The sequence below is a fragment of the Sphingobium sp. AP50 genome (genome assembly GCF_900109095.1).
In the GTDB taxonomy this organism is placed as follows: domain Bacteria; phylum Pseudomonadota; class Alphaproteobacteria; order Sphingomonadales; family Sphingomonadaceae; genus Sphingobium.
In genome coordinates this window covers 56220-112386 of record NZ_FNYZ01000011.1, presented here as the reverse complement: position 1 = coordinate 112386, position 56167 = coordinate 56220, and the positions used below count along the sequence as shown (strand labels likewise).

Here is a 56167-nt window from a genome sequence, read left to right as displayed (position 1 = left end):
ATTTGGCTGAAGCTGCGCCCGCAACGTTCAGCAGCGCGGCGGCGATCAGAAAAGCCAATCGCCGCCGCATGGCCGGGTCAGGCCGCTTCGCGTTCCCGCACCGGCAGGCCGGCGATGCGCAGGAAATTGGCCAGCATGTCATGGCCATGTTCGGTGGCGATGCTTTCCGGGTGGAACTGCACCGAATGGATCGGCAGCGTCGCGTGGCGGAAGCCCATGACCGAGCCGTCTTCGCTGGTCGCGTTGACGACCAAAGTGTCGGGGATATTTTCCACGATCAGCGAATGATAACGGGTCGCGGTGAAGGGCGAGGGCAGGCCGGTGAACAGGCCGGTGCCGTCATGGCTGACCGGAGAGGTCTTGCCATGCATCAGGCCGCCCCGCACCACCTTGCCACCGAAATGCTGGCCGATCGCCTGATGGCCAAGGCATACGCCGAGCAGCGGCGCACCCGCGTCGGCACAGGCGGCGACCAGATCCAGGCTGACGCCTGCTTCATTGGGTGTGCAGGGGCCGGGCGAGAGCAGGAAGGCCTTCGCCCCGCTGGACAGCGCCTGTCCGGCCGAAATGGCGTCGTTGCGGACGACCTCCACCTGTGCGCCAAGCTCCATCAGATAATGGACGAGGTTCCAGGTGAAGCTGTCATAATTGTCGATGACGAGGATCATGACAGAGCCTTAGCGCGACATGGGGGCGGGGGGAAGGGGCCGCGCCCTTTTGGCGTATAATGGCGAAAGGGCCAGCCCGCACATGGCGGACTGGCCCTTTTGCTTTGCGATTACGGATGGGATCAGAAAGCGACGGTCAGCGAGGCGGCGATGGTCGTGCCCAGCTTGTACTTGTTATAATAGACCTTCGTGCCGCCCTGTTCCTGGAATTCCTGATATTTGCGGCCGGTGATGTTGCGGGCTTCAAATTTCAGTTCGCTGTTGATGCCGCCGGGCAGGGTGATGCCCTGACGCGCGACGAAGTCCAGTTGCAGGCCCGGCTTTTCCTTGATGTCGGGTTGCAGGTTCGGGCCACGGCTGGTGACGCGGGGGCTGGCATAGGTGAGCAGCAGGGTCTGCTGCGACAGCTTGTCCGTATCTTCCAGGCCGAGTTGCAGGTTGACCAGATGGTCCGACTGGCCAGTGAGCGGCGCGCCATCCACGAAATAGTCCGACGCCGCCGGCAGATCGCCGGTGGTGTAGGTATAGGGGATGGTAGTGTCGCCGTCGCTGACCTTCAGCTTTGACTGGGTATAGGTGTAGTTTGCGATCAGCGCGATGCGGCGCGTCTGGAAGAAGGCTGAATCCCAATTGTCGAGCGGGATATATTTCTGCGCTTCGAACTCGGCGCCATAAAGCGTGGCTTCCGGTGCGTTGGCGAAGCTGGTCGTCACCGCATAGGTATCGCTGATCGTGGTATAGGTTTCGATCGGGTTCTTGATCTTCTTGTAGAAGGCCGAGGCCGTCAGACGCTCTTCGCGGCCCATATACCATTCGGCCCGAACGTCCGCATTCCACAGCTCGCTATCCTGAAGATAGGGGTTGCCGCGATAGAAGCGGTTGGAGTCGGTGTCGATGAAAGGCTGGGCGATCAGTTCGCGGAACTGCGGGCGAGCGAGGGTCTTGGACCCCGAAGCCCGGAATTGCAGGCCACCGCCGACATCATAGGTCAGCGTGACGGCCGGCAGCCAATAGTTATTCTTGATCTGGTTGAAGGGGGTTGCGCCGGTCGAATAGACGTCAACACCCGTCACCGACTGGCGGCCGCTTTCATAGCGGACACCGGCGTCGATGCTGAGGCCATCGAACAGTTCCGCCTTCACCTGACCATAGCCGGCATGGACGCGCATCGCGGCGTCATAGACCGGATAATTGCCCGAGAAGTCGAGCAGGGTCAGATCGTACAGCTGGATCGTCCCGTCCGACAGCAGATAGTCGGGGCGCAACTGCTGCACGGCGATCGGCAGGTTGGTGGCGTCGAAATGCAGCTCGTAGCGCGACGAGGTGCGCTTCGTGTCGGTATAGGCATAGCCGCCGGTGATCGTGAACTTGGGCGAAATCTTGTAGCTGAGGTCCGCGCCGCCCGACCACAGATCTTCGTTCAGGTCGCTGAATGTGACCGAGGCGTCGCCGCGCTGACGATTGAGCGCGTTGACGAAGCGATCGCCGACCGGATCGGTTTCCAGATCGCGGTTGGAGCGGACATAGACGAATTCCCGCTCATAGGGGGCTTCGCGCTGCGAATTGGCATAGCCGCCGCGCAGATCGAGGCTGAGTTCGTCGCTGAACTTGAATTCGCCGGTGAACTGGGTGTCGATCAACTGGCGTTCATACCAGGCGGTCTGCTGCGTCATGTAATCCGCGCCCTGGATCAGGCCGTCATTCTGGCCGACCGACAGCGCGGCGCGCTTCAGGGTGTCGCGGATATAGAGGTTGGTCCAGCGAACCTTCTGGTCGCCCCATTCCAGACCGAAGCCGAGCAGGCCGTTGACCGTCACCTGATTGTCGGTGACGACCTGATGATAGCTTTTGCCCGCGCCTTCCGACACGGTGAGCGAAGCCTGCTGGAGATTGTCGCGGGTGCGCCACTTGTTGCTGTAGCCAGCGGTGGCGATGATGCCGAGGCGCGCGTCGCCAATATCCAGCGCGGTACCGGCGTTGAGCGAGCCGGAGAAGTTGAACGGCAGGCTGTTGGTCCGTTGCAGGACCGAAGTCGCGCTGTTCAGGAACTGCATCGACATCGCCTGAAGATCGCTGCGATCCATATTGGCGAAGGGCGTGCCCGAACCAAAGGCCTGCTTCAGCAGCGGCGGTACGTCGCGCGAGCTGTCGTCAAAGCCGGTCCAGTCGGACTTGCTGCCATAATAGGTGTAGCCCATCTGGCCCGAGCTTTCGGTATTGCCGGCAACGCCGCCGCCGATTTCCAGATAGGATTCGGTCGGGATCGCCTTGGTCGTCAGGTTGATGACGCCGCCGCCGAATTCACCGGGGAAGTTGGCCGAGAAGCTCTTCTGCACCAGGGTCGATGCGATCACGCTGGTCGGGAAGATATCCAGCGGAACGACGCGCTTGAGCGGTTCCGGGCTGGGGAGGGGCGAGCCGTTCAGCAGGGCGAGCGAGTAGCGATCGCCAAGGCCGCGCACATAGACATAGCCGCCCGACACGACCGACAGGCCGGTGACGCGCTGGAGCGAGCCGGCGATGTCGCCTTCGCCTGTGCGCTTGATGTCGGCGGCGGACAGGACGTTCACCACCTGCGGCGCGGCCTGCGAGATATTGCTGGTGCGGCGACCGGTGACGATGATGTCGGAACCGGGGATCGATACGTCGACATTGCCTTCCTGCGCGGCGGCCTCATCGGCGGCGCTGGGTGTGGTCGACATGCCGGCATCACCGGCGGGTGTGGAAGCGGTGTCGGTCTGCGCCATCGCCATAGGTGCGACCAGCGCGGTGGAAATCAGGAGCAGGCGCGCCAGGCTGAGCGGCTTCGACATGCTATTAGTCCCCCTTGGGAAAAATCAGTGCAAAGAAGGCGGGGAAGCGAGTGCACGCTCCCCCGCCCCTGTTGAGGTCGTGGGTCCGATCAGGTCGTCGGGATGGCGGTGCAGTTGCCGCTGGTGCTGCCGAAGCTGGCGGTCACCGAATTGCAGGTCCAGCCGGCATACCAGGTGTCGCTGCTGTCCTTGACCGCACCGATATAGGCGGTGGTGGTGAAGGCGCTGTCGATCGTCTTGGGATCGATCGCGGTCACGGCCGTTTCGGTCGCGCCGTTGATGAACAGGCTGGTGAGCGACGGGGTGTAGGTATAGCTGCTGTTCGCGCCGGCGGTGAAGATCGACTGGACCAGAGCGGCGTCGACGCCCGTGCCGGTGCCCTTGAACGGCGTGCTGTTGCACTGCATCACGACCGACAGGTAGCGCGGCTTGCCGGCGTCCTGAAGCGTGGTGTCAGCGTCGCGGACCGCGGCAGCGCCGTTGATGCGCAGGCAGCTCTGGTTCGGGCTGACGATGATGCCGTTGACCAGCGCCAGGTCGGCGCCGCCGCGCAGCAGCATCGACGCGCCGTCGTCGCCGGTGTTCGAACGCTGGATGTGGGTGAAGTTGGCAACCTTCAGATACTGGCGCGGCAGGGCGTCTTCGCTGGCGTTGCTGTTGGTGGCCGAACCGTTCGAGTCGGTTTCAAGGAAGGTGTCGCCGATATTGTTACCTTCGCGCTGGGCGGAGATGACGAACTGGGCGGTGCCACGGAAGCCGACGTCGGTGTCGAGATTATCGTCTTCGTTGCCGGTCAGGACCAGATACTTCATGTTCGCGCTGCCGCCGAAGGCTTCGATGCCGTCGTCCGAGCTGTTGTGAACCTGGATGTGGTCGATGACGGTGCCGGTGCCGACGCCCGAGGGGGTCAGGCCCTGCAATTCCTTGCCGTCGGCCAGGACGAAGCCGGAATAGCGGATCTGGACATAGCTGAGGCGACCCGAGCTGTCGGTGTCGGTCGCGCCGCCATACAGGGCGTTGCTGGTACCTTCGGTGTCGCGTTCGCAAGCCGTAGTGCCGGCGGCGGCGGCAGGCGCCTGACAGTCGGTGATCTTCGCACGGCCGAGCAGCACGATGCCGCCCCACTGGCCCGACGACTGGTCGGTCGCGGCGCCGGTGACGTTTTCACGGCTGGTGAAGATGATCGGCGCGCTGGCGCTGCCGACGGCGTTGATCTTGTTACCGCGGTTGACGGCCAGATAGGCGTTGCCGGTGCTGGCGAAGACGACCACGCCCGGATCGACATTGAGCGTGACCGTGTTGGTGCTGGCAGCGCCCTGATCGGTGCCGACATCGACGCGGCCGGGCAGCGAGTAGATCACGCCGGTCGTCTTGGCGATCGCCGTCGTGCTGTTGAAGCGCGAGGGGAAGCCGCAGTTGCGCCAGGTGTTGGTGCCGTCCGTGATGGTGCCCAGATCGCTGAACTGGTCCGAACCGGCGATGGTCGGGCAGCTCGCGGCCGGCGTCACCGCAGTCGGGGTCGGCGTGGGGGTCGGCGTCGGCGTGGGGGTCGGCGTGGGCGTCGGGGTCGGGATGACGATCGTGCCTTCACCGGGCGAGGCGATGTCGTCGGCACCGCAGGCGCTCAGGCCCAGGCAGGCGCAGCTCGCCATCAGGATCGTGTGGATACGGTTAATCTTGGCCATGTCGTCTCCGCTCCGGCTGGGCCGGGATTGTTGGAATGCGGAGCGCAGGGGAATTTCGAATCGGACAACGCCCCCTGTCGCCCTCGGTAGCGGCAGTTAGGCGCATCAAATGACGTGCTTGTTTTGGTTCTGTGACGAAATGGCGTCGTCAAAATGACAGATTGAAGACTTTAGTTTCAATCTGATGACATGGTAAAGGGTGCAGGGAGCAGGGCGCCGTCCTTATCGGACGACGCCCTGCTCCCTGCACCTATGCTGTTGCGATATCAGCGCATTGCGTAGCTCGGATTGAGGCGGTTCAGGGCGCGTTGAGCAATAGCGCGCGAGGATTCCTCGCTGCCGTCGGCGAGCGCCAATGTGGTTTCGGGGGCGAAGCGCGCGGAGCGATAGGCTTCACGGGCGGCGGTCATGCGGCCCATGCCGGCATAGGCATTGCCCAGATTGATCAGGCGGGCGGCGTCATTGGCGCCATCGGGCCACATTGCCTGCAACTTGCGCGCGGCGGCGTCATAATCGCGGGCGACCAGCGCCTTGGCGGCCAGATTGCCGTCCGGTACGCCAAGGACGACGACGTCCTCCGCTGCGGCCTGGGCGATTCCCGGCGTCATCGCGGCCAGAGCGAGACCCAGCATCATCGCGACTTTCTTCATCGACAATCTCCCGAAAAAAACTTCCTACTTTAGCCGGAAGTATTTCATCTTGATGACAATCGGGCAAGGGCGATCGAGTGCGCAGAAAACGATTTTCTAACGTGTAAAATCATACACTTATAATTTTTTCATGAGAATGTCATAAAAGAGTAATCGAATGAATTGTGATTTCACGTCGCGATTCGAATCGGGATGCGCATCCATTGCGCCCGTGGGTTCGCGAGCCGCGGAAATGGGTACGTCTTCTCACTCCGCTGGCGGGGCGAGGAAGGTCGATAGCTATTTCAGGTAGGTCCAGAGGCTTCTGTTGCCCGGCGCCCCTGGAAGCCGCTGAATTCCCTTCTGTTGCCCGGTGGGTTCAACCGCGCTATTTTAGTATAATGTCAGGCCGTGAGGCCCTCAATTACGCTGCAATGGCGAGTGCTTCGTTATCGTTGGCACTTGTGAGTTTTGCACAGTTTAACGGCTTACACGGGCCGGGTAAAAACATCGCCTTTGAACACACGTCGATCCTAGTTCGGCCCCATCAGAGGCCCCGCCATCCGCCCGAAGGGCGTGAAACGGGGTATGTGGTGGAACCGCCGGGTACTGCCCCCGGGTCCGCTGCGTCTATTACACGACATAATTTATCACCATAGCCGGGCGAACCCGGCACGCCCTATATGGAGCGGCGCGGGTCTTTTATCAAGTCGTTGCTGGCGGGAACGGAGAACAGAATGTGCATCATGGCGATGGCATGGGATACGCATCCACGCTGGCGGCTGATCCTGATCGGTAATCGTGATGAATATCATGCCCGGCCGGCCGCGCCGCTGGCGCGCTGGGAGGATCGGAACGGCGTGATCGCCGGGCGCGATTTGCAGTCGGGTGGGACATGGCTGGGCGTGTCGATGAAGGGGCGCGCGGCGATCGTCACCAATTTACGGGGTTATGGCGGCCCCGATTCCGATCGGGCGTCGCGCGGGGCGCTGGTGGCGGATTTGCTGGCAGGGAATGGCCTTTATGCCGATCCGGCGCAGGCGGCGATCGGCGATTTCAATCCATTCAACCTGATCCTGATCAATGCGACGGGCGCGCATTTCCTGACCAACCGGCCAACGCCGGTCCGCACGATGCTCGCACCGGGCCTCTATGGCTTGTCCAATGGTGCTTTGGATGCACCTTGGTCCAAGACGCTGGCGCTCAAGGCGGCGTTACTGGGCTGGATGGTGGCGGGAGCAAAGCGCCCCGAAATGCTGTTCGATGCCTTGCGGCAGGAAGTCCTTCCGGATGAGGGGATTGTGCCGGATGCACCATCCGATGCACCGGACGAAGCGGCGTCGTCGCCGATCTTCATTCGCCATCCACTTTATGGCACGCGGTGCAGCAGTATCGTGGCGATCGACCGTGACGGGCGTGGCGAGATGTTCGAACAGCGCTTCGATGCGAGTGGCGCGCAGGCGGGCGAAACCATTATCGCCTTCGATTGGCCGAATGGGCGTTAGAGCGGCATGACTTTATTCTGACCCACGCCGTCATTGCGAGCGCAGCGAAGCGATCCGATGTCGTACTGGTGGATTGCTTCGCTGCGCTCGCAATGACGATTCAGGATGTTTTTATCGCGGCTCAGCCCCAGGGGCGTTCGCGATACCATTTGGTGATGACGTGCTTGACGCCGCTGCGCACCTTCATGCCGTGGTGGAGGCTGGCCGGGTTGGGCTGGCCATCGGGCAGGCGATTATTCCAGGCGAGCAGCTTGCCGGTTTCGGGCTGCACCATCTTGCCGATCTTCGTGAAGCGGGTTGCGCCGCCCGCCGCCGGTTCGTCCAGATAGATCATCAGCGTCCAGGTGCGGTTGCCCGCGACGCCGCAATATTTGGGATAGTCCGCGCCCTTGGGATCGAAATAGTCGGTGTGCGCCTTGAATTCCTGCCCCACGGCATAGCGCTGGCCCTGAATAGGTTCGCCATGCGCGGTGGCGATGCCGGCGAAGGCGTCCAGTCGCGCATTGATCGCGGCGACGAAGGGGTCGCTATGATCGAGGTCGCAGGTTTCGCTGGTGCGGAAATAAGTGTCGCCATTGGCGTCGGCGATCGTGGAGGGGCGCCGCTGCGTATCGATTCGATCGACCAGCGCGGCGCATTCCTCCGCCGTGAGGAAGTTGCGCTGGATGAAGAGCGTCAAATCCCTGTTCGGCACGCGCTGGATGCGCGGATGGGCGCCGATCAAAAGCGGATCGCCATCGATGGCGACGGGAGCGGTGATGGCGGTGGTTGCGGTCATGACGGGCCCTGCCGGGATATGGTGCAGCTAAGACGTCGCCACAGCTATCGTTCAGCCTTGCAAATGCAAGGGGTGCGATGCATGTCATATTACCGTCACACAACTGTCATTCGCCAGTAAGATCACCTGCCTAGCAGGCTCTCAACTTGACGGGGGCTTGGGTCAAAATCATGCGGGTGCCGTTTGGCGACAAGATAAGCGGCCTGGGGCGTGGAAGGGGGCAGTCCTTTCCGGCGTTCGACTGGCTGGCGTGGATCGAGCGGGGGCTGCTTGTCCTGCTGGCGCTGTTGATGGTGCGGCTGATCTGGGTGATCGTCACGCCAGTCGGCAGTTTCGGGCCATGGGAAGGGCGGCAGGCGCAATTGCTGTCGCCGAGTGCGCGGCAGGCGCTGTTCGCCAGCTTCGATCCCTTCTTCCGCAGCGATGCGCCGCAGCCGGGCGGCGGGGTCGTTACCTCGCTGGCGCTGACCGTCTATGGCATTCGCCTGAATGAAGGTTCGGGGCTGGGCTCTGCGATCATCGCCGGGCCGGATGGCGTGCAGAACAGCTTTGCCGTGGGCGACGAAATCCTGCCGGGCGTGGTGTTGAAATCGGTGGCGTTCGATCATGTGACGATCGATCGCGGCGGGGCGGAGGAACAGGTGTTTCTGGACCAGTCCACGCCTGCACCCGAAGCCGCGCCGCAAGCGCCCGACAGTGGGCGAGGGTGGCAAAGTGCCGCGCCGCCACCGCAGACACTGCCCGCGGCCTCCGCAGGGCCGACCGTCGACAGCCTGAAGCGGGATATCGGCTTCGCCCCGCGCATGCAGAATGGGCGCGTCACCGGCCTGGCCGTGATGGCCAAGGGGCCGGCCTTTGCTGGCGCAGGCTTCCACCCCGGCGATATCGTCAGCAAGGTCAACGGCCAGCCGGTCGGCGACCTGCAATCGCTCCAGAACCAGATCGCGCCCGGTGCGCGCCTTTCCCTGACCGTAGAGCGCGGCGCCGCCGTCGCGACCGTCAACCTGATAGTGCAAGGCCAATGACCCGCAAATTCCTTCTTTCCGCTGCCATGGCCCTTGCTCTGGCGACGCCGATCGTTGCCTCCGCGCAGCAGACTTTGAACGTCCGTGACGCCGATATTCGCGCCTTCATTCAGGATGCGGCGCGGGTGACGGGACGCACCTTCATCATCGACAACAAGGTGCAGGGGAAAGTGTCGGTCGTGACCGACAGGCCGCTCAGCCGATCGGAATATTTCGAGATTTTCCTGTCGACCCTGCGCGCCAACGGGCTGGTGGCGGTGCCGGCCCCCGGCGGCGCCTATCGCATTCAGCCGGTGGACGGCGCGGCGGGGCAGCCGAGCGGCGTGGGCAGCGCGGCCAATCGCAACAGCTTCGTCACCGAAGTCTTCCGCCTGCGATCGATCGATGCGGCGAGCGCGCTGGAAACGCTGCGCCCGCTGGTGAGCAAGGAAGGCTCCGTTACGGCCAACCGGGCAGGCAACAGCGTGGTGGTGGCGGACTATGCGGATAATGTCGCGCGCATCCGGCAAGTGATCGCACGGGTCGATCGCGACACGGCGGCGACGCAGATGGTGATGCTGAAAAATGCCGGCGCGCGCGAGATCGCGACCTCGCTTCAGGCGCTGGTTGCGAGCGGCGGCGGCGAGAATGCCGCGCCGTCGGCCGCGACGGTGGTGCCGATCGACAGCAGCAATGCGGTGGCGATCCGGGGCGATGCCAATACCGTCGCGCGGCTGGCTGCGATGGCAAGGCAACTCGATCAGCAGGCGGCGAGCGGCACGGAAATCCGCGTCTATTGGCTGGAACATGCCGATGCCGAAAAGCTGCTCCCTGTATTGCAGCAACTGGTGGGGCAGTCGACCAGCCAGCCGGTGAGTTCCGATACGCCAGCGAGCAGCAAGGGCAGCGCTGCCCCGGCTTCGCAGGCGGCGGCGCCTGTGGCTGCCTCCTCCGGCTCCTCCTCGTCGGGCGGAGGCATCAACACGCGCGGCCCAGCGATCGTCACCCGCTATGAAGGCGCCAACGCCATCATCGTGGCGGCGAACAGCGACGTGCAGCGGATGCTGGGCGAAACCATCCGCCAGATCGACACCCGGCGCGAACAGGTGCTGGTGGAGGCGATCATTGTCGAAATCAGCGATGCCGCCGCCAAGAAATTGGGCGTGCAGTTCCTGTTGGGCAGCACATCGACCGGATTTGCGGCAACCAACTACAGTAACGCATCGCCCAATCTGCTGACACTGGCAGGGGCGTATGGTGCGGACAAGCTGGGCACCACCAAGACGACGGTGGTCGCCGCTGACGGCACCACGACGACGACCGAGACGCAGACCAACAGCGATCTGGCCAGCACGCTCCAGTCGGCGGCGCTGACCAGCCTGCAAAGCGCCACCGGCGCGATCGGCGCGTTGGGCGGCAGCATTGGCAAGAACGGCATTTTCGGCGCGATCATCAATGCGGTGAAATCCGACACGAAAAGCAACCTTCTGTCCACGCCGTCGATCATGACGCTGGACAATCAGAAGGCGTCGATCCTGGTCGGGCAGCAGGTGCCGGTGACGACAGGGGAGGCGCTGAGCCAGAATTTCGACAATCAGTTCCGCACGGTGCAGCGGCAGGATGTCGGCATCAAGCTGGAGGTGAAGCCCCAGATCAACACCGGCGGCGCGATCAAGCTGTTTCTGAAGCAGGAAGTGTCCAGCGTGGCCGGGCCGGTCAGCAACAGCAACAGCGACCTGATCATCAATAAGCGCGAGATCGAAACGACCGTCACCGTAGATGATGGCGAGATATTGGCGCTGGGCGGCCTGCTGGACGACAATGAGCGGCGCACGATCGAGCGCATCCCGCTGCTGTCGGACATTCCCGGCATCGGCGAATTGTTCAAGTCGCGCAGCAACAGCCGGTCGAAGACGAACCTGATGGTCTTCATCCGGCCGACCATATTGCGGTCGAAGGAAGATGCGCAGAAGCTGACGCAGCAGCGCTATGGCTATGTCCGCGGCATGCAGTTGCAGCGCGATCCGCAGTCCGAACCGACGATCGACGAACTGGTGCGCGACTATATGGGCGCGACGCCGCCGATCGCTGCGCCGCAGCCGGGCGATGCGGTGGTGCAGCCGGCGGCGGCCGATCCGCAAGTCATCGAACCTACGGTCCGCCAGTCGAGCGGTGTGGTTCGCCCGGTCGAAATTCCCGCAAGCGGAGAACAGAAATGACCGATCCGAAACAGGGGGAGGCTGTTTCATCGAACCATATTTCCCGGCCAATCGACATTCCCTATGGCTTCGCGCGCAAGCATGGCGTGGTGCTGCTGCCGCCTGAAGGCGAGCGGCTGACCATCGCGGTGCGTGAGGGCAGCGATCCGCGCGTGCTGCTGGAAGTGCGGCGGCATCTGGCGCGCAGCTTCGACGTGCGGTTCGTGGAACCGGCGCAGTTCGACCGGCACCTGTCCGATCATTATGCGATGGATGGCAGCGCGGCGGCGATGGCGGGATCGCTGGAGGTCGGCGCCGATGAGCTGGATATTCTCGCCGCTGACATTCCGACCGCAGACGACCTGCTCGACAGCGCGGACGATGCGCCGGCGATCCGCCTGATCAACGGCATCATTGCCGAGGCGGCGCGGCAGGGCGTGTCGGATATCCATATCGAACCCTATGAAACCGGGCTGATCGTGCGGATGCGCATCGACGGCGTGCTGCGCGAGACGCTGCGCATGCCGCCCCATGTCGCGCCGGTGGTGGTGAGCCGCATCAAGGTGATGGCGCGGCTCGACATTGCGGAGCGGCGCGTGCCGCAGGACGGGCGCATAGGCCTGACATTGGGCGGCAAGCTGCTCGACGTGCGTGTTTCGACCCTGCCGAGCCGGGCGGGCGAGCGGGTGGTGCTGCGTATTCTCGACAAGGAAAATGCCGGGATCACGCTCGACCTGCTGGGCATGACCGGCGCGCCGGACCGGATTTTCCGCGAAGGGTTGAGCGAGCCTAACGGCATCATCCTGGTCACCGGGCCTACCGGTTCGGGCAAGACGACGACGCTTTATGCCGGTTTGCGGACGCTGAACGATGGCAGCCGTAATATCCTCACCGTTGAAGATCCGGTCGAATATGCGATCGAGGGTGTGGGCCAGACGCAGGTCAATGCCAAGGTCGGGCTGACCTTTGCGGCGGGGCTGCGTGCGATCCTGCGGCAGGACCCTGACGTGGTGATGGTCGGCGAAATCCGCGATCGCGAGACGGCAGAGATTGCGGTGCAGGCATCGCTGACGGGGCATCTGGTGCTGTCGACCGTGCACACCAATGATGCGGTGGGCGCGATCACCCGGATGCGCGACATGCGGGTCGAGCCGTTCCTGCTGGCCTCCACGCTGCGCGCGGTGATTGCGCAGCGACTGGTACGGCGGCTATGCCAGCATTGTCGCGAGCCGGTGCAGGCGGACAAGTCGGCCAGCGCGCTGCTGGGCTTTGATCCGGGCACGATCATCTACAAGGCGAAGGGCTGCGAAGAATGCAATGGCACCGGCTATAAGGGTCGGATCGGCGTGTTCGAGGCGATCCGCGTGGACGACACAATCCGCCGCCTGATCAATGATGGTGGCGATGAATCGCTGATCGCGCGCCATGCTTTCCTGAACGCTCCCAATCTGGGATCGGCCGCGCGGGCGCTGGTGCGCGACGGCCAGACCACGGCGGAAGAGGCGATCCGCGTGTCGCGGCGCGATGCGGTCGAGGCGGAAACCATCGCCGATGGCTGATTTCGACTATGTGGCGATCGACCCGGCGGGCAAGGAACGCGGCGGGAAGCTCAAGGCCGACACGATCGAGGATGCGCGGGCGAAGCTGGACGCGCGCAAGCTGTTCGTCGTGCGGCTGGAACCGGGCGCGGTGGAGGCGGCGCGCAAGCGGGCGGGCCTGTCGCTGCGCGCGCCGCGATTGTCTTCAAAGGAACTGACGCTGTTCACCCGCCAGCTTTCCACGCTGATCCAGGTCAGCCCGCTGGAGGAATCGCTGCGCACCATCGGCAAGCAAAGCGAGCAGGATCATGTCCGCGCGATCGTGGGCAAGGTGCATGGCGGTGTGCTGGAAGGGCGGCGGCTGGCCGATGCGCTGGGCGCGGAGCCGAAAAGCTTCCCGCCGCTCTATCGCGCGATGATTTCCGCCGGTGAAAGTTCGGGTAGCCTGCCCACGATCATGGAGCGTCTGTCCGACCTGATGGAGCGGCAGGCGGTGATGCGATCTAAGGTGCTGACCGCGATTGCCTATCCCAGCGTGCTGGCGACTTTTGCCGTGTTCGTGGTTGCGGCGCTGATGATCTTCGTCGTGCCCAAGGTGGTGGAGCAGTTCGATACGGTGGGGCAGGAATTGCCCTTCCTGACGCGGATGGTGATGGCGATTTCCGCCTTTCTTGCCGGTTACTGGTGGTTGCTGCTGATCCTAATGGCGCTGGCGGGTTTAGGCTTCTGGCGAGCGATGAAGGTCGATGCCTTCCGCTATCGGTTTGACGCGATGCTGCTGGGCCTGCCGGTGCTGGGCAAGCTTATCCGCGATCTGCATGCGGCGCGGATGGCGCGTACCTTGTCCACCATGATCGCGAGCCGGTTGCCGTTGATGGAAGGCCTGTCGCTGACCGCCAACACCGTTCATAATCGCGTATTGCGCAAGGCGTCCGACCAGATTGTCGAGGCGATCCGGGGTGGTGGCAGCCTGTCCGCCGCGCTGCGCCGGGCGGGCGTGTTTCCGCCATTGCTGGTCTATCTGGCGGCGAGCGGGGAAAGTGCCGGGCGGCTCGATACCATGCTGGAGCGGGCCGCCGATTATCTGGAGCGCGAGTTTGACAGCTTCACCTCCGCCGCGCTGGCGATGCTGGAGCCGGTCATCATCATACTGATGGGCGGCATCGTCGCCGTCATCATCCTGTCCATCCTGCTGCCGATCTTGCAGCTGCAAAGCCTCACCGGGGCTTGAAGGAGTGCATATGAAGAATCTTTTCGTTCACCGCTGTTCAGTGCAGAGCTCCTGCGGAAGCAGGAGCCCAGAGTCTGGGGCGCAGCATCAAGAATCCTGGGCTCCTGTTTTCACAGGAGCACGTTCAGATGCTGATGTTAGACGTTCTGCCGAAAATGGTTTCACGCTGGTCGAACTGATGGTCGTGATCGTGATCATCGGCCTGCTGGCGACGATCGTGGCGATCAACGTCATTCCCGCGACCGACACCGCCCGGATCGAGAAGGCGAAGGCCGATATTTCCACGATCGAACAGGCGCTGGAGCAATATCGGCTCGATAACCTGACCTATCCGGCCGGGTCGGACGGGTTGCAGGCGCTGCTCAATCCGCCCGCGTCGCTGGCGCAGCCGCAGCGCTATCGCCGGGGCGGCTATATCAAGAAGCTGCCGCAGGACCCGTGGGGCCGCGCCTATGTCTACACCGTGCCGGGGCGCAAGGGCGCGTTCGACATCAGCTCGCTGGGCGCCGATGGCCAGCCGGGTGGCGAGAATGAGAATGCGGACATTTATTCCAGCGAAATGTGAGTGCTCCGGCGCAAGCCGGAGCCCAGGGCCGCACGCACAGCGTTCGGAACCCTGTGTTCCTGTCTTCGCAGGAGCACGGCATCCTGTGGGGCAGGGCGGATTTACCCTCCTTGAGCTGATGGTCGTGCTGACGATCATCGGCTTCATTTCGGCTGCCGTCGTTCTGGCCATCCCCGATCCACGTGGTCGGGTGGTGGAGGATGCCGATCGCTTTGCCGCGCGCGTGGCCGCCGCGCGCGACGAAGCGGTCGTCACCGCACGGCCGATGGGCCTGTGGGTGTCGGCTTCGGGCTATGGTTTCCAGCGTCGCGAGGGCGAGCAATGGGCGCCGATCGAGGACAAGCCCTTCGTTACCGCCAACTGGAAGAATGGCACCCGCGCGCTGGTGGGCAAGGATGGCCGCCAGCAGATCGCCTTTGACGGCACTGGCTTGCCGACCGATCCGCTGACCGTGACCCTGGCGCGCGAAGGCGAGCGGGTGTCCGTGACCGTCGACATGGCGGGGAAGGTCATGGTCGGTGGGTAAGGTCATGTTCCGTGTTCCTGCGGAAGCAGGAACCCAGGGTGGCGTGCGCCGGACCTGGAGGCCCTGGGCTCCTGCTTTCGCAGGAGCACGGTGTGGTGCCAACGAGCGCGGCTTCAGGCCTTTTGATCGTTCCGCCCAACAGGGCTTCACGCTTCTCGAAATGCTGGTCGCTCTGGCGGTGTTCAGTCTGGCCGCGTTGGCGCTGATGCGGTTGCAGGGGGTGACGTTGCGGACTGCGGCCGATCTCGACAGCAAGGCGCTGGGCCAGATCGTGGCGCGGAACCTGATGGTTGAGGTGCAGAGCGATCCTGTGGCCCCTTCGGTCGGACAGGAGGATGGCGACGTCGAAAATGGCGGGCGGCGCTGGCACTGGAGCCGCAGCGTCAAGGCGATGGAGGACAAGCGCCTGTTGCAGGTCGATCTGACCGTTGACGGTCAGCCGGGCGCGTCGCCAGTGGTGCTGAGTTTCATGCGGGTGGTGGAATGATGGTCCGCCTGACCAAAGTGAAACCTCCAACCCCCTCCCCTGAAGGGGAGGGGGTTGAAAGAGGCGAAGGTCGTCCCACCGAGCAAGGTTTTACACTCATAGAACTGCTCGTCGCGCTTATGATCTTCGCAATGCTGGCGGCTGCGGGCGTCCTGCTGCTGGGCAACAGCGTTTCCGCGCAGGCGCAGATCAAGGCGCGGCTGGATGATCTGGCGGCGGTGCAGCGGGCGGGCGGAGCATTGGCGGGCGATCTGGGGCAGGCGGTGCCGCGCATCACGCGGACCGAGGCCGGCACCAATGCGCCGGCCTTCTGGGCGCATGACGATGGCGAAGGCCAGCCGGTGATGCAGTTCGTGCGGGGCGGCTGGGACAATCTGGGCGATTTGCCGCGGCCATCGCTGCAAAAGGTCGAATATTGGGTGCGGCAGGGGCGGCTGGAACGGCGGACCTATGCCGAACTGGATGGGGCGGCAGGCGATGATCCGGCGGCGCTGCTGGACAATGTCGAGGCGGTGAAGCTGCGTTTCCGCGATGTACGGGGCAAATGGCAGGAGGAATGGACGCCGTCACAGCCCGACCTGATTCCGCTGGCCGTGGAAATGACCGTCACGCGCACGGGCGAGCCGCCGGTGACGATGCGCTTTCTGGTGGCGCCGGGCCCGCAGGAAAAGCTGGAGGGTGCGACCGGTGCCTGATCCCCGCAATGAGAAAGAACGGGGCGCGGCGCTGCTGACCGTCTTGCTGCTGGTGGCGGTGATGGCGGTGGTCGCCGCGACCGCGCTGGAGCGGGTGGCGCTGGCGACGCGGATGACCGGCAATGGCGGCGCGGTCGATCAGGCGCGCGCCTATGCCGACGCCGGGACGGAGATGGCGCGGCTGCGCATCGGTGATCTGACCGCCGGCAATCCGGTCAAGATCACGCTGGCGGGCAACTGGCTGGGCACGCCGCAGGCGGTGCCGGTGCCGGGTGGCATGGCCACCGCGCGGGTCACGGATGGTGGTAATTGCTTCAATCTCAACAGCGTGGTCAGCGGACAGAGCGAGGCGGCGCTGAAGGTCCGGCCGATCGGCGTGACGCAGTTTCAGGCTCTGCTGGAAGCGCTGGGCGTGCAGACGCGGCAGGCGCAGGGCGTTTCCGTCGCGCTGGCCGACTGGATCGACAGCGACAGCGTGCCGCAGCCCGGCGGGGCCGAGGATGACAGCTATGCCCAATATGCGCGGCCCTATCGCACGCCCAATCGGATGATGGTGGACCCCAGCGAATTGCGGGCGGTGGCTGGGGTGACGCCCGCCATCTATGATCTGGTGAAGCCGTGGATATGCACCTTGCCGGTCACGGATTTGTCGCCGATCAACATCAATACGCTGCTGCCGGGTCAGGCGCCCTTGTTCGCGATGCTGCTGCCGGGGCAATTGTCGGTGGCGCGGGCGCGGCAATTGCTGGCGCAGCGACCGGCGGACGGCTACGGCAGTACGGTGCAATTCTGGGCTTTGCCTTCGCTGGCGGGCCTGTCGCCCGCGACCGAGGTGGCAGAGCAGGTGAAGTTGAAGACGGGATTTTTCGGAGTGACTGTGTCGGTGGAAGTCGGGGGAACGCAACTGGTGGAGCGCGCGCTGATCGATGCGCGGGAAAGCCCGGCCAGGCTGGTGCGGCGTAGCTGGGGTGGTGAGGCATGAGCAGTCGCGATGCCCTGATCCTGATGCTGCCCGAAGCGGCCGAAGCGGCCGAAGCGGCCGAGGCGCCGGTGCGCTGGATGCGCGTGATCGATGGGGCGCTGGTGCAGTCGGGCGAGGGCGTCAACTGGCTGTCAGCCTGTGGTATCGCAGCGCTGCCGGACAAGGCGCGGGTGCTGCTGGTGCCGCCGGCAGCGCTGGTGACGCTGCACTGGATCGCCCATCCCGACCTGCCGGTGCGGCAGGGGCGGGCGGCGGCGCGGCTGACGGCGCTGACCGCCAGCCTGTTGTCGGCCGACCAGTTGTTCGCCGCGACCGATGCCAATGACGATCCGGCCCTGCCGCATATCGTGGCCGTGGCCAGTCGCGCCGACATGCAGCATTGGCTGCTCTGGGCGCAGCATCATGGGCTGGACCCGGATATCATCGTGCCCGCGCCTTTGCTGTTACCGGAGCCGGAGAGCGGTTTCGTGCGCGGTCGGATCGCCGACGAGATGGTGCTGCGCGGCGTGGACATGGCGCTGACGGCCGATATGGCGCTGCCCGCACTGATCGGCGACGCACCGATCGCCGATATCGCGGCGGGCGTGATCGAAGGGCGGGCCATCGCTGCGCTGAATGCGCCGCCGATCGATTTGCGGCAGGGCGATTTTGCCAAGCGGGTACGGCGCGCCGTCGACAAGCAGGCGTTGGGGCGCATCATCCTGTGGAGCGGGCTGATCCTGTTGCTTTGCCTTGCCGCTGTTCTGGTCGGCATCGTGAAGCAGCATATGGCGGCGAGCCGGCTGGACCGGGAGAGCGTGGCGCTGGCGCAGCAGGTGCTGCCCGGTGCCAGTGATGCCGCGCAGGCGCAGGTGGAACTGGAGGGGCGTCTTGCCGCGCGGGGTGCGGGTGGACGCGCCTTTACCGCGCCCGTCGCCGGGCTGCTGGCGGCGGTGCAGGATGCGCCGGGCGTGGCGCTGACCAGCCTGTCGCGTGATCCGGACGGGATGATCCGGGCGACGCTGGCCGCGGCCAAGGCGGAAGACATCAACATGGTCCTGCTGGCGATCCAGGCGGCGGGCTACACGATTACGGCGACTCCCTCCCAGGATCCGGGCGGGCGGACGCTGGCGGACATAACGGTGCGGTCATGATGGAACGGATAGCAGCATATTGGGGCGAGCGATCGGCCCGCGAGCAATGGATGCTGGGGGTGATGGTCGCGCTGCTGGCGGCGACCTTCCTCTGGTTCGGCGTGGCCGCGCCGCTTGACCGGGCGCAGCGCGGCGCGCGGGAGACGTTGCTGGAGGCGACCGATCGCAATGCCGCCGTGCGCGCGGCAGTGAAGCAATTGAAGACGCTGCCCCGCACGCCTGCCTCGACCGGTCCGGCCGTGCCGCTGGACCAATTTGTCGGGCAGGGCGCGGGCGAGGCCGGGCTGACGCTGGAGCGGGCGCAGGCGCAGGGCAATGACCGGATGGAAATCGCCATCGCATCGGTACGGCCGGTCGCGCTCTTCTCCTGGCTGGCCGGGCTGGAGGCGCAGGGCGTGCGGGTTGACACTATGAGCGCGCGGCCATCGCCGACGGCGGGCAGCGTGTCTGTGCAGGCCGTGCTGGTGCGGGGAGAGGGGCAATGATGGGCCTTATCCTGTCACGGCGGATGCGGATCGTGCTGATCGTCGCGCTGCTGCTGGGCCTGCTGATCTTCCTGCCGATGCGGGTCGCGCTGGGGCTGGCCGGGCTGGAGCGGATTGGCGTTGCGGCACGGGAAGTGCGGGGCACGGTGTGGAGCGGGCGGATCGATCAATTGATGCTGGGCAATATGCCGCTGGGCAGCGTGCGGGCGGGCCTGTCCCCCATATCACTGCTGATGGGGCGTGCGCGCTTCGACATCGCCCGGACCAAGGGGCTGCCCGACGATGTGAAAGGGGCTTTGACGGTCGGCTTTGGGCGCATTGGCGTGGATGACGTGACCGGCGCGGTGCCGCTGGGCCGGACCTTCGCGCCATTACCTGTGGGCAGCCTGATGCTGGAGGATGTCAGCGCCTATTTCAGCGGTGATCGCTGCGGCCATGCCGAAGGGCGGGTGCGGGCGCGGATGGCCGGGCAGTTTCCGGGATTGAACCTGAGCCAGGGTCTTTCGGGTACGGTAGCCTGTGACGGGGACGCGCTGCTGCTGCCGCTGGTCAGCCAGTCGGGGCTGGAGAAGGTCAGTCTGCGGATCTGGCGCTCTGGCCGCTATGTCGCGGAGATGCGGATCGAAACCGCTGATGCTTCGCTGGCCAGCCTGTTGGGACAGGCCGGGTTCGCGCCGGCCGGTAATGCGCAGATATTGAAGGTCGAAGGGACGCTGTGATCCAGCCGATTCCGGCGCTGATCGGCGCGCTGGCGGGCGCGATCCTCGGCAGCTTTCTGGCGACCCTGATCCTGCGCTGGCCGCAGGGCAGGGGCGTGATGCGCGGTCGATCCGCCTGCGATGGCTGTGGCCGCACTTTGACGGCGCGCGACCTGATCCCGATGCTGAGTGCGATGCTGAGCAAGGGGCGCTGCCGCACCTGTGGCGCGGCGATCGATCCGCTGCATGGCCGGGTGGAGGCGGGCTGCGCGATCATCGGCGCTTTGGCGATCGGTTTCCGGCCCGATCTGGGCGGGATCGGCTGGGCATTGCTGGGCTGGCTGCTGCTGACGCTGGCGGTGCTGGACTGGCGCCATTTCTGGTTGCCCGATGCCTTGACCCTGCCGCTCGCTTTTCTTGGCTTCACGATCGGCCTGTGGGCGACGGATGTTGCGCTGACGGATCGCGTCATTGGAGCAGCGGTCGGCTATGGCGCACTGCTGGGCCTCGCGCTGGGTTATAGAGCCTTGCGCGGGCGCGAGGGGCTGGGGTTGGGCGATGCGAAGCTGCTCGGCGCGCTGGGCGCCTGGTTCGGCTGGCATGCGCTGCCCTTCCTGCTGCTGATCGCATCAGTGATGGGGTTGGGAATCATGCTGGCCATCGGCCGCGCAAAGGACCGTACCGCACGCGTGCCGCTGGGAACATTCCTAGCCCTTGCGGCAATACCGGCCTGGCTGGTCGCTACGTCGTTAATGAAGTGAGTGGTCGGGGAGACAGGATTCGAGACCGAAATACCTGCCCCTTCGACCGACGGAAATTCGCGGTTTTTGCGGGATCGCGAAGCCCTTGTGTGTGGGTTGTGTGCGTTGATCAAGTGTCATCCTGAAACAGGCCAGCCATGGCCCGCGGGTGACACTCGCGTCGCGCTATAAGTTATGCGAATACGAGCGCTTGCGGGTGGCGCCGAACGGGCAGCGCCGACTGCACCGAACCGTGTCCCGGTTTGGGTTCCGGTGACCGTGTGCAGCGGCAGACCCCCTATTCGATCCCGGACCGCTATAAATCACGGTTTGCGGTCAGAATGATCGATGGCGGGGAGCGTTATCGATCACCGAAATGGGTTGCCACTTCGGCATGGCGCTCGGCGATCTCGGCGACCGACACCGTTGCCCCTGCCTCCGCTGCGATCCGGGGCCAATCGCTGAGCGAGGCTCGTACTTCGTCAATGATCGACGCAATCGCCCGGTCGGACAGGCCGTGCCGTCGTCCCAGCGTCATCACCTGTGCGCGCGTCGGCGCTCGCCCTTCGCCCTCTACCGCGAGGTAATGCTCGCCGCTCGGTCCGTTGGAGAAGGTCAGGTCATAAGCCGGAGCGAGGCGCCACTCGCCGACCGCATCCTGCAGGAAGCTGTGCTGGCGCGTATGGTCATCGCGATTGTGCGCAAGGATGTTGAACACCATGCGGCGGAAGGCTTCCTCTACGTCGGCGGCATGGCGGGTGATCGCCATCGTCGCGCGAAGGAACATGTCATAGTCGATCGACGGCATGTCGGCGCGGGCTTCCAGCGCACCGGCCAACGAAATCATGTGGAGGCGTCGGCCCGGCGCCGGCCGGTCGAACCTGCGCGTCGCGAAATAGCCTGGCCCGGTCTGCGCCGAGAGCAACCGGGATGCAGCCATATCGATGCCAGCGGCGCGTGCCATGCGAGCATAGGCCTCTTCAACCGGGCCGATGTCGATGGGGTCGACGGTAGCGCGAAACTTGACGATCCAGTCTTCGTGGCCAGTGTCGCCTTCACCACTCAGCGCCCCGTCCGGCGCGATGCCCAGATGGATCTTGGGCCTTGCACCGCCAGATGCGCCGCCGAGACGGGCAAGCGTGTCGATCTGCGCTGGATCGTTGCCGAGCAGCAGCACACGCGACTCCTCGGCCAGCGCGTCTAGATCGATCGTGCCGACATCCTCGGTCGGGGTCGTCGCCGGTTCATAGACCAGCGCGCCGCGCCCTGTTCGGCCGACAAGGGCGAGCCGCTCGACCGGGCTGAGCGTATCGATACGGACGCCCAACTTTTCTAGCCTCCGCTTCATCAGCATCTGGCCCCACGCGTCGGGCAGGCTGTCAGCCAGGAAGCCATGAAGACCGTCAAAATTGCGCCCGCGTGCTGCGTGGAGACCGGGTTCCGGGGGATAAAGCAGCGGGTCGATCCGCCGCCGCTGATCGACGACAGCCGTCGACCATTCGACCTGCGCCAGTCCATCCGCCATCGCGAGACGGCCCACGGTATCCGCGGCCTCGCCTTCGTCGAGCATCAGGCCAATTTCGAGGGGCGTGCCGGGCGCGAGTTTCATGACGCCCGCGATGCCGGTGCGCGCATGCGCGGCTTCGGCTTGGCGGCCGCCTTCTGCTGCTCAAGCAGCGCGTCCATCGATGTCGCCGACGGCGCGGGAAAAAGGCCGACAAGATCCTGCTCGCAGCGCAACGCAACCGCAGCGCGAACGAGATCCTCGATCGAGGCCTTGCCCTCGGCTTCGAGGCGACGCCACGTCCGATACGCGATGCCGGCGCGCGCTGCTGCATCAGCTTGGGTCATATCCATGTCGAGCCGGCGACGTTTGATCCGTTGCCCTATCAGTGTGGCTAGTTCGAGTGGGGTCTCCAGCATGGTCCTTATATGGACGAAATGCGCCGAAATCGCAATAATAATGTCCACATAGGGACGATTTCTTTTCCTCGTATTTGATTTCACTGAGGCAGATGCGCGTCGTGTTACGAAAAAGATGAATGGGCACCACCATGCAAATCGCTCCTCGATGACAGGTTTCCATCCGATGAGAGTTAACAATGTCAGGAATGACTATCATTTAAGCTGACAGGAGGGCTTCCCATGAGCGATGGTCCATACCGTTCGTTGCCGATGTCACCGAAGTGGAATCGGGCTGCCAAGTGTGCCTATCTGCCGTCGTTCTCGATCCCTGAAGTTTCTGAGGCGCTGCAGCGGGCCACCGAGCGCGATTGTCAGCCAGCCTTGTGCGCAGAGTGACGGCGCTGATCATCGGCCCGGACGAACCGGGCCTCTTTCATGATCTGCCAATGGCTGATCTCAACGCGCTTCATCGGGGCTGCGCTTCGACCATGGAACACGGGCTCGTGAATAATGCGATCGATGCATTGCAGGAGGGCATGCGCGGAGAGGCAGCGCTCCAGTGGGCGGCAGAGGCCAGCGTGAAGGATCGCCTGCTCGCCCGTGGCCGTCAGATCGAGGAGCATATGTACCGCGAAGCGTCCGATCACCGAGCGCGGTCCACGCGCTCGGTGATCGAGGAGGCGCATATGCCTTGGAAGCGGGTCAAGTCACCAGCCATGCGGAACCGATGTTTGTGTCGGTCATGGCCGATAGCCCCAAGCCATTGTCGGGCGATGTCGCAATAGAGGTTGAGGTAGGAGGCGCCGTCGTTCGGATTGGACGTACGGCTAAGGCCGATCTGGTGGCGGCGGTGATCCAGGCGTTGCAGGTAAAGCCGTGCTCGGGATCGGTCCGGGCACGCGGGTCATGGTGGCGACACGCCCGGTGGATTTTCGCAAAGGGCTCGATGCCCTGGCGGCGCTGGTGAGCGCCGATTATGGCGGCGATGCATTTTCCGGTGTGATCTATGTTTTTCGGGCCAAGCGTGCCGACCGGATCAAGCTGATCTGGTGGGACGGCACAGGACTGTGCCTGATGGCGAAGCGCCTGGAGCAAGGCGGCTTCAAGTGGCCCGGCATTCAGGACGGCGTGATGCGCCTTTCCGCCGCGCAACTCGGCGCGCTTCTGGAAGGATTGGACTGGCGCCGGGTCCATGGCGGCCGTCGGCCGCAGGCCCCGCAGATTGCCGGTTGACGGGGCTTTGCCCTACTGATTCACTCTTTCTATGCTGACGCAAGCGGATCTGCCTGACGATATCGACGCGCTCCGCGCGCTCGTTCTGGAGCAGTCCCGGATGTTGGTGGAGGAGCGGGCAGAATCTGAGGCCAGGCTGACAGAACTGGGCGTTGCCAAGGGCGAGGCAGACGCCGAGATCGAGCGTCTTCAGTCGATCATCGACGCCTTCATGTGGCACCGTTTCGGCAGCCGGTCCGAGCAGCTCGATGCCGATCAGCTGCAGTTGGGACTGGAAGATCTCGAGATCGCTCTTGGGCATGCCCGTGCTGCCAGAGAGGCTGTCACACCGCGGTCTCGCAGCGACCAGCCCCGCAAGACTAACCGCGGCTCGCTACCCGCGCACCTCGAGCGGATCGAGCAGATTGTCGATATCGAAGACAAGTCTTGTCCCTGCTGCAGCGGTCCGCTTCATCAGATCGGTGAAGACGTCGCCGAGCGGCTAGACGTCGTTCCTATCACCTTCCGCGTACTGGTGACGCGCCGCCCGCGCTATGGCTGTCGCTCCTGTGAAGGTGCGATCGTCCAGGTCCCCGCTCCGGCGCGGATAGTCGAAGGCGGGATTCCGACCGAAGCGCTGATCGCCCAGGTGCTGGTATCCAAGTATGCCGATCATGTTCCGCTATACCGGCAAGCTCAGATCTATGCCCGGCAGGATATCAAGCTCGATCGCTCCACCCTGGCGGACTGGGTCGGTCGGGCAGCATGGTATCTGCGGCCATTGCGGGACCGGACGCTGGAAGAGTTGCGCCGATCCGAACGACTGTTTGCCGACGAGACTACTGCGCCGGTGCTTGACCCGGGGCGCGGAAAGACGAAGACCGGCCAGCTATGGGCCTATGCCCGCAACGATCGGCCATGGGGTGGCGTAGGTCCGCCGATGGTCGCCTATGTCTATGCGGCAGATCACAAGGCCGAGCGGCCCGACATCCACCTTGGAGATTTTGCAGGCATCCTGCAGGTCGACGGCTATGGCGGCTATACAGCGCTCGCCAAGCGCCGCGGGCAGCAACTCAGCCTCGCCTTCTGCTGGTCCCATGTTCGGCGCAAATTCTATGATCTAGCCGCCAGTTCCCCGGTCGCGACCGAGATCCTGCGTCGGATCGCCATGCTCTATGCCATCGAGGATGAGGTGCGCGGCTGTGCCGCGGAGCAACGCCGCATCCAGCGCGCCGAATGCAGCCGCTTCATCGTCGAGGATCTCAGGCTCTATCTGGACGCCCGGCTCCGCCAGATCAGCGCCAAGAGCAAGTTGGCCGAAGCCATCCGCTATGCGACGACCCGCTGGGACGGCCTCGTTCGCTTCATCGACGATGGTCGGATCGAACTCGACACCAACACTGTCGAGCGATCAATCCGCCCCCTGGCTTTGAATCGAAAGAATGCCCTCTTTGCCGGCTCCGACGAGGGCGGCGATAACTGGGCGGTCATCGCCACGCTCATCGAAAACTGCAAGCTGGGCGGCATCAATCCGCATGACTGGCTGAACCAGACGCTGACCGCGCTCGCCAACGGCCATCAGGCCAATCGTGTTCATGAGCTCATGCCCTGGATCAACGTGGCCTGAAAACACCGCTTGCCCGCCAGTCCTTGAGCCTTCCGAACATATTCTCGATGCGATGCCGCTGGCGATAGAGGATGCGGTCGTGGGGTATGGCGATCCTGCGGTTGCGTTTTGAGGGGATGCAGGGGGAGATGCCGCGTGCGGTGAGCGCGTTGCGGAACCAGTCGGTGTCGTATCCCCGGTCGGCCAGCATGGCGTCGGTGGGCGGCAGGGTATCGACCAGCAGGGCAGCGCCCTTGTAGTCGCTGGCCTCTCGACCAAGTTCGGGAACAATTGACGCGACAGCCCCGACCATTCCCGAAAATGCGACTCGTCCGACGGCCGGACAGCATTGATGGGTACAGCATTGATGACTTCGAAGTTGAAGGATATGATCCGTACTCAGCCATTAAGGCCGACGTGGCCGTCTAAGCGAGCGATATCGGCCGGTCGCTGCTAGAGGCTACTATCTTCTTCGACGAAATCGCTTCAGAACTTCCTTCCAAAAAAGGAAGTCCACGAACGCAAACGGTGTCGTGAATGGGCGCGCCGTGGAAGGAAGCGGTCAGTGGGCGGCGGAGGTGAAACGACTGACTGTCACGTCGCCATTGGCGGCATAGGTGGCGGTGGCTTGCGCTTCGGCCGTTTGCGTGTCCTTGCCGTCCAGGATTGCGGCGACCTGATGCGGGGTCGGCACTTTATCATAGACGCCATAGAGGTCGGTCTGGCCGACCATGTGGATCGACAGCTTATAGCCTTCGCCCTGCGTTGCGGGATCGAAGGCCAGTACGGTGCCGCTGTCGTCGACCGGTACGATGATCGCGCCGTCGCTGCGGCCGGCCTGCTGGAGCATGTCATAGCTGCCGTCTGCGGTGGTTACGGCGCCCCGGATGCAGAGCGCATCCTTGCCGTCGCGCGGGATGCGGACTTCGGCGGGGATGGCTTCCTCCCCGACCTTTGGCGGGGTCAGGCGGGCGTCGGTGGCGTCGGCGACCGGGCAGGCGGCGAAGCTGGCGGGGGTGGTGGCGTGCAGGCTGGCGGGGTCGTCGAAGGTCAGCCCGGTCAGCATGCCATCCAGCCCGGAGAGGACTTCGGCGCGCCGTTCGGTGGGGCCGGTGATGCGGATCTTGACGATCCAGCGCCCGGCATGGACGAAGCCCGCCGCCGTCGTGAGTGCGCCGTCTGCGGCATGATCATATACGGCGCGAATGGCGCGACCCGCCTGTCCAGCGGCAGGGGCGCTGGCATAGGCGGTGCGGCGGGTCTGGTTGCCGAACCGCTCCATCACCGCCTTGTCGGTCATATAGGCGGCGAGAGAGGCGTCGGCATAGGTTGGCATATAGACATAGAGAGTCGCCTGAATGACCCCGTCTTCCGACAGATATTGAGCATAATTGTCGACCGCGCGGCCGCCATTGGAGGCTTCGCCGCTCTTGGCGAGGGACAGGCCGGCGACGGTCTGGGGCAGGCTGATCCCCGCAGCGGTCGCGCGGATCGCGCTATCGCTGGGCGTCCAGGCTTCGGCGTCATCGGTCGCGTGCGCCGGGACGGCCAGGCACAGGCTCATCGGCGCCAGAAGGGCAGAAATGATAATTTGGGCGCGCTTTGGCATTCAGCATCCCTCTCCAGATCCAGACCGTCTTGGCGCGGCCTTGAACTATGACAGGGAGGCTACAGACTAAACCGCAGCGCGCAAGGGAGAATTTCAGGCGACCGGCGGGATTTGCGCGGGATAATGGGGCAGGTCGGGATCATGATGCGCCCAGGCGGGGGCGGCATCGGTCCATATCTCCGCCTGCGGGCCGATCAGCGAAGGATCGTCCAGCGCGCCGGCGCGGATGAAGGTCAGATGCGGGCGCGATTCGGCCATGCTGAAGAGGGGCGTGCCGCAGCTGGGGCAGAAGCCGCGCTTCATGGCATTGCCACTGTCGGCGACGCTGTCATGCCAGCGGACCTCGCCGGTCGTGGTTACATGCTCGCTGGGGAAGCAGATATTCACCGTGGCCGATCCGCCGCCCAGATATTGGCACAGGCGGCACCAGCACATGCGGGCGGCGAGGGGATCGGCGTCGATGGTGATGCGGACGGCGCCGCAGAGGCATCCAGCGGTGTGGGCGGCGGTGTGGGGCATGGGGTGATCCTTGTGTTGGTGTGCGGGGCGGCGGCCCACCCCGCTGCGACTAACTCGCTGCGCTCGTAAGTCTCGCTTCCCCTCCCGCGAGCGGGAGGGGAATAGCTATGTTACCGTCCCTGTCTGCGGGCCATGAAGGCGAGGCGTTCGAAGAGCATGATGTCCTGTTCATTCTTGAGCAGCGCGCCGTGGAGCGGCGGGATCGCCTTGGTAGGGTCGCTGTTCTGGAGGATGTCGAGCGGCATATCCTCGTTCAGCAGCAGCTTCAGCCAGTCGAGCAGTTCGGAGGTGCTGGGCTTTTTCTTGAGGCCGGGGACGTCGCGGATCTCATAGAAAATTTCCATCGCCTTGCTCACCAGTATTTTCTGGATGCCGGGGAAGTGGACGTCGACAATCGCCTGCATCGTCTCGCGGTCAGGGAATTTGATATAGTGGAAGAAGCAACGGCGCAGGAAGGCGTCGGGAAGCTCCTTTTCATTGTTCGACGTGATGACCACCACCGGCCGTTCGGCCGCCGCGATCGTCTCCCCCGTTTCATAGACGTGGAAGGCCATGCGATCGAGTTCCTGCAACAGGTCGTTGGGGAATTCGATATCGGCCTTGTCGATCTCATCGATCAGCAGGACGGGGAGTTTGGGGGATGTGAAAGCCTCCCACAGCTTGCCCTTGCGGATGTAATTGCCGATGTCGTGGACGCGCGCGTCGCCCAGTTGCCCATCGCGCAGGCGGGCGACGGCGTCATATTCATAGAGGCCCTGATGCGCTCGTGTCGTGGACTTGACGTTCCATTCGATGAGCGGCGCATCGAGCGCTTTGGCGATTTCCTGGGCGAGGACGGTTTTGCCGGTGCCGGGTTCTCCCTTGACCAGCAGGGGGCGGCGCAGCAGCACGGCGGCGTTGACCGCGACCTTCAGATCGTCGGTGGCGACATAATCCCGTGTGCCTTCAAAGCGCATCATCCCGTCCCATTCGGTTGTCGATGGCAACCGGACTAGGCAATGCGGCGGGCAGGTGCAATCGGTAAAGGCGCGATCAGCCCTGCTTTGCGCGCACGTCGGCGCGGGCGGCGAGCAAATCCCACAGGCCGCGATGCTGGTTCAGAAGCTGGCGGGCGCCGAACTGGATGGCGCGGTCGATCGCATCGTCGCCGCCGATCGAGCGGGCGACTTCCAGCGTGAGGCTGCGTTCGGGGAGAGCGCAGGGATGGGGTTCCAGGCCAGCGCGGATCGCGGCCATGTCGAGTACGTGCCGCACGGCGCGCCAGTCGAGCACCAGTGCCATCGCCGCGCCCATGGCGCAGCCGCGCCGGTCGGACTGGGCGAGCATGTCGAGCGCGTGGCGTTGCTGGCTGACGACGGTTTCGCAATCGGCCTGACCCGCAGTGCTGGGGGCAGGACCGGCGGCGACTGTTACCTGAGCAAGATAGGCGCGTTCGCGGGCAAAGCCGTCGGCCGCTTCAATCAGCCATTGGCGGGCGGCATTGTCGGCAGAGCGGGTGGCGGCATGGTCGATCACACCGGGCTGGCGACCGTGCAGCAGGCAGAGATAATAAGCGGCGTCGGCCAGATCGGCGAGCGACAGCAGGGTTTCGCGCGATACGCCGGTGCTGGCGCGGTTGGCATAGGCATGGGATGCCGTTCCATCGGCGGCAACCAGCGCCTCAAGAATGCGCGCTATGTCCCCAAACTGATATCGCGGTGCGGCTTCGCTCATCCCAAACCCCTGTACTGCCCGGCACGCCGGCTGAAGCCAGACAATAGGCTGGTTCGAGTAAACGTCCGGTTTACGGAATCAGAAAGGGCGACCCTGAAAGCCGCCCTTTTCCGTCAAGGATGGTTAATTACTATTTACCGATCCAAATTAATTTTACTGATCGAGGAATGACCGCATCTTCCGCGAGCGGCTGGGGTGCTTGAGCTTGCGCAGCGCCTTCGCTTCGATCTGGCGGATACGTTCGCGGGTCACGCTGAATTGCTGGCCCACTTCCTCAAGAGTGTGGTCGGTGTTCATGCCGATGCCGAAACGCATGCGCAGCACGCGCTCTTCACGCGGGGTGAGCGAGGCGAGGACGCGGGTGACCGTTTCCTTCAGGTTCGCCTGAATGGCGGCATCCACCGGGATGATCGCATTCTTGTCTTCGATGAAGTCGCCCAGATGGCTGTCTTCCTCGTCGCCGATCGGCGTTTCGAGGGAGATCGGCTCCTTGGCGATCTTCATCACCTTGCGCACCTTCTCCAGCGGCATGGAGAGGCGCTCGGCCATCTCTTCCGGGGTCGGTTCGCGGCCCTGCTCGTGCAGGAACTGGCGGCTGGTGCGGACCAGCTTGTTGATCGTTTCGATCATGTGGACCGGGATACGGATGGTCCGCGCCTGATCCGCGATCGAACGGGTGATCGCCTGCCTGATCCACCAAGTAGCATAGGTGCTGAACTTGTAGCCGCGGCGATATTCGAACTTATCCACCGCCTTCATCAGGCCGATATTACCTTCCTGAATAAGATCAAGGAATTGCAGGCCACGGTTCGTATATTTTTTAGCGATGGAGATGACGAGGCGCAGGTTCGCTTCGACCATTTCCTTCTTGGCGATACGCGCTTCGCGCTCGCCCTTCTGCACCATGTTGACGATGCGGCGGAATTCGGACAGCGACATGCCGGTCGCCTGGGCGATTTCGCCAATCTCGTTACGGATGCGTTCGACGGCGCGCCCTTCGGCAGCGGCGAAGGCGGTCCATTTCTTGTCGAGGCCCTGCACCTTTTCCAGCCAGGCGTCGTCCAGCTCATGGTTCACATAGCGGTCGAGGAAATCCTTGCGGCTGACCTTGTGACGCTCGGCCAGACGCAGCATCTGGCCGCCCAGCGCGGTCAGGCGCCGGTTATAGGCATAGAGCTGATCGACCAGATATTCGATCTTCTGCTGGTGGAATTTGACGCTCTCGACCTCGGCAGTCAGATTTTCGCGCAGTTCATGATAGCTGTCTTCGGCCTTCTGGCTCAGGCTTTCGCCATTGGCCATGGCGATCATGCGCGCTTCCTGCGCCTTGGAAAAAGCCCGGAAAATTTCCGTGATGGTCGCGAACTTCTCAAGCGCCATCGGCTTGAGCGTCTCTTCCATCTGGGCGAGGGACAGGGTGTTGTCCTCTTCCTCTTCTTCCTCATTGCGGCGGGCGCGGGGCGCACCGTCCTCATCTTCGCCGTCGGCGGATTCCTCCTCCGGCTCTTCTTCTTCCTTGAAGCTGGGGCCAGCGGTCTTTTCGCTGATCTCGCCATCATCATCCTCGGCGCCTTCCTCCAGATTTTCCGGAGCAGGATCCTTGGAGAGCATGGCGTCGAGATCGAGAATCTCGCGCAGCTGCATTTCGCCGTTGTTGAGGGCGGTCGACCATTCGATGATCGCGTTGAAGGTGGTCGGGCTTTCGCACAGACCCAGGATCATCGTGTCGCGGCCAGCCTCGATCCGCTTGGCGATGGCGATTTCGCCCTCACGGCTGAGCAGTTCCACTGCGCCCATTTCGCGCAGATACATGCGAACGGGATCGTCGGTGCGATCGACCGTTTCCTTCTTCTTTTCGGTGACGAGCTTGGGGCCGCCATCATCGTCGCCCGAATCATCGTCGGAATCGTCGGCTTCTTCGCGCTCGCGCTGTTCGTCGCCGTCTTCGCCGGCTTCCTCATTCTCGACGATGTTGACGCCCATTTCGTTGAGCGCCGACATGATGTCCTCGATCTGATCGGTGGACATCTGATCCTGGGGAAGAGCCTCGTTCAGCTCGTCGACCGTGATGTAGCCGCGCTTTTTCGCGCGCGAAATCAGCTTCTTGACGGAGGCTTCGTTGAGGTCGAGCAGGGGGGCGTCGCCGCCATCCTCTCCGTCACCCATACCACCATTTTTGCTGTTCGCCTTGGTCGCCATTTATTCGCCTTAACTTCGCTGCCCCTGTTGAAAGGGCTAGCTTCAATCAAACAATGTCTTCGGACTGCGCCAGTTCCGCGACGCGGCGATCATGATCGGCTTTCAGCACGCGGATGCGTTGCTGCTCAGCGAAATTTTCCTCGCTGAAGTCGTTCTCGAACCGCCTCGTCGCTTCCACCAGAGCTGCTTCCAGTTCCGGTCCCTGCGCCATCACCCGAACGGCCTCCTCCAGATCGCGCGCAAGGCGGTCAGGGTCGGTGGTCATCCTGTCGGGAGTGAGTGTAAACGCGTCGGCCCGGAGCATTCCCTTGGCCATATTATACAACTCACCTTGCCCCAATATGGTAAGGAGGGCCTGCGTTTCAACTGTTTCTTTTCGGAAGGACGCAGAGATCATCGCGGCAAGCAACTGGGCGAGCAGCGGATCGCCGATTTGCAGGGCCGACAGCATCTCCCGATGCGGGCCGATCTGTTCGGGATGGCGCAGGAGCGCGGCCAGGATTGCGCGCAGCAAGCGCTGTTCCATGCCGCTGGCGCCGATGGCACGCGCTTCGGTGCCGGCGGGGGGGATGGGGGCCTTCCAGTTGCCGCGTTTGTCGCGTTGCCAGCGCTGGCCGCCGCTGAAGTTGCCGCTGCTGCGCTGTTGCGGGGCGGAGTCGCGCCGGGCGAAGAAGAGGGCGTCGTACCGCTCGCGAAACTCGTGGGCGTAATGGGCGCGTACGTCGGGATGGGCAATCGCGTCCGAAATGGTGCGAAGCCGCTGTTTGAGCGCGGCCTTCTGTTCAGGGGTGTCGAGCGGGGCAGCGCTGATCTCATGCTTCCAGAGGCGTTCGATCAGCGGTTCGGCGGCGTTCAGCACCGCCTCCATCGCCTGCGGTCCGCTCGCGCGGATCAGGTCATCCGGGTCTTGCCCCGTGGGAAGCGTCGCGAAGGCGAGGCTGTGGCCGGGGTGGAGCAGGGGCAGCGCGCGGGTGGCGGCACGGATCGCCGCCTTCTGCCCGGCCGAGTCGCCGTCGAAGCAGAGGATGGGCACGTCCACCATCTTCCAGAGGCGTTCGATCTGATGTTCGGTCAGCGCCGTGCCGAGCGGGGCGACCGCTTCGCCAAAGCCGGCCTGGGCGAGGGCGATCACATCCATATAGCCTTCGACCACGATGACGCGGCCGGTCGAGCGGCTGGCGGGGGAGGCTTTGTCGATATTGTAGAGGGTGCGGCCCTTGTCGAAGAGCGGCGTGTCGGGCGAGTTCAGATATTTGGGTTCGCCAGCGCCGATGATGCGGCCGCCGAACGCGATCACCCGGCCGCGAATGTCGCGGATGGGGAGCATCAGGCGGCCACGGAAGCGGTCGTAGGTGTCGCGTTCCCCGTCTGGATCAATAAGTAGGCCAGTTTCGACCAGCATCGGCTCGCCAAAGTCGCGCAAGGCGGTTTTCAGCTTCCCGCGCGAATCCGGGGAATAGCCGAAGCCGAAGGCACGGCGCGTGGCGTCGGTAATGCCGCGCTTCTGCATATAGGCGCGTGCTTCGCCGCCATCGATGCCGCCCAGTTGATCCTCGAAGAAGCTCTGGGCCGCGGTCATGGCGTCGTGCAATCCCTTGGCCTGTTCGGCGCGCTTTGCGGCACGGGGATCGGCGGCGGGAACGTCCATGCCAGCGGTGGCGGCCAGTTCCTTCACGGCCTCCATGAAGGGCAGGCCGCGCTGATCGGTCATCCAGCGGATCGCATCGCCATGCGCGCCGCAGCCGAAGCAGTGGTAGAAGCCCTTCTCATCATTGATCGTGAAGCTGGGCGTCTTCTCATTATGGAAGGGGCAGCAGGCCTTGTACTCGCGGCCAGCCTTGGTGACCTTGACGGTCTTGCCGATGAGGGTCGACAGCGACGTGCGCGCGCGCAGTTCGTCCAGCCATTGGGGAGTGAGGGTCATGCGGGTTGCTCGGGATCAGGCATGCCATATCCGTTCGTTTCGAGCGTAGTCGAGAAACGGCGAGCGCACTCTTCCCGTTTCTCGACTACGCTCGAAACGAACGGGCCTTTTGTCTGCCGTTCCTTTGGCGGTTTCGCGAGATATGACACCAACGACCAGTTGCCAGCTATCATGGCTTCCTTTTTGGCGCGGGACCAGCCGCCGATTATGCGTTCGGCTTCCAGCGCTTCGATGCAGGTGCCGAAAGTTTCGCTCCAGACAAGCGTGACCGGCAGGCGGTTGCGGGTGAATTGGCTGCCTTGGCCGCATTGGTGCTGACCGATGCGATGGTCCAGATTGTCGGTATGGCCGGTGTAATAACGGCCGTCTGAACATTTGAGCATATAGGTCCAGAACGCCATCAGGCGATTATGCCCTAACTTCCGTCCGTGTCGAGCATCGTGCCAGTCGTTTCTCGACTTTGCTCGAAACGAACGGAGGTTCGGTGGGGGCTTTCCGCGGGCGGGAGGGGGAGAGCAGGTGGCGCTGCCCCTTCTTCACTCACACAAGCGCTGCTTTCACCAGCCCGCTTGCCTTGCTCATGTCGATCACGCTGCCGTGGCGTTCCTTCAGCACGGCCATCACCTTGCCCATGTCCTTGACGCTGGTCGCGCCGACTTCGGCCTTGATGCCTTCGATCGCGGCCTTGGTTTCTTCCTCGCTCAACTGGGCGGGGAGGAAGCTTTCGATCACGTCCAGTTCGGCCTGTTCCTTGGCGGCAAGTTCGTCGCGGCCGCCGCTCTTGAACATGTCGATCGATTCGCGGCGCTGCTTCACCATCTTCTGGAGCACTTCCACCACGATGGCATCATCGTCCGGCACGGTGGAGGCGGTGCGCAGTTCGATGTCGCGGTCCTTCAGCTTTGCCAGGATCAGGCGCACGGCGGCCAGGCGTTCCTTGTCGCCGCCCTTCATGGACTCGATCTGGGCGCTCTTTACCTGCTCGCGAATCATCGGCGAATATATCCTGTCTCTTCGGGAAAGGAGCAGATATAGCGGCAAAAGAGATTTTTAACAGACGTTGACCTGTGGAGGATGCACGCCTACCTGACCGGCCGTTTAACCCGCAGCAGACGGGTTCCCGCAAAAGCATAAAGGACCGCGACCATGGCAGACGCCAAGACCCTCATTGTGCCTAAAGGAGCGACAGGGGTCGTGGTTTTTGCCGATGGCAGCGCCGTGTTCGGCCGCGGATTCGGTGCGGTCGGCGATGCGGTGGGTGAACTCTGCTTCAATACGTCGATCACCGGCTATCAGGAGATCATGACCGATCCCAGCTATGCCGGGCAGATCATCAACTTCACTTTTCCGCATATCGGCAATGTCGGCACCAATCTGGACGATGTGGAGGCGAGCAGCCCCTATGCGCTGGGTTGCATCGTGCGGCAGGACGTCACCGCGCCCAGCAATTTCCGCAATGTCGAACCGTTCGACCAGTGGATGCGTGAGAATGGCCGGATCGGTCTGGCCGGGGTCGATACCCGCGCGCTGACCCGCCTGATCCGCATCAAGGGCGCGCCCAATGTCGTGATCGCCCATGATCCCGAGGGCAAGTTCGATATCGCCGCGCTCGCCGCCAAGGCCGCCGCATGGCCGGGGCTGGAGGGTATGGACCTCGCCATCGAAGTCACGGGCAAAGAAAGCCGCCTGTGGAAGGATGGCGTTTGGAAGCTGGGCCATGGCTATGGCCTGAATGAGGCGGGTGAAGAGCGCCCCCATGTCGTCGCGATCGATTATGGCGCGAAGAACAACATCTTCCGCAATCTGGTGCAGGCCGGCGCGCGCGTGACCGTGCTGCCCGCGATGGCGACCTTTGAACAGGTGTCGGCGCTGAACCCCGATGGCGTGTTCCTTTCCAACGGTCCGGGCGATCCGGCTGCGACCGGCGACTATGCGGTGCCGGTGATCCAGAGCGTGCTGGCGGCCGATATTCCCGTGTTCGGCATTTGCCTTGGCCATCAGTTGCTGGGTCTGGCCGTGGGCGCGAAGACGATCAAGATGCATCAGGGCCATCGCGGCGCGAACCATCCGGTCAAGCGCCTGTCGGACGGTCTGGTCGAGATCACCAGCATGAACCATGGCTTCGCGGTCGATGTCGACACGCTGCCCGCCAATGCGCGATCGACCCATGTGTCGCTGTTCGATGGCAGCAATTGCGGCATCGAATTGACGGACAAGAGTGCCTTTTCGGTGCAATATCATCCCGAAGCTTCGCCGGGGCCGCAGGACAGCTTCTATCTGTTCCGCAAGTTCGTGGCCGGCCTGAAAGGTGCGGTCGCGGCGTGAGCCAGAACCTGCCCCCCGTCGACGAAGCACGCCTCGCCGCAGAGTGGGAAGCGGACAAGGACGTTCTCGCCAACCTGAAGCGCAATGGCGACGTTGCGCGCATCGCGCGGCCCGTGGACGTCAGCTTCCGGGGCAGCGAGAAGGATTTCGAGCGCGTCCTCATCCTCGCCAGCCAGTTCGGCTTTGTCGAACTGGACCGGGAAGAAGATGAGGATGGCGACCTGTTCCTGTTTCTGGAATGCGTGCAGCCGGTCGATGAAGCATCGATCCGTGCGCTGACCAAGAAATGCCTCCAGATCGAAATCCTCTGCGGCGTCGAATATGACGGCTGGGGATGCGAGGCGCAGGCGGGGGGCGTGCATTGATTTTTACAAGGTATTTCTTGGAGTTTGTGCTGTGAGTCGCCCCGATCGGGGAGCAATGGCCAAGGCCGTGATAGATGCCGGAATTTCGTTAGATCAGGTCGTGTTTTTCACCGACGAGGAAGGTGTCGCCAATGTTGATATATATCCTGGTGACGAAGCAGACGAGGTCTATCGAGACAGAGTAGAAAAATTGATGTTCTATGCAGCACAGTCCGGTGCAGCGATGGGATTTCACTTCAAGCCTCGGTTGGATGTCGTTCATCAATCCGGGGGGTCAATTGAACAATCGAGCAAATCCAAATGGATGGCTTCGTTGTTTCGCAAGTTATTTGGTGCGGGAAGATAATGCCTAAAAGAACCGACATCTCCTCCATCCTCATCATCGGCGCTGGTCCGATCATCATCGGCCAGGCGTGCGAGTTCGATTATTCGGGCACGCAGGCGGTGAAGGCGCTCAAGGAAGAGGGCTATCGCATCATCCTGGTGAATTCCAATCCGGCCACGATCATGACCGACCCGGAATTTGCCGACGCGACCTATGTCGAGCCGATCACGCCCGAAATCGTGGCGAAGATCATCGAAAAGGAACGGCCGGACGCGGTGCTGCCGACGATGGGTGGGCAGACGGCGCTGAACACGGCGCTGGCTTTGTTCAACGACGGCACGCTGGAGAAATATGGCGTCCAGATGATCGGCGCGGATGCCGAGGCGATCGACAAGGCGGAGGACCGGATCAAGTTCCGCGACGCCATGGACAAGATCGGGCTGGAATCGGCCCGCTCGCGTATCGCGCATACGATGGAAGAGGCGCTGGAGGCGCTGGAGTTTACCGGCCTTCCCTCGATCATTCGGCCCAGCTTCACCATGGGCGGCACCGGCGGCGGCATCGCCTATAATCGCGAAGAGTTCGTCAACATCGTGCGCGGTGGTCTGGACGCATCGCCGACGACCGAGGTGCTGATCGAGGAATCGCTGATCGGCTGGAAAGAATATGAGATGGAAGTCGTGCGGGACCGCAACGACAATTGCATCATCATCTGTTCGATCGAGAATGTCGATCCGATGGGCGTCCATACCGGCGACAGCATCACCGTCGCCCCGGCGCTGACGCTGACCGACAAGGAATATCAGATCATGCGGAACGCATCGATCGCGGTGCTGCGTGAAATCGGCGTGGAAACAGGCGGTTCCAACGTGCAGTTCTCGGTCAATCCGAAGGACGGCCGCCTGATCGTGATCGAGATGAACCCGCGCGTTTCGCGTTCCTCGGCGCTGGCGTCGAAGGCCACCGGCTTCCCCATCGCGAAGGTCGCGGCGAAGCTGGCCGTGGGCTATACGCTGGACGAGATCGAGAATGACATTACCGGCGCGACGCCGGCGTCGTTCGAACCGACCATCGACTATGTCGTGACGAAAATCCCGCGCTTCGCCTTTGAAAAGTTCAAGGGCGCCGAGCCGCTGCTGGGCACGGCGATGAAGTCCGTCGGCGAAGTCATGGCGATCGGCCGCAACATCCATGAATCGATGCAGAAGGCGCTGCGTGGTCTGGAAACGGGTCTGAGCGGTTTCAATCAGGTCGATCATCTGGTGGGCGCGCCCAAGGACGATATCATCGCTGCTTTGGCGCAGGCGACCCCGGACCGACTGCTGGTCGCGGCGCAGGCGCTGCGCGAAGGGCTGACCGTTCAGGAAATCCATAACATCGCCAAGTTCGACCCCTGGTTCCTGGAGCGGATCAAGGAAATCGTCGACGCGGAAGCCGAGGTGCTGGCCAATGGCCTGCCGCAGGATACGGACGGCATGCGCCGCCTGAAGTCCATGGGCTTTTCCGACAAGCGGCTGGCCTGGCTGGCGCTGAAGTCCGCGAACCTGCGCGGCAATGAGCGCGGCATCGCGCGCGGGTCGGGTCTGATCCACGATGCCGTCGTCGCCATGACCGGCGGCGTGACCGAGGACGAAGTGCGCGCGCTGCGTCACAAACTGGGCGTGCGCCCGGTGTTCAAGCGCATCGACACCTGCGCCGCAGAGTTCGAGGCGAAGACGCCCTATATGTACTCCACCTATGAAGCGCCGCTGTTTGGCGAGGCGGAGAATGAGGCGCAGCCCAGCGACCGCAAGAAGGTGGTCATTCTGGGTGGCGGCCCGAACCGGATCGGACAGGGCATCGAGTTCGACTATTGCTGCGTCCATGCCTGCTTCGCGCTGAGCGAAGCTGGCTATGAGACGATCATGGTCAACTGTAACCCGGAGACGGTGTCGACCGACTATGATACGTCCGACCGCCTCTATTTTGAGCCGCTGACGGCCGAGGACGTGCTCGAAATCCTGCATGTCGAAATGTCGCAGGGGACGCTGGCGGGCGTGCTGGTGCAGTTTGGCGGGCAGACGCCGCTGAAGCTGGCGCAGGCGCTGGAGGATGCGGGCGTGCCTATTCTTGGCACCTCGCCCGACGCCATCGATCTGGCTGAGGATCGCGAGCGTTTCGCGGCGCTGATCGACAAGCTGAAGCTGAAACAGCCGGCCAACGGCATTGCGCGCAGCCGCGAAGAGGCGATCGCGGTCGCCAATCGCATCGGTTATCCGGTGCTGATGCGTCCGTCCTATGTGCTGGGCGGTCGGGCGATGGAGATCGTCGACGGTCAGGCGCAGTTGGAGGAATATATCACCACCGCCGTTCAGGTGTCGGGCGAATCCCCGGTGCTGATCGACCAGTATCTGCGCGATGCCGTGGAAGTCGACGTCGACGCGCTGTGCGACGGCGACGATGTGGTCGTGGCCGGTGTGTTGCAGCATATCGAGGAGGCTGGTGTCCATTCTGGTGACTCTGCCTGCTCGCTGCCGCCTTACAGCCTGTCGGCGGATATCATCGCGGAAATCGAACGGCAGACCGAAGTGCTGGCCCATGCCCTGTCGGTGCGCGGCCTGATGAACATCCAGTTCGCGGTCAAGAATGGCACGGTCTATCTGATCGAGGTGAACCCGCGTGCCAGCCGCACCGTGCCCTTCGTCGCCAAGGCGATCGGCACGCCCATCGCCAAGATCGCCAGCCGCGTGATGGCGGGCGAGAAGATCAAGGATCTGCCCAAGATCGATCGCAATGCGATCGACCATGTGGCGGTGAAGGAAGCGGTCTTCCCGTTCAACCGCTTCCCCGGTGTCGATCCGGTCCTGTCGCCGGAAATGAAGAGCACCGGTGAAGTTATGGGAATCGATAGCAATTTCGCGATCGCCTTCGCCAAGGCACAGATCGGTGCGGGCACGATATTGCCGACCGAGGGCACCGTGTTCGTATCGGTCAAGGACAGCGACAAGCCGGTGATCCTGCCGGCGGTGCAGAAGCTGGCGACGATGGGCTTCACCATCATCGCGACTGGCGGCACGGCTGCCTATCTGGAAGCGCATGGCATCACCATCGAGACCGTCAACAAGGTGGCCGAAGGGCGCCCGCACATCGTGGACCGGATTACCGACGGCGACGTGCAGTTGATCTTCAACACCACCGAAGGCTGGCAGTCGCTGAAAGACAGCAAGGCGATCCGCACGTCGGCGCTGCGCGGCAAGATCGCCAGCTTCACCACCGCGGCGGCAAGTGTCGCTGCGGCCGATGCGATCGAGGCGCTTCGTGGCCATGCCCTTGAAGTGCGCTCGCTCCAGTCCTATTATCCCCTGTCGCACGCCTGATCCCCTGCATAAGGAAACATGCTGCGGGTGGCCCCATGGTCGGGGCCGCCAAAGGGAAGTTTTGACGAAGGATTTGCAATAATGGCGACCGTCGAGAAGATGCCGATGCTGCAAATGGGCTATGACAAGCTCAATGCGCAGCTCCGCGAACTGAAGGCCGAACGGCCTTTGATCGTGGACGCCATCGAAGAAGCGCGCGCGCATGGTGATTTGTCCGAAAACGCCGAATATCACGCTGCCAAGGAACGGCAGGGTCAGGTTGAGGCGACGATCAACGATCTGGAGGACAAGATGTCCCGCGCTCAGATCATCGATCCGACCACTTTGTCGGGCGACAAGATCGTGTTCGGCGCGACCGTGACCTTGCTGGACGAGGAAGACAAGCCGGTCAAATATCAGATCGTGGGTCAGGCCGAGGCGGATGCCAAGCTGGGCATGATCAGCTATAACAGCCCGCTGGGCCGGGCGCTGATCGGTCGTGAGATCGGCGACGAGGTGGAAGTGTCGGTCCCGTCGGGCGACAAATTCTACCTGGTCGACAAGATCGCGTTCATCTGACGCCGTGAAACTGCCATCCGGTCGCGCCACCAATGGCATAGCGGCGATCAGCATCGCCGCCTTTGCATTGCTGTATCTGGGTGGATGGGTGAATGATGCCGCCATTGTCGGCGGCTTCATTCCCGCGCGTCTGGGGCAACCCGCCTTGCTGGATGGCATGGCGGCTGTTCCGGCTTGGCTGACGCCGATCAGTTGCACGCTGATCCATGCGGGCTGGATGCATATCGGCTTCAACATGTTCATGCTGCTCTTTTGCGGTCGGCAGGTGGAGCATGTGCTGGGTTGGGGCGGGACGCTGTTTCTCTATGGCGTGGGCGCCTATGCCGCCTGTCTGGCGCAATGGGTGATCGATCCGGCGTCGACCAATCCGATGGTGGGGGCGAGCGGCGCGATTTCCGCGATCATCGCCACTTATTCGCTGCTCTATAGCCAGCAGCAGGTGCGCCGGATCGGACCGCTATCCGCCAATATGGTGCGGGTGCTGTGGCTGGCGGCCGGGTGGATCGGCATTCAGTTGATGATCGGGGTGGCGACTGCGGGAGGTTTTGGCGATCTGGGTCAGATCGCGATAGCCGCACATATTGGCGGCTTTCTGGCGGGGCTGGTGCTGACGCGCCCCTTGCTGCGCTGGCGGTTCCGCAAGAAGCCTCGGGCGGTGCATTAAAAAGCAAAACCCGTTCGCCGGGGCGAACGGGCTGAGTTGAGTAGCCAGAAATCAGGCGCTCGGCAGTTCCGGCTCCATCAGGCGGTGCAGGTGCACGATGACATAGCGCATTTCCGCGTCGTCAACGGTGCGCTGGGCTGCGCCGCGCCAGGCCTTTTCGGCCGAGGCATAGTCGGGGAAGATGCCGACCAGATCGACCTTGCTCAGGTCCTGAAATTCCAGTGTCTGCGGGTCAGTGACGCGACCGCCCATAACCAGATGCATCTTGCTCATGGTTTATCTTTTCTCCTTTGGCTGATAGCGGCGCTTTAGCATCGCGACCGCTGCCAGCCAAGGAGCGCAGGGGCATGGATCGATTGCGTTTCCCGCAATCGCGATTAGTTTTTCGGCAATCGTGCCTTGATCGCATCACTCAGGGCGTCGACCTTGGCCGCAACCAGCGCGGCCACGTCATCGGCCAGCTTCGATGCCTTGGCCGGCAATTCCGCGGATACGACGCTGTCCTTCGCGCTGGAGGCGACATCGCCGGCGGCATGGAGCGCGCTACTGGCGCCCTGCTTCACGGTTTCGGCACCATCGACTGCCACATCGCGTGCTGCCACGGCAGCATCTGCTGCGGCGGCGCGGGCCGCAATAGCGGCTTCCACCACCTTCGCGCCAGCGGTGGCGGCGAGGCCCGGCAGCGCCTTCATTGCGCGGCGACTCTTGGGGAACATCCAGGCGACGACCGCGCCCACGGCCACCGCGCCGGCGACGGCGACGATCGGATGTTCCTGCACGATTTCATTGGCGCGGGCGGCGACGCGCTGCGTCTTGTCACGGGCGTCGCTATAGGCGGTGTTCGCCTTGTCGCGGCCGTTCTGGATCAGGTCGCCGGCGCTTTCGCGCGCCTTTTCGGTGCCGTCCTTGATGATGTCGGTTGCGCTGATCGCCGCATCGTTGGCGGCTTCGCGAACGCGGGTCAGTTGGGCGCGGATGTCAGCCATCGTCAGTCTCCGAAATATCCGGTGTAGGGTAAGTAAAGCGAACGTACAGCCGACGGAAAAGTGCCGCCAGCGGACGCCGCGCGAGGAAAAGGGCAAAGGCGCCGGTCGCTGCGCCGAATGCGACGGGACGTTGCTGCACCTGCACGGCGACCCGCGCCACGCCATCAAGTGCGGCGTTGCTGATCTTGTCCTTCAGATCCTGTTTCAGGCGGGCAGGGGCAACGCGCGCCTTGGCGGCATCTGCGCTGGCCATCAGTTGCGCGCGGGCCGCATCCGCACGGACGCAGGATTCGCGATAGGCATTTTTACGGCTCATGCTTTGATCGCCTTTGCCATACGACTGATACAGCCCTTGGCCAGTAGCAGCAGGATCATAGCAACCGCCAATGCACCGCCAACCACGATTAGCGTCGCCCAGATCGGCGCCATATCCTGCGCCAGGGTAATCACCAGACCCACGAGCAACGCAACAATGCTGGAAAAGACCAGGATCAGCGCGATGATGCCCAATATGGCGGCATTGCGTACGCCCACGCCGACAATGCCGAGGCGGAGCTTCTGCCGCTCCGCCTCGGCTGAGGCATAGGCGCGACCGTCCTGATAAAGGCGGTTCAATACCTCGCCCACGCTTTCCTGCGGCGGCGTATCTGCACTCGCGCCCGATTGTTCAATGGGCGTGCCGTCAGGCTGCCCGTCGGCGCGCGGCGTTACCACCGTTTCCGCTGGCTCGTCTGTCAATTAACCCTCCGCCCCGCCTTGCGGGCCTGTGCGTCGGTGTTGGGAAAGGACCGGTCAGGCCTTGTCGTCGTCGGAACCCTTGGCAAGGCGCATCAGCACATAGCCGACCACCGCTGCCGCACCGATCGCCACAGCCGGGCTCTTGCGCACGAAATCGCGCGCTTCACCGAGCAACTGGTCGACATCCTTGCTGTCGAGCGTGTCCGCAGCGCCAGCCACCGATTCCGCTGCCTGACGCGCATAGTCGCCATATTGCGGGCCCAGCTTGGCATCGACCGTGCCGGCCGTATCGGAAATCAGCTTGGCCAGGCTCTGCATCGCCGATCCGGTCTTGTCCTTGGCGGCGCCAGCGGCGGACTTGGCGGTCTTGCCCGCCTGTTCCTTGATCGGATCGATATGCGCCTTCCAGTCGACGGCGTTCAGCTTGTCGACAGCGGCCTTGGCCGTCTTTTCCGCCTGCGCTTTGATCGGGGCGATCTGGGCCGTCCAGCCATGCGAGGCGGCGCCATTGCCCGGCTTCTTGGGTGCGGCGGCCTTGCGGGTAGCGGCCTTCTTGACCGGTGCCGTCTTGACCGGCGTGGCGGCCGCAACAGCCGACTTGGCGGGCTTCGCCTTGACGGGCTTGGCCACGGTCGCCTTCTTCACGCGCTTGACGGGCGGGGTTTCCGGTGTGTCAGCCATCGTCCTCAATCTCCCTTTCATGTCAGCAAAAAATGCCGCGCTGCGCGACGGGGTATATGACCCAAATGCTTGGCAACGGCCTACAGTTCCGTTGCCGTTACATTTAGACCATCGGCATTTTTTGCATCTGCGCAACCCCCTGCATTGCCAATATGCAGGGTGCTGTCTAAGCGGGGCGCGAATTCACAGGCCATAGGTCCGCGTTACGACCGCAAGTGCAGGAGCGATCATGACTGCCATTCTCGATATCCACGCCCGCCAGATCTTGGACAGCCGTGGCAATCCCACCGTCGAAGTCGATGTCATGCTGGAAGACGGCAGCTTCGGCCGTGCCGCCGTGCCCTCGGGCGCGTCCACCGGTGCCTATGAAGCGGTCGAAAAGCGCGACGGCGACAAGAGCAAATATCTGGGCAAGGGCGTGCTGGCCGCTGTGGCCGCCGTCAACGACCAGATTGCCGAGGAAATCATCGGCCTGGAAGCCGAAGATCAGGCCGAAGTCGACGCCGCGATGATCGCGCTGGACGGCACGGAGAACAAGTCGAACCTGGGCGCCAACGCGATCCTGGGCGTGTCGCTGGCTGTGGCGAAGGCTGCTGCCGATGCGCGTGGTCTGCCGCTTTATCGCTATGTCGGCGGTGTCTCTTCCCACGTTCTGCCGGTGCCGATGATGAACATCATCAACGGCGGCGAACATGCCGACAACCCGATCGACTTCCAGGAGTTCATGATCATGCCGGTCGGTGCGGAAAGCATCGCCGACGCTGTGCGGATCGGTTCGGAAATCTTCCACACGCTCAAGAAGGGCCTGCATGACAAGGGGCTGGCGACGGCGGTTGGCGATGAGGGCGGCTTTGCCCCCAACATCGCCTCAACCCGCGATGCGCTCGACTTCATCATGCTGTCGGTCGAGAAGGCCGGTTACAAGCCGGGCGACGACGTCGTGCTGGCGCTGGACTGCGCCGCGACCGAATTCTTCAAGAACGGCAAATATGAGATTTCGGGCGAAGGCCTGTCGCTCTCGCCGGTCGAGATGGCCGATTATCTGGCCGCGCTGTGCGCCGACTATCCGATCAAGTCGATCGAGGACGGCATGAGCGAAGATGATTTCGAAGGTTGGAAGGCGCTGACCGACAAGATCGGCAACAAGGTGCAACTGGTTGGCGACGATCTGTTCGTGACCAACCCGGCGCGTCTGGCCATGGGCATCGGTAAGGGCCTCGCCAATTCGCTGCTGGTCAAGGTCAACCAGATCGGCACGCTGACCGAGACGCTGGCGGCCGTCGATCTGGCGCACCGTTCGCGCTACACAGCGGTCATGTCGCACCGTTCGGGTGAGACGGAGGATGCGACCATCGCCGACCTTGCCGTCGCCACCAATTGCGGTCAGATCAAGACTGGTTCGCTGGCCCGTTCGGACCGGCTTGCAAAATATAATCAGCTCATCCGTATCGAGGAAGAACTGGGCGATGTTGCCGTTTATGCGGGTCGTTCGATCTTCCGTTAAACTGCAAGAGACTCGGCTGGTCGCAAGCGTGTGATTTTTCGCTTGCGGCCACCCGAATCCTGTGATTCATCTGGTCCATGGCGCATATCGCGAAACTCCGTCTTCTGCTTTTTTCGGCCCTTGGCCCTGCGATTGCGCTGCTCCTGCTGCTGTTCTTCGCCGGCTATGTCGTGCTGGGATCAAACGGGGTGCTGGCATGGGGCGATTACACGCGCCAGTTGCATGCGGCGCAGGCGGAACTCAAGCAGACCCAGCATGCGCAGGCGGAATTGCGCAATCGCGTGGACGCGCTGAACCCGCGTCGGGTCGATCCCGATCTGGCGGACGAATTGATCCGTCGCCAGCTCGGTGTGATTCACCATGACGAAGTGGTCGTGCCGCTCAACTGACGTTACGGAAGCGTAAAGCCTGCGAAAGGATTTTGCGCGAAAAAGCATGTCCTAGCAATTTTGCTGCGAGGGCGTTTTGCTGGTCTGTGACCAAGGCGTTCGAAGCCATCAATTTTCGGTAATAGCTATTGGTTCTGGCCGGATTCCGTGGGGTCGCAGTTGCAATATATGCAACTCTGCCGCTATATCGGACTTCCTTCCATCCTACCCCCACGCAAAAGGATAATAGCCTTGGCGAAACCAACCACGCCGCGCGCAGCGAGCGCAAAGGCAAAGGCGGCTGCACCCGCCATCGCCGGTGCGGACCATAACCGGCCTCGCCCGGAAACGCCGACCGACTATAAGGCCAGCAAGGAAGAACTGCTGGAATTCTATCGGCAGATGGTCCTCATCCGCCGTTTCGAGGAAAAGGCCGGCCAGTTGTACGGCCTGGGCTTCATCGGCGGCTTCTGCCATCTCTATATCGGTCAGGAAGCGGTTGCCGTCGGCATCCAGTCGGCTTTGAAGCCCGGCAAGGACAGCGTCATCACCGGCTATCGCGACCATGGCCACATGCTGGCCTATGGCATCGACCCCAAGGTCATCATGGCCGAACTGACTGGCCGTGAAGCGGGTATCTCGCGCGGCAAGGGCGGTTCGATGCACATGTTCAGCGTCGAACATAAATTCTTCGGCGGCCACGGCATCGTCGGTGCGCAGGTGTCGCTCGGTGCGGGCCTCGGCTTCGCGCACAAATACAACAATGACGGCGGCGTCTGCGTCGCCTATTTCGGTGACGGCGCGGCCAATCAGGGCCAGGTCTATGAATCCTTCAACATGGCCGAACTGTGGAAGCTCCCGATCATCTTCGTGATCGAGAACAACCAGTACGCCATGGGCACCAGCGTCAACCGCGCATCGTCGGAAGACCAGCTTTATCGCCGTGGCGAGAGCTTCCGCATCCCCGGCATCCAGGTCGACGGCATGGACGTGCTCGCCGTGCGCGGTGCGACCGAGGAAGCGCTCAAGTGGGTGCAGGAAGGCAATGGCCCGATCCTGCTTGAAATGAAGACCTACCGCTATCGCGGCCACTCCATGTCCGACCCGGCCAAGTATCGGTCGCGTGACGAAGTGCAGGCCGTGCGCGAAAAGTCCGACCCGATCGAGGGCGTGAAGAAATATCTGATCGACGCTGGCGTCAGCGAAGACGAGATCAAGGTGATCGATCAGGACATCCGCAAGGTCGTGGCCGAAGCCGCCGACTTCGCCGAAACTTCGCCTGAACCCGAAGCGCATGAACTCTATACCGACGTGCTGGTGGAGCAATATTAATGGGTATCGAAATCAAGATGCCGGCGCTCTCGCCGACGATGGAAGAGGGCACGCTGGCCAAATGGCTGGTGAAGGAAGGCGACGAAGTGAAGTCGGGCGATATCCTGGCGGAAATCGAAACCGACAAGGCGACGATGGAATTCGAAGCCGTCGATGAAGGTCTGATCGGCAAGATCATGATCGCTGAAGGCACCGAAGGCGTGAAGGTCGGCACCGTCATCGCGACGATGGCTGGCGAGGGCGGTGAAGAAGCCGCTCCGGCACCGGCACCCAAGGCGGAAGCGCCCAAGGTCGAGGAAACGCCCAAGAAGGCCGAAAGCGGCACGTCCAAGCTGGCGTCGGAAGCCCGTGCGACCGTGCAAGACCCGGACCTTCCGGCCGGCACCGAATTCGTCAAGACGACGGTGCGTGAAGCGCTGCGCGACGCGATGGCCGAAGAAATGCGCAAGGATGAGCGCGTCTTCGTGATGGGCGAAGAAGTCGCCGAATATCAGGGCGCCTACAAGGTGACCCAAGGCCTGCTGGCCGAATTCGGCGACAAGCGCGTCATCGACACGCCGATCACCGAATATGGCTTTGCCGGTATCGGTGCGGGTGCGGCCATGGGCGGCCTGCGTCCGGTCATCGAGTTTATGACGTTCAACTTCGCCATGCAGGCGATCGACCACATCATCAACTCGGCGGCCAAGACCAACTATATGTCCGGTGGCCAGATGCGCTGCCCGATCGTGTTCCGCGGTCCCAACGGCGCGGCCAGCCGCGTCGGCGCGCAGCACAGCCAGAATTACGGTCCCTGGTATGCCGCCGTTCCCGGCCTGATCGTCATCGCGCCTTATGACGCGGCCGACGCAAAGGGTCTGCTGAAGGCCGCGATCCGCTCGACCGATCCGGTCGTGTTCCTGGAGAATGAACTTCTCTACGGTCGCAGCTTCGACGTGCCCAAGGTCGATGATTATGTCCTGCCGATCGGCAAGGCCCGCATCATGCGTCCGGGCAAGGACGTGACTTTGGTCAGCTATTCGATCGGCGTGGGCCTGGCGCTCGACGCGGCGGAAACGCTGGCGGCCGAGGGTATTGATGCGGAAGTGATCGACCTGCGCACGCTGCGCCCGCTCGACACCGCGACGGTGCTGGAAAGCCTGAAGAAGACCAACCGCCTGGTCGTGGTGGAAGAAGGCTGGCCGACCTGCTCGATTGCGTCGGAAATCGCCGCCGTCGTGATGGAAAAGGGCTTCGACGATCTCGATGCGCCGGTGCTGCGCGTGACGAACGAAGACGTGCCGCTGCCTTATGCCGCCAACCTCGAAAAGGCGGCGCTGATCGACGCGGCCCGCGTGGTCGAAGCGGCCAAGAAGGTCTGCTACAAGTAAGATCGGCTATCGTCGGAAACAGGAAAGGGCGGCTCGAAGGAGCCGCCCTTTTTGTTTCAGCAGCTTGCCACTGTTGCTGCCGGCGAACCTGCGTTGGTAATTGCTTGATCGGTCCGCTCGCGCACGTTGAAAGCGCTGGTGTAGCGGATCACCTTATTGCCGAAGATCGCGTTGCTGATCAGCGGCTGATAATTATAGGCTACCTCCACAAACATCACGGCAGTACCGTCTGCCGCGCTGATCTTGGTCGCTGCCGTCGTGCCGGGCCCCATGCCTGTCGACATGCTGGAATTTGTTTTGCCGTCATTGGTGACGCCATAGCTAGACGTGAAATTGCCGTCGCCCCAGCAACGCTGCCAGCGAATATACTGACCGGTATTCGGGCTGGCCAGACCATTGGGTTCGAGGTCGGACAGGAAAATGCGCCCATTAGCCTTGAATTTCAGCGAACCAGACGCCGTTTCCGCGCCAATGAAGATTTGATTGATGTTCGCTTCATCAATCGACTTGCGGACGCGCGATGCGTTGTCGGCGACCAGCATTGCCATCTGGCTGACCCGCATATGCGCAATGGCAAGGTTCGCGACTTCCAGCCCAGCCATGAACAGGATCATTAAAACGGGCAGCGAGTAGGCGAACTCAATGATCGCCAGCCCACTGTCGTCTCGTTTGAGTGAGGAAAGGCGGAGAGATATAGTTGTTTTTTTGAGGGTCATGAGCAGCGCACCGTAGGAGTCGCCTGATTTGCCCAAGGCTGATTGCGAATGACGGTGCTGGCCGTGGCAGTCTGGGTCGCGCTCCAGCCTAGCATTTTAGCGAGCGGGAAGAGGCGGGGCATCGATACCGTGACCTGATAATAGACGATGTCGTCAGCGCCGCCCAAGCCTTCAGAACCGCCCGACGCATCAAATACGCCATTGCCGTTCGCATCTTCATAGCAATCGCCGCTATTATAGGTGCCAAGCGGTGCAGTGTCGCTGGTGATCTTCTCCGGTTGTCCGACACGGGAAAAGTCATAATAGCTCTTCTTGGTCACCGATGTCGTGCCGTTCTTGGCGTTGATGACTTCCATCTGTGTCTGGATATAGCTGTCGATCTGTGTGCTGTTGAGCGTACCGACTGATGCGGCGCGCGCAGCCTTGTCCAGCACGCCAGCTGTCACCGCACGCAGATAGGATTGATAACCAAGATCCGCGATGCCCATGATGGTCAGCAACAGCGGCGGCGCGACCAGGCCGAATTCCATCAGGGTCGCGCCGCGCACGCATCTGAAGATGCTGCGTATTCGGTGTGATATCGTCATCACTGAGACAGCCTCAAGCCGCCGATATTCTTGGCGATATCCTTGAAATCGTCGCTGAGTGACGATGCGTCGGAAGAGACGGCGATATGGTTGGTGCTGGTCGCGCAGGAATTCAGGGCATCGTTGGACGAGGTGGAGAACACGATGATCCAGATGGTGATGCCCTTACGCTTGGCCGCTTCGCAGGCAATTTTGAACCGCTGTTCCTGAATGGTCTTCAGGTCAGCGCTGCTCTTGCTGGTAGCCGCGATCCGGCCGTTCAGGGCGTTGATGCCCCAGGCATCATAATTGTTGTTAGGAATCTGCATGGCCCCGTCGGTCATGAACACGATGTTCTTCGACGTAGCGAAGCCGTTGGGGGCAATGCCGTTTTTCGACGCGAAAATGCCGTCAGGCGAGAGCATACGAGCGCCCCAGGTGATGCCGACCGTGTGATTGGTGAAGCCGCCTGCCGTCAGTCCCGAGACATAGCCGTCGTAGGTGCTCTGCGATGCGTCGGGCGAGCCATAATCCTCCGACGGACTGGATGAACGAGACGAATATGTAGCGAGCATGCGCGCCTTTGCCACGCAAACCGCATAATCGTCATTAGCGTCCGCAGCCCAATTGTTCCAAACGGCCGATGTCGCCGGGGTGGAACTGCGATACCAACTGGCGTCCGGCCAGAAGGGCTTCCATTTCTTGGCCTTGGTGTCGGGGATCAGATCGGGGTCCAGATCATAGGCGCCCGCAGGGATGCTGCTGATCGACGTAGATGATGTGATCGTGTTGACGGTCTGCGATTCTTCAATGCAGCCGGCCCAAGTCGTATTGGTACCCCATTCGAACGCCGGATTCTGAATGGCATTGCCCTTGACGAACAGCGACGTGTCCAGATCGACATTGGTGTAGGACCAGTTGCCGTAGCGAGTCCAGCCTTGCTGCGGCACTGTCGAGGTCTGATAGGTTGTCGTCGTCGTCACTTCCTTGCGGGTGCATTTGCGAGCGGTTGAACCTGACGGCTGTGTTGAGGTGCTGCCATTCCATGCGCCATAGCTGTAAGTGACGGTAGTCGTGTTGCTGGGCGCGCTGCCAGAACTGGTGGATTTTGCGTTTTGCCAGGTAGAGCAATTGCTGCCTGACAAAGTCGTACCAGATTTCTGATCTGCCTCAGTCGCTGTCGCATAGCATGTGGAAAGGCCATTTTGTTTGTAACAGGTGCTGTCTGTCGGATTGTTCGCCAGATAATAATTGCCGATGCGGCTATTATAGCTGGACGTCTCACCGTTGACGCTGCCGACCATATATTCCGACGGAATCATATAACCTACATTGGCCGTCGAACTATAAGGCACGAAGCCATAGCGAATGCGCCCGTTGGCGATGCTGCCTGCACCCAGCGTGTCGTAAAAGTCGCGAACGGCCTGACGCAGCGCGGCGATGCGGGTCGTGGTTGCGTTTCCGACACCGGTCGAAATACTGCTATCCATCGATCCAGTGACGTCCAGCACCAGCGCGACGTCGGTATTGCCGATGTCGAAGCGGGATTCGCATGTAACCGACAAAGCCATGGTCTTGTACCCGAAGATGCGCATGACCGTGGTGGGAATGCTGGTATCGGCCGTGACCTGAACCGTGGTCGTGTCGCCGGTTTTACTCTGGATGACCGGGGTGAAGGATGCGCTTCCGAATGTGTTTTGCTGAAAGTTGAAGTCGAAAAATTTCTTCGCTTCTGCCTTGTTCGCATCGGTCATGGTCGAAGTTGTCATGGCGCGGCGACCGGCCAGGGCTGCGGCGTCGCAGGCCTGTTGCAGGCGCGCGCGGACCATATAGGCACGGCTCATGTCCAGTCCGCCGCCGATCAGGGCAGCCAATGGAATGATCGCAGCGGCGACGATCGCCAGCGTGTTGCCTGCCTGACTTTTCAGCAGACGCCCCAGAAAGCCCAATTGCCGATCCTTTGACTTGCCCATATGCCCGCAATCACCCATGTCGCGTCCGCTACAATCAGGTCGGACAGCTTGCCTGCCTATGCAGGCCCACTCGTTAGAATGTGTATGAGGAAGATGGTTAAAGGACCGATAATCTGTGTGAGCCGCCTGTTGCGGGGAGTCGCGGCATGATTGCTGACGCGGAACTGCCGCCGCTGGCGGCGTTGTTGAGCGCGCATGCGGGCGCGCGTGTCGCGCAGCATCGGGCGATATGGGCGTTCGATGCGCGGCTGGCGAAGGTGGCCCGCACCACCAGCGAAGCGGCGATCGGGCAGATGCGCCTTGCCTGGTGGAATGACGTGGTCGAGGACGCCCAAGGGGTTAGAGGGCAGGGCATCAAGGGGCAGGGCGAGCCGGTGGTCGATGCGATGCGCGCGGCGGGCGTGATGGCCGGGCCGGGGCTGGTCGCGATGATCGATGGCTGGGAAGTGCTGGTGGTCGAGCCGGAGATCGATGCGTCGGGGCTGCGCGATTATGCCGTGGGCCGGGGCGGTGGGCTGTTCCGGGCGCTGGCGGGCGCGGCGGATGTGCCGGACTGGCTGGCGGCGGCGGGGCAGGTCTGGGCCTGTTGGGATCTGGCTGGGCATGTCGGGGATGAGGCGCTGGCCGATGCCGCGATCGCGCAGGCGCGTGACCTGTTGCCGCAGGTGGTGGCAGCGCGGTGGGAGGCGGCTTGGAAGCCGCTGCGCATCGCCTTCACGCTGGCGCGGCAGGATGTGCTGGCGGGGCGGGGCGCGCCGCTGGGCATATCGCGGGCGCTGGCGTGGCGGTTGCTGCGGATCGCGCTTGTCGGGCGCTGACTTGTCGGGATAGGCTGTGCCCTCTCGCAGCGGTGGAGGGCTTATGGGGCGAATGCTGGCGGGCGGCATGGCGGCGTTGCTGCTGGTCGCGGGCGGACTGTTCTGGTGGCAGGGGCGGGCGGACAATGTGCCCGCGCCGCAACTGGCGCTGGCGGCGCCTCCGCCGCCTGCCGTCGAGAGCCTGCCGGAGGGCGATCCCGATGCGGTGGGCGACGCGCCGCCCATGCCCGGCGAGGCCAGCCCGCAGAGCCGGGAGGAGAAGCGCTTTGCCCGTTATGACCGCAACCGGGATGGCGTGATCACCCGGATCGAGATGCTGGGCAGCCGGACCAAGGCGTTCAAGGCGCTGGACAAGGATGGCGATAACCTCTTGTCCTTCGAAGAATGGGCGGTGGCGACGTCCGACCGGTTCGGCGCGGCGGATGCCGACAAGGATGGCAAGCTGACGCCGGCGGAATTCGCGGTGACCGCGCCGAAGCGGGCGGTGAAGGCGAAGTGCAAATGCTGAACGCTCACAGGCGAGCGAGCCACCCGGCCGCCCTGGGCTCCTGCTTTCGCAGGAGCACGGTATGTCGATATCAAGCGATCTCCATCGCGCCCATCCACACGCCCAGCGACGCGCGGGCGCGGGCGGTGTAGGCTTCCTTGCGTTGCTTCTTCTTCACATCGTCCAGCGTTGGGAACAGGCCGAAATTGACGTTCATCGGCTGATAGTCGGCGGTCGCCACATTGCCCGTTACATGGCCGAGCAGCGCGCCCAGCGCGGTGTCGGCCGGGGGCGGGGTCAGTTCGCGGCCCAATAGCTCCGCCGCGGCGAAGCGGCCGGCAAGCATGCCGATGGCGCCGCTTTCGACATAGCCTTCGCAGCCCGTCATCTGCCCTGCAAAACGGATATGCGGGGCGCTCTTCAGGCGGAGCGTCGGGTCGAGCAGCTTGGGCGATTGGATGAAGGTGTTGCGGTGCAGCCCGCCCAGCCGCGCAAATTCCGCCTTTTCGAGGCCGGGGATGGTGCGGAACAATTCCACTTGCGCGCCATGCTTCAGCTTCGTCTGGAAGCCGACCATGTTCCACAGCGTGCCCGACGCATTATCCTGCCGCAACTGGACGACGGCATAGGGCCAGCGGCCGGTCTTGGGATTGTCGAGGCCCATCGGCTTCATCGGCCCGTGACGCAGCGTTTCCGGCCCGCGCGATGCCATCACCTCGATCGGCATGCAGCCTTCGAAATAGGGGGTGCTGCTTTCCCATTCCTTGAACTCGGTCTTTTCGCCGTCGAGCAGGCCCTGGACGAAGGCCTGATACTGGTCCTTTTCCATCGGGCAGTTGATATAATCCTTGCCCTCGCCACCGCCGGGGCCGATCTTGTCCCAGCGATTGGCCATCCAGCATTGCTCCATGTCGATGCTGTCATGATGGATGACCGGCGCGATCGCATCGAAGAAGGCGAGATGTTCCATCCCCGCCGCCTGCCCAATGCTTTGCGCCAGCGCGGGCGCGGTCAGCGGGCCGGTGGCGACGATGGTCATGCCTTCGGTCGGCAGCGTATCGATCCGCTCGCGCACGATTTCCACATTGGGATGTTCGGCGAGCGCGCGGGTGACGCCGTCGGAAAAGACATGGCGGTCGACCGCCAGCGCGGAGCCGGCGGGCACCTTGGCGGGTTCCGCCTGCGCCATCAGCAGCGATCCCAGCCGCCGCATTTCCTGATGCAGCAGGCCCACGGCGCTCTTGTCGGCATCGTCGGAGCGGAAGCTGTTGGAGCAGACCAGTTCGGCAAGGCCGTCGGTCTGGTGGGCGGGCGTCATGTCCCCGGTTCCGCGCATTTCGGACAGGCGGACGCGGATGCCGGCCTGCGCCAGTTGCCATGCCGCCTCCGTCCCCGCCATGCCGCCGCCGATGATATGAACCTGATGATTAGACACGCGCTTCGCCTTAACTTCGCATTTGTCCCGTGGAATCGGGAATTTCCGGTCGCCAGTGGGACATATTGTTGCGGGAGGCAAGGAGTATAGCGGAGCAGGGCGGGGTAGGACAGGGCGGCAGCAGGATAGGGGGGCAGGCGACCCCCGCCGGTCTAGCGACAGGCGGGGTTGTTCGCCAAAGGCATAGCGAAGAAGCTGATCGTCGCCGGCGCGAGGGTGACGTCGCCGGCCGCCTGCAAAACGCCGTGCATGCGCGGCAGTTGATCCTTCTTTCCCAGCGTCAGAAGTGCGCCGTTCAAGCGCAGGCTGGCGGACGCAGCGTCGGGGGCGGACAGGGTGTAGCGCCTGGCCGCCAGCGGCAAGCGCAGGCTGGACGGCGCGTTCGGACTGTTGTTGATCGCCAGCAATGTCACGCCGCCTTTGGTTCCTGGCTGGCAATGCGCATAGAGATGCAATCCTTCCCTTGAAGCAATGCCGGCGTCCAGCACGGTGGAGCCCATCAGTCGATGCCACAATAAGGCCGCCCAATAATTGGCTTTGGGGGCAAGATCGACGGGGTCGAGCAGCGCATAGTTGCTGGCCGCAAGCGTGTTGTGGATGGCGACCTGCACACCCGAACGGGCCAGCCGGCCAAGCTGGTCGAGATAGCGGAAGCTGTCCGGGAATGTCCCTCCCCATGGATTGCCGCCGCACGCGGCATCGGCGCCCTCCGTCAGCCAGAGCGGCTTGTTCGGCGCGAAGCGATCGCGCAGTCCGGCGTAGAAGTCGCGGGTCAAGCTGGTGCGTCCGAGCCATTCTTCGGACAGGGCATCCTCGATCCGGGTCTGGGGGAAATGGGCGGAGGCGCATCTGATCGAGGCGGCGCCATAATGATGATAGGAAAAGGCGTCGATCCCCGGACCCGCCGCAGCCAGCAGCGCTTCGCTGGCGATCGAGCCGGGAATACCGGACGGCATCGCCCATGGCGCACGGGTCTCAGTGGCGGAACCCGGTCCCAAAACGAGGATGCCCGGCGCTTCGCGCGTTATGAACTGACGGAATATGCGAAAATCTCGGCCATAGGCGGCCGCGTCATAGCCCTTAGGCGCACCGCTGATGCCCGCGATCGACGGCTCGTTCATAAATTCGGCGGCGGCGATGTCGCCGCCGATCGATCGGGTATAGGCCAACCAGCGACGGGCCTGATCGTCCGTCCACTTCCCTTCCGCGTCACGCACGCCCGGACTGATGGCGAAGGATGTTATGATCCGCGCATCGACCGCCCGCGCGAAATCGACGACGCCGCGCCATTGGGCACGGGTCAGGATATTTTTGAAGCCCGTTGGCGGTTGGGCGGGCGGGGTGTCGCTATCTGCAAAATAGATGCTGTTGGCCCAAGTGCCGCTGACCCGCAGATAGGCGGGGCCAAGCGCTTTGGCGAGTGTGCGCAGTCGCGCATTTCCCAGATCGATTGGCGGGCGATATTGATAGGCGGCGGGATCTATACCGCCATGGCCCTGGGATTGGGGCAGGGGCTTGCCGTCATAGGGTTTCCAGAATTCGCCCCCGACCACTTCGAGCATTTCGACATTATAGGATTGAAAGCGGGGATCGATGGTCCCGATGCGCGTGAGGCCGGCCGGATTGAGCGGAGCCGATGTCGTTACGGGCTGGGCGGCCAGCGGACAGGAAAGAGCAAGTGCGGTCGTCGCCATGGCCATCGTTGCGCGCCGGATCATTCATCCCTCTCCTCAATCTCTTAGGTCAGGGATGTCGCGAGAGACACCGATCTGGTCAAATATCGATTTAACGGCAGTCCATAGGCGGAGCCTATGGACTGCCGCGCTCGCTAGGCGGCAGCGAGAGACTCGGTCTCATAATAAGCGCCCTCGTCCAAAATCCCCTCACGCATGGCGACGATCACACCGACCATTACCTGTCCCGCGACGCCGTCTTATCCTCTATCCCAATGTCCGGTTGCCGCCCTGTTCGGCCGCAGCAAGCGCGCTGGACCGGGCCATTTCCAATATGGCTTCCGGCTCTTCGCCCCGGCTCGTCACGATGCCCGCCGATGCCGTGACGGTGCCGATCCATTCGCCGGTCCCTCTCAGTCGCAGGCGGCGCGCCGCAAAGGCGGTCAAGGCTTCGTCTGCCTGTATGCGGGCGGCCATGGCCGAGGCATCGGTGACGACGATCAGAAATTCATTCCCGTTCCAGCGGATCAAATCCTCGTTGGGGAATTCCTGTCGCAAGGTCGCGGCGAAGGCATTGAGCACATTATCGCCCACATCCCGTCCAAATCTGGCATTGATGCTGACCAGATCGTCAATGATGAACATGATCAGGACATAGCTGTGTCCCTCTTTCAAAAGGGGTTCGAGGATGCGCCAGGCACCCGTCTGGTTCAGCGCCTTGGTCAGTTCATCCTGACCGAGATCGGCGCGGGGCTGGCTGGGCAGGTTGACGGCATTGCGCAACGCCACGAATTCGTCGCGCAGGTCGGCGAGTTCACGCTCTGCCGCGGACAGGCGTGTGACGAGATTGTCCGTATTGATCAGGGAGCGGTCGGGCTGG

At 63.1% G+C, this 56167-nt stretch carries 58 protein-coding genes and 1 other RNA gene (2 of these 59 only partly in view); 29 read left to right on the top strand and 30 right to left on the bottom strand.

The genetic code is table 11. The features are described 5' to 3' along the window. The 6 genes from BMY84_RS17610 to ssrA form a co-directional block, all read right to left on the bottom strand. On the bottom strand, positions 1-58 hold the 5' portion of the coding sequence (locus BMY84_RS17610; RefSeq protein ID WP_143075061.1) for a hypothetical protein. Its footprint begins 920 nt before the window's first position; the window shows 58 of its 978 coding nt (coding positions 1-58); its start codon is at positions 56-58; its stop codon lies beyond the left edge, outside the window. A 19-nt stretch (positions 59-77) separates the two neighbouring features. Next, the gene (locus BMY84_RS17605; protein WP_093085104.1) at positions 78-668 is read right to left on the bottom strand and encodes an anthranilate synthase component II; all 591 of its coding nucleotides are present in this window, start codon (positions 666-668) and stop codon (positions 78-80) included. Positions 669-790: 122 nt separating this feature from the next. After that, entirely contained in the window at positions 791-3481 is a 2691-nt protein-coding gene (locus tag BMY84_RS17600; RefSeq protein WP_093085102.1) for a TonB-dependent receptor domain-containing protein, read from the bottom strand. Between the two features lie 89 nt (positions 3482-3570). After that, a complete protein-coding gene (locus BMY84_RS17595; RefSeq protein WP_093085101.1) occupies positions 3571-5166 on the bottom strand; it encodes a hypothetical protein in 1596 nt (531 codons plus the stop codon). Between the two features lie 266 nt (positions 5167-5432). Then, positions 5433-5816 (bottom strand): hypothetical protein, encoded by a 384-nt coding sequence (locus BMY84_RS17590; RefSeq protein ID WP_093085099.1) that lies wholly within the window; start codon positions 5814-5816, stop codon positions 5433-5435. 331 nt (positions 5817-6147) lie between these two features. Continuing rightward, positions 6148-6508: a transfer-messenger RNA gene (gene ssrA / locus BMY84_RS17585) on the bottom strand. Between the two features lie 24 nt (positions 6509-6532). On the opposite strand from ssrA, the gene BMY84_RS17580 reads away from it, so the two are divergent. After that, complete coding sequence (locus tag BMY84_RS17580; RefSeq protein ID WP_093085098.1) at positions 6533-7300, top strand: NRDE family protein; 768 nt, start codon at positions 6533-6535, stop codon at positions 7298-7300. Between the two features lie 121 nt (positions 7301-7421). Here the strand turns inward: BMY84_RS17580 and BMY84_RS17575 are convergent, their stop codons facing one another. Next, positions 7422-8078 carry a prolyl hydroxylase family protein gene (locus tag BMY84_RS17575; protein ID WP_093085096.1) on the bottom strand — a complete coding sequence of 219 codons (657 nt, stop codon included), beginning with the start codon at positions 8076-8078 and terminating at the stop codon, positions 7422-7424. Between the two features lie 170 nt (positions 8079-8248). Here BMY84_RS17575 and BMY84_RS17570 point away from each other — a divergent pair, with 170 nt between their 5' ends. From BMY84_RS17570 to BMY84_RS17510, 13 genes are all read left to right on the top strand, one after another. Then, positions 8249-9103, top strand: coding sequence for a type II secretion system protein N (locus BMY84_RS17570; RefSeq protein ID WP_093085095.1), 855 nt, complete (start codon positions 8249-8251; stop codon positions 9101-9103). After that, complete coding sequence (gspD, locus tag BMY84_RS17565; protein ID WP_093085093.1) at positions 9100-11301, top strand: type II secretion system secretin GspD; 2202 nt, start codon at positions 9100-9102, stop codon at positions 11299-11301. The genes BMY84_RS17570 and gspD overlap by 4 nt, the downstream gene beginning before the upstream one ends. Beyond that, positions 11298-12839: a type II secretion system ATPase GspE gene (gene gspE / locus BMY84_RS17560; RefSeq protein WP_093085092.1), complete on the top strand. Its 1542-nt coding sequence runs from the start codon at positions 11298-11300 to the stop codon at positions 12837-12839. Before gspD ends, gspE begins: the two co-directional genes overlap by 4 nt. After that, positions 12832-14049 (top strand): type II secretion system inner membrane protein GspF, encoded by a 1218-nt coding sequence (gspF, locus tag BMY84_RS17555; protein WP_093085090.1) that lies wholly within the window; start codon positions 12832-12834, stop codon positions 14047-14049. The genes gspE and gspF overlap by 8 nt, the downstream gene beginning before the upstream one ends. Before the next feature lie 10 nt (positions 14050-14059). Further along, complete coding sequence (gene gspG, locus BMY84_RS17550) at positions 14060-14614, top strand: type II secretion system major pseudopilin GspG (RefSeq protein WP_093085089.1); 555 nt, start codon at positions 14060-14062, stop codon at positions 14612-14614. An 85-nt stretch (positions 14615-14699) separates the two neighbouring features. Then, positions 14700-15140 carry a GspH/FimT family pseudopilin gene (locus BMY84_RS17545; RefSeq protein WP_093085087.1) on the top strand — a complete coding sequence of 147 codons (441 nt, stop codon included), beginning with the start codon at positions 14700-14702 and terminating at the stop codon, positions 15138-15140. Between the two features lie 43 nt (positions 15141-15183). Further along, a complete protein-coding gene (gene gspI / locus BMY84_RS17540) occupies positions 15184-15627 on the top strand; it encodes a type II secretion system minor pseudopilin GspI (RefSeq protein ID WP_256215280.1) in 444 nt (147 codons plus the stop codon). Beyond that, positions 15627-16322: a type II secretion system minor pseudopilin GspJ gene (gspJ, locus tag BMY84_RS17535; RefSeq protein WP_093085214.1), complete on the top strand. Its 696-nt coding sequence runs from the start codon at positions 15627-15629 to the stop codon at positions 16320-16322. The genes gspI and gspJ overlap by 1 nt, the downstream gene beginning before the upstream one ends. Beyond that, positions 16315-17304: a type II secretion system minor pseudopilin GspK gene (gene gspK / locus BMY84_RS17530; RefSeq protein ID WP_093085216.1), complete on the top strand. Its 990-nt coding sequence runs from the start codon at positions 16315-16317 to the stop codon at positions 17302-17304. The genes gspJ and gspK overlap by 8 nt, the downstream gene beginning before the upstream one ends. Beyond that, the gene (gene gspL, locus BMY84_RS17525; RefSeq protein ID WP_093085086.1) at positions 17301-18437 is read left to right on the top strand and encodes a type II secretion system protein GspL; all 1137 of its coding nucleotides are present in this window, start codon (positions 17301-17303) and stop codon (positions 18435-18437) included. Before gspK ends, gspL begins: the two co-directional genes overlap by 4 nt. Then, a complete protein-coding gene (gspM, locus tag BMY84_RS17520) occupies positions 18434-18922 on the top strand; it encodes a type II secretion system protein GspM (RefSeq protein ID WP_093085084.1) in 489 nt (162 codons plus the stop codon). The genes gspL and gspM overlap by 4 nt, the downstream gene beginning before the upstream one ends. Then, entirely contained in the window at positions 18919-19641 is a 723-nt protein-coding gene (gspN, locus tag BMY84_RS17515; protein WP_093085083.1) for a type II secretion system protein N, read from the top strand. Before gspM ends, gspN begins: the two co-directional genes overlap by 4 nt. Next, positions 19638-20381, top strand: coding sequence for a prepilin peptidase (locus BMY84_RS17510; RefSeq protein WP_093085081.1), 744 nt, complete (start codon positions 19638-19640; stop codon positions 20379-20381). Before gspN ends, BMY84_RS17510 begins: the two co-directional genes overlap by 4 nt. 340 nt (positions 20382-20721) lie before the next feature. Here BMY84_RS17510 and BMY84_RS17505 read toward each other — a convergent pair whose 3' ends face one another. From BMY84_RS17505 to BMY84_RS17495, 3 genes are all read right to left on the bottom strand, one after another. Continuing rightward, entirely contained in the window at positions 20722-21969 is a 1248-nt protein-coding gene (locus tag BMY84_RS17505) for a type II toxin-antitoxin system HipA family toxin (RefSeq protein ID WP_093085080.1), read from the bottom strand. Beyond that, positions 21966-22331: an XRE family transcriptional regulator gene (locus BMY84_RS17500; RefSeq protein WP_256215271.1), complete on the bottom strand. Its 366-nt coding sequence runs from the start codon at positions 22329-22331 to the stop codon at positions 21966-21968. The genes BMY84_RS17505 and BMY84_RS17500 overlap by 4 nt, the downstream gene beginning before the upstream one ends. 305 nt (positions 22332-22636) lie before the next feature. Beyond that, positions 22637-22912 (bottom strand): hypothetical protein, encoded by a 276-nt coding sequence (locus BMY84_RS17495; protein ID WP_143075058.1) that lies wholly within the window; start codon positions 22910-22912, stop codon positions 22637-22639. A gap of 229 nt (positions 22913-23141) precedes the next feature. On the opposite strand from BMY84_RS17495, the gene tnpB reads away from it, so the two are divergent. Further along, a complete protein-coding gene (gene tnpB / locus BMY84_RS17485; RefSeq protein ID WP_218146969.1) occupies positions 23142-23498 on the top strand; it encodes an IS66 family insertion sequence element accessory protein TnpB in 357 nt (118 codons plus the stop codon). A gap of 31 nt (positions 23499-23529) precedes the next feature. After that, positions 23530-25104, top strand: coding sequence for an IS66 family transposase (locus tag BMY84_RS17480; protein ID WP_093085077.1), 1575 nt, complete (start codon positions 23530-23532; stop codon positions 25102-25104). Here the strand turns inward: BMY84_RS17480 and BMY84_RS30495 are convergent. Beyond that, positions 25091-25396, bottom strand: a complete 306-nt coding sequence (locus tag BMY84_RS30495) for a transposase (RefSeq protein ID WP_093085076.1) — start codon at positions 25394-25396, stop codon at positions 25091-25093. The genes BMY84_RS17480 and BMY84_RS30495 overlap by 14 nt on opposite strands. Positions 25397-25404: 8 nt before the next feature. Here BMY84_RS30495 and BMY84_RS30490 point away from each other — a divergent pair, with 8 nt between their 5' ends. Next, entirely contained in the window at positions 25405-25512 is a 108-nt protein-coding gene (locus BMY84_RS30490) for a hypothetical protein (protein ID WP_256215270.1), read from the top strand. A gap of 133 nt (positions 25513-25645) precedes the next feature. Here the strand turns inward: BMY84_RS30490 and BMY84_RS17465 are convergent, their stop codons facing one another. The 8 genes from BMY84_RS17465 to BMY84_RS17430 form a co-directional block, all read right to left on the bottom strand. Next, positions 25646-26692 (bottom strand): hypothetical protein, encoded by a 1047-nt coding sequence (locus BMY84_RS17465; protein WP_093085073.1) that lies wholly within the window; start codon positions 26690-26692, stop codon positions 25646-25648. A 93-nt stretch (positions 26693-26785) separates the two neighbouring features. Then, positions 26786-27211, bottom strand: a complete 426-nt coding sequence (locus tag BMY84_RS17460) for a GFA family protein (RefSeq protein ID WP_093085071.1) — start codon at positions 27209-27211, stop codon at positions 26786-26788. Between the two features lie 110 nt (positions 27212-27321). Further along, complete coding sequence (locus tag BMY84_RS17455; RefSeq protein WP_093085211.1) at positions 27322-28167, bottom strand: AAA family ATPase; 846 nt, start codon at positions 28165-28167, stop codon at positions 27322-27324. 76 nt (positions 28168-28243) lie between these two features. Beyond that, a complete protein-coding gene (locus BMY84_RS17450; protein WP_093085070.1) occupies positions 28244-28924 on the bottom strand; it encodes a DUF6975 family protein in 681 nt (226 codons plus the stop codon). A 153-nt stretch (positions 28925-29077) separates the two neighbouring features. Beyond that, positions 29078-31123 carry an RNA polymerase sigma factor RpoD gene (rpoD, locus tag BMY84_RS17445; protein WP_093085068.1) on the bottom strand — a complete coding sequence of 682 codons (2046 nt, stop codon included), beginning with the start codon at positions 31121-31123 and terminating at the stop codon, positions 29078-29080. A gap of 46 nt (positions 31124-31169) precedes the next feature. Further along, positions 31170-33047 carry a DNA primase gene (gene dnaG, locus BMY84_RS17440; RefSeq protein ID WP_093085067.1) on the bottom strand — a complete coding sequence of 626 codons (1878 nt, stop codon included), beginning with the start codon at positions 33045-33047 and terminating at the stop codon, positions 31170-31172. After that, positions 33044-33448: a GIY-YIG nuclease family protein gene (locus tag BMY84_RS17435; RefSeq protein WP_093085065.1), complete on the bottom strand. Its 405-nt coding sequence runs from the start codon at positions 33446-33448 to the stop codon at positions 33044-33046. Before BMY84_RS17435 ends, dnaG begins: the two co-directional genes overlap by 4 nt. 139 nt (positions 33449-33587) lie before the next feature. Beyond that, positions 33588-34040, bottom strand: a complete 453-nt coding sequence (locus tag BMY84_RS17430; protein WP_093085064.1) for a GatB/YqeY domain-containing protein — start codon at positions 34038-34040, stop codon at positions 33588-33590. 153 nt (positions 34041-34193) lie between these two features. Here BMY84_RS17430 and carA point away from each other — a divergent pair, with 153 nt between their 5' ends. The 6 genes from carA (at position 34194) to BMY84_RS17400 (ending at position 40640) form a co-directional block, all read left to right on the top strand. Continuing rightward, positions 34194-35372, top strand: coding sequence for a glutamine-hydrolyzing carbamoyl-phosphate synthase small subunit (gene carA / locus BMY84_RS17425; protein ID WP_093085062.1), 1179 nt, complete (start codon positions 34194-34196; stop codon positions 35370-35372). Beyond that, the gene (locus BMY84_RS17420) at positions 35369-35737 is read left to right on the top strand and encodes a ribonuclease E inhibitor RraB (RefSeq protein WP_093085061.1); all 369 of its coding nucleotides are present in this window, start codon (positions 35369-35371) and stop codon (positions 35735-35737) included. Before carA ends, BMY84_RS17420 begins: the two co-directional genes overlap by 4 nt. Before the next feature lie 55 nt (positions 35738-35792). Next, positions 35793-36083, top strand: coding sequence for a hypothetical protein (locus BMY84_RS17415; RefSeq protein ID WP_093085059.1), 291 nt, complete (start codon positions 35793-35795; stop codon positions 36081-36083). Next, positions 36083-39418 (top strand): carbamoyl-phosphate synthase large subunit, encoded by a 3336-nt coding sequence (carB, locus tag BMY84_RS17410; protein ID WP_093085058.1) that lies wholly within the window; start codon positions 36083-36085, stop codon positions 39416-39418. Before BMY84_RS17415 ends, carB begins: the two co-directional genes overlap by 1 nt. An 81-nt stretch (positions 39419-39499) precedes the next feature. Next, on the top strand, positions 39500-39976 hold the full coding sequence (gene greA, locus BMY84_RS17405) for a transcription elongation factor GreA (RefSeq protein WP_093014991.1): 477 nt from the start codon (positions 39500-39502) through the stop codon (positions 39974-39976). 4 nt (positions 39977-39980) lie between these two features. Continuing rightward, positions 39981-40640 (top strand): rhomboid family intramembrane serine protease, encoded by a 660-nt coding sequence (locus tag BMY84_RS17400; RefSeq protein ID WP_093085056.1) that lies wholly within the window; start codon positions 39981-39983, stop codon positions 40638-40640. A gap of 51 nt (positions 40641-40691) precedes the next feature. Here BMY84_RS17400 and BMY84_RS17395 read toward each other — a convergent pair whose 3' ends face one another. From BMY84_RS17395 to BMY84_RS17375, 5 genes are all read right to left on the bottom strand, one after another. Then, positions 40692-40913: a DUF4170 domain-containing protein gene (locus tag BMY84_RS17395; RefSeq protein ID WP_093014995.1), complete on the bottom strand. Its 222-nt coding sequence runs from the start codon at positions 40911-40913 to the stop codon at positions 40692-40694. Between the two features lie 104 nt (positions 40914-41017). Then, entirely contained in the window at positions 41018-41626 is a 609-nt protein-coding gene (locus tag BMY84_RS17390) for a DUF883 family protein (RefSeq protein ID WP_093085054.1), read from the bottom strand. Beyond that, entirely contained in the window at positions 41619-41942 is a 324-nt protein-coding gene (locus tag BMY84_RS17385; RefSeq protein ID WP_093085052.1) for a hypothetical protein, read from the bottom strand. The genes BMY84_RS17390 and BMY84_RS17385 overlap by 8 nt, the downstream gene beginning before the upstream one ends. Continuing rightward, positions 41939-42364 carry a phage holin family protein gene (locus BMY84_RS17380; RefSeq protein WP_093085050.1) on the bottom strand — a complete coding sequence of 142 codons (426 nt, stop codon included), beginning with the start codon at positions 42362-42364 and terminating at the stop codon, positions 41939-41941. Before BMY84_RS17380 ends, BMY84_RS17385 begins: the two co-directional genes overlap by 4 nt. A gap of 54 nt (positions 42365-42418) precedes the next feature. Beyond that, a complete protein-coding gene (locus BMY84_RS17375) occupies positions 42419-43045 on the bottom strand; it encodes a hypothetical protein (RefSeq protein ID WP_093085048.1) in 627 nt (208 codons plus the stop codon). 229 nt (positions 43046-43274) lie between these two features. Here BMY84_RS17375 and eno point away from each other — a divergent pair, with 229 nt between their 5' ends. From eno to BMY84_RS17355, 4 genes are all read left to right on the top strand, one after another. After that, complete coding sequence (eno, locus tag BMY84_RS17370; RefSeq protein WP_093085047.1) at positions 43275-44549, top strand: phosphopyruvate hydratase; 1275 nt, start codon at positions 43275-43277, stop codon at positions 44547-44549. A gap of 77 nt (positions 44550-44626) precedes the next feature. Further along, positions 44627-44938, top strand: coding sequence for an FtsB family cell division protein (locus BMY84_RS17365; protein ID WP_093015008.1), 312 nt, complete (start codon positions 44627-44629; stop codon positions 44936-44938). Between the two features lie 231 nt (positions 44939-45169). Then, entirely contained in the window at positions 45170-46249 is a 1080-nt protein-coding gene (gene pdhA / locus BMY84_RS17360) for a pyruvate dehydrogenase (acetyl-transferring) E1 component subunit alpha (RefSeq protein WP_093085045.1), read from the top strand. After that, on the top strand, positions 46249-47619 hold the full coding sequence (locus tag BMY84_RS17355) for a pyruvate dehydrogenase complex E1 component subunit beta (RefSeq protein WP_093085043.1): 1371 nt from the start codon (positions 46249-46251) through the stop codon (positions 47617-47619). The genes pdhA and BMY84_RS17355 overlap by 1 nt, the downstream gene beginning before the upstream one ends. A 56-nt stretch (positions 47620-47675) precedes the next feature. Here BMY84_RS17355 and BMY84_RS17350 read toward each other — a convergent pair whose 3' ends face one another. Genes BMY84_RS17350 through BMY84_RS17340 form a run of 3 tightly spaced genes read right to left on the bottom strand, consistent with a single transcriptional unit; the run spans position 47676 to position 50874 of the window. Then, positions 47676-48335 carry a TadE/TadG family type IV pilus assembly protein gene (locus BMY84_RS17350; RefSeq protein WP_093085042.1) on the bottom strand — a complete coding sequence of 220 codons (660 nt, stop codon included), beginning with the start codon at positions 48333-48335 and terminating at the stop codon, positions 47676-47678. After that, on the bottom strand, positions 48332-48883 hold the full coding sequence (locus BMY84_RS17345) for a TadE/TadG family type IV pilus assembly protein (RefSeq protein WP_256215269.1): 552 nt from the start codon (positions 48881-48883) through the stop codon (positions 48332-48334). Before BMY84_RS17345 ends, BMY84_RS17350 begins: the two co-directional genes overlap by 4 nt. Positions 48884-48921: 38 nt before the next feature. Continuing rightward, positions 48922-50874 (bottom strand): pilus assembly protein, encoded by a 1953-nt coding sequence (locus BMY84_RS17340; RefSeq protein ID WP_093085039.1) that lies wholly within the window; start codon positions 50872-50874, stop codon positions 48922-48924. A 146-nt stretch (positions 50875-51020) separates the two neighbouring features. Between BMY84_RS17340 and BMY84_RS17335 the strand changes: the two genes are divergently transcribed. Further along, entirely contained in the window at positions 51021-51692 is a 672-nt protein-coding gene (locus tag BMY84_RS17335; RefSeq protein WP_177204038.1) for a hypothetical protein, read from the top strand. A gap of 43 nt (positions 51693-51735) precedes the next feature. After that, positions 51736-52200, top strand: a complete 465-nt coding sequence (locus BMY84_RS17330) for an EF-hand domain-containing protein (RefSeq protein WP_093085037.1) — start codon at positions 51736-51738, stop codon at positions 52198-52200. A 70-nt stretch (positions 52201-52270) separates the two neighbouring features. Here BMY84_RS17330 and trmFO read toward each other — a convergent pair whose 3' ends face one another. From trmFO to BMY84_RS17315, 3 genes are all read right to left on the bottom strand, one after another. Next, positions 52271-53614, bottom strand: a complete 1344-nt coding sequence (gene trmFO / locus BMY84_RS17325; protein ID WP_093085036.1) for a methylenetetrahydrofolate--tRNA-(uracil(54)-C(5))-methyltransferase (FADH(2)-oxidizing) TrmFO — start codon at positions 53612-53614, stop codon at positions 52271-52273. Positions 53615-53766: 152 nt separating this feature from the next. Then, positions 53767-55332 carry a hypothetical protein gene (locus BMY84_RS17320; protein ID WP_143075057.1) on the bottom strand — a complete coding sequence of 522 codons (1566 nt, stop codon included), beginning with the start codon at positions 55330-55332 and terminating at the stop codon, positions 53767-53769. A 222-nt stretch (positions 55333-55554) separates the two neighbouring features. Beyond that, a protein-coding gene (locus tag BMY84_RS17315; protein ID WP_093085034.1) for a GGDEF domain-containing protein crosses the window boundary here: on the bottom strand, positions 55555-56167 show its 3' portion. Its footprint extends 338 nt past the window's final position; the window shows 613 of its 951 coding nt (coding positions 339-951); its start codon lies off the right edge, out of view; its stop codon occupies positions 55555-55557.

Excerpts from the sequence above, each read along its gene's own strand:
- BMY84_RS17605 (WP_093085104.1), bottom strand. The coding sequence starts at position 668 with ATGATCCTCGTCATCGACAATTATGACAGCTTCACCTGGAACCTCGTC.
- BMY84_RS17600 (WP_093085102.1), bottom strand. The coding sequence starts at position 3,481 with ATGTCGAAGCCGCTCAGCCTGGCGCGCCTGCTCCTGATTTCCACCGCG.
- BMY84_RS17595 (WP_093085101.1), bottom strand. The coding sequence starts at position 5,166 with ATGGCCAAGATTAACCGTATCCACACGATCCTGATGGCGAGCTGCGCC.
- BMY84_RS17590 (WP_093085099.1), bottom strand. The coding sequence starts at position 5,816 with ATGAAGAAAGTCGCGATGATGCTGGGTCTCGCTCTGGCCGCGATGACG.
- BMY84_RS17580 (WP_093085098.1), top strand. The coding sequence starts at position 6,533 with ATGTGCATCATGGCGATGGCATGGGATACGCATCCACGCTGGCGGCTG.
- BMY84_RS17575 (WP_093085096.1), bottom strand. The coding sequence starts at position 8,078 with ATGACCGCAACCACCGCCATCACCGCTCCCGTCGCCATCGATGGCGAT.
- BMY84_RS17570 (WP_093085095.1), top strand. The coding sequence starts at position 8,249 with ATGCGGGTGCCGTTTGGCGACAAGATAAGCGGCCTGGGGCGTGGAAGG.
- gspD (WP_093085093.1), top strand. The coding sequence starts at position 9,100 with ATGACCCGCAAATTCCTTCTTTCCGCTGCCATGGCCCTTGCTCTGGCG.
- gspE (WP_093085092.1), top strand. The coding sequence starts at position 11,298 with ATGACCGATCCGAAACAGGGGGAGGCTGTTTCATCGAACCATATTTCC.
- gspF (WP_093085090.1), top strand. The coding sequence starts at position 12,832 with ATGGCTGATTTCGACTATGTGGCGATCGACCCGGCGGGCAAGGAACGC.
- gspG (WP_093085089.1), top strand. The coding sequence starts at position 14,060 with ATGAAGAATCTTTTCGTTCACCGCTGTTCAGTGCAGAGCTCCTGCGGA.
- gspJ (WP_093085214.1), top strand. The coding sequence starts at position 15,627 with ATGGTCCGCCTGACCAAAGTGAAACCTCCAACCCCCTCCCCTGAAGGG.
- gspL (WP_093085086.1), top strand. The coding sequence starts at position 17,301 with ATGAGCAGTCGCGATGCCCTGATCCTGATGCTGCCCGAAGCGGCCGAA.
- gspM (WP_093085084.1), top strand. The coding sequence starts at position 18,434 with ATGATGGAACGGATAGCAGCATATTGGGGCGAGCGATCGGCCCGCGAG.
- gspN (WP_093085083.1), top strand. The coding sequence starts at position 18,919 with ATGATGGGCCTTATCCTGTCACGGCGGATGCGGATCGTGCTGATCGTC.
- BMY84_RS17505 (WP_093085080.1), bottom strand. The coding sequence starts at position 21,969 with ATGAAACTCGCGCCCGGCACGCCCCTCGAAATTGGCCTGATGCTCGAC.
- BMY84_RS17480 (WP_093085077.1), top strand. The coding sequence starts at position 23,530 with ATGCTGACGCAAGCGGATCTGCCTGACGATATCGACGCGCTCCGCGCG.
- BMY84_RS30495 (WP_093085076.1), bottom strand. The coding sequence starts at position 25,396 with ATGGTCGGGGCTGTCGCGTCAATTGTTCCCGAACTTGGTCGAGAGGCC.
- BMY84_RS30490 (WP_256215270.1), top strand. The coding sequence starts at position 25,405 with ATGCGACTCGTCCGACGGCCGGACAGCATTGATGGGTACAGCATTGAT.
- BMY84_RS17465 (WP_093085073.1), bottom strand. The coding sequence starts at position 26,692 with ATGCCAAAGCGCGCCCAAATTATCATTTCTGCCCTTCTGGCGCCGATG.
- BMY84_RS17460 (WP_093085071.1), bottom strand. The coding sequence starts at position 27,211 with ATGCCCCACACCGCCGCCCACACCGCTGGATGCCTCTGCGGCGCCGTC.
- BMY84_RS17455 (WP_093085211.1), bottom strand. The coding sequence starts at position 28,167 with ATGCGCTTTGAAGGCACACGGGATTATGTCGCCACCGACGATCTGAAG.
- BMY84_RS17450 (WP_093085070.1), bottom strand. The coding sequence starts at position 28,924 with ATGAGCGAAGCCGCACCGCGATATCAGTTTGGGGACATAGCGCGCATT.
- rpoD (WP_093085068.1), bottom strand. The coding sequence starts at position 31,123 with ATGGCGACCAAGGCGAACAGCAAAAATGGTGGTATGGGTGACGGAGAG.
- dnaG (WP_093085067.1), bottom strand. The coding sequence starts at position 33,047 with ATGACCCTCACTCCCCAATGGCTGGACGAACTGCGCGCGCGCACGTCG.
- BMY84_RS17435 (WP_093085065.1), bottom strand. The coding sequence starts at position 33,448 with ATGGCGTTCTGGACCTATATGCTCAAATGTTCAGACGGCCGTTATTAC.
- BMY84_RS17430 (WP_093085064.1), bottom strand. The coding sequence starts at position 34,040 with ATGATTCGCGAGCAGGTAAAGAGCGCCCAGATCGAGTCCATGAAGGGC.
- carA (WP_093085062.1), top strand. The coding sequence starts at position 34,194 with ATGGCAGACGCCAAGACCCTCATTGTGCCTAAAGGAGCGACAGGGGTC.
- BMY84_RS17415 (WP_093085059.1), top strand. The coding sequence starts at position 35,793 with ATGGCCAAGGCCGTGATAGATGCCGGAATTTCGTTAGATCAGGTCGTG.
- carB (WP_093085058.1), top strand. The coding sequence starts at position 36,083 with ATGCCTAAAAGAACCGACATCTCCTCCATCCTCATCATCGGCGCTGGT.
- greA (WP_093014991.1), top strand. The coding sequence starts at position 39,500 with ATGGCGACCGTCGAGAAGATGCCGATGCTGCAAATGGGCTATGACAAG.
- BMY84_RS17395 (WP_093014995.1), bottom strand. The coding sequence starts at position 40,913 with ATGAGCAAGATGCATCTGGTTATGGGCGGTCGCGTCACTGACCCGCAG.
- BMY84_RS17390 (WP_093085054.1), bottom strand. The coding sequence starts at position 41,626 with ATGGCTGACATCCGCGCCCAACTGACCCGCGTTCGCGAAGCCGCCAAC.
- BMY84_RS17385 (WP_093085052.1), bottom strand. The coding sequence starts at position 41,942 with ATGAGCCGTAAAAATGCCTATCGCGAATCCTGCGTCCGTGCGGATGCG.
- BMY84_RS17375 (WP_093085048.1), bottom strand. The coding sequence starts at position 43,045 with ATGGCTGACACACCGGAAACCCCGCCCGTCAAGCGCGTGAAGAAGGCG.
- eno (WP_093085047.1), top strand. The coding sequence starts at position 43,275 with ATGACTGCCATTCTCGATATCCACGCCCGCCAGATCTTGGACAGCCGT.
- BMY84_RS17365 (WP_093015008.1), top strand. The coding sequence starts at position 44,627 with ATGGCGCATATCGCGAAACTCCGTCTTCTGCTTTTTTCGGCCCTTGGC.
- BMY84_RS17355 (WP_093085043.1), top strand. The coding sequence starts at position 46,249 with ATGGGTATCGAAATCAAGATGCCGGCGCTCTCGCCGACGATGGAAGAG.
- BMY84_RS17350 (WP_093085042.1), bottom strand. The coding sequence starts at position 48,335 with ATGACCCTCAAAAAAACAACTATATCTCTCCGCCTTTCCTCACTCAAA.
- BMY84_RS17340 (WP_093085039.1), bottom strand. The coding sequence starts at position 50,874 with ATGGGCAAGTCAAAGGATCGGCAATTGGGCTTTCTGGGGCGTCTGCTG.
- BMY84_RS17335 (WP_177204038.1), top strand. The coding sequence starts at position 51,021 with ATGATTGCTGACGCGGAACTGCCGCCGCTGGCGGCGTTGTTGAGCGCG.
- BMY84_RS17330 (WP_093085037.1), top strand. The coding sequence starts at position 51,736 with ATGGGGCGAATGCTGGCGGGCGGCATGGCGGCGTTGCTGCTGGTCGCG.
- BMY84_RS17320 (WP_143075057.1), bottom strand. The coding sequence starts at position 55,332 with ATGATCCGGCGCGCAACGATGGCCATGGCGACGACCGCACTTGCTCTT.